Genomic DNA, 40,431 nt, shown 5'->3' on the forward strand with positions numbered 1-40,431 from the left:
GGCCACCGTGACGTTCCAGGTCGAGCTGACCTTTGAAGGTCTGGTTGATCGATTCGATGGTCTGGCGCAGAGGTTTGAACAGCTGCGCTCCGGCCCGCTCGGGTTAGCCCCGGCGGGCCGGTCGCAAGAGGGTCAAGTCGCGCTCGGTCAGAACGTGTTCGAAGATGCGACCGTAGTACTGCCGGTCGGCGATGATCGACTGGCCCGGATGGGCCGCCACCACCTCGGGGGCGGTGTCGAGCATGGCGATCAGGGTGTGGCGTTCGTCGGCCTTGGCGCCGGTCAGCGCGAACAGCACCGGCAGCCCGCCCAGGGTGCACAGCAGGTGCAGCCGCAGCCCCCAGAAGTACCGGGAATGCGAGGCGCAGTACCCGTACTCGGCCCACCCGGCCAGATCGTTGCGCCGGGCGGTCTCCCGGGAGCGGCCGCACTCCACCGGCGTTGAATCCACCACCCACACATCATCACTCCACAGGGAGGTATCGGCGGCCAGCATCCGGATCACGGCCACCACCAGCCCCGACGCCTTTCGTAGCCGCTTGCCGTACCCCGACTGTCCAGGCAGGTAAGGGAACATCCCGCTCAGTTCGGCATGGGCATAGCCCCAGCTCGCCCATGCCCAGCCCCATGACCTCCGCGACCTGGTCCAGCGCTTTGATCATCGTCGGCCGGACCCGCGCGGGACCGGGCCCTTGCGCCAGCGCTCCAAGTCCGAGATGCGCGACCCCGTCGGCACCTCCAACAGCTGGTCCAGCCCGTAGCGCTGGCCCACCGTCAACAATCCCTCCAGCACGCCCCACAACCGCCGGGTCGTCTCATCACGCACGTTGGTGATCAACCGTGCCAGCGTGGTCACCCCCGGCAGCAGCACATCGCGTTCCCGCAGCCATCTCACCGCATCGGTGAAGATGGCCTTGGGGCCGTCCCCTGATGTCCACGACCGGGCCGCCACCCACGTCCGCAGATCCGCCTCCACGGTCCCGAACTTCTTCAGGCCGTACACCCGCTGGATCTCCCACTGATGGTCGAACCGCGTCTTGGTCCGCTCGGTGTACCTCTTCACACACGAGGGGTCGGCCGATGTCCAGCTGCTGCGCCACGAAGTCGATGACCGCGGTCGGCACGTCTAGGGGATCTTCCAGGAACGTCCCCACCCACCGAACGGTGACGAGCTGGAGGCTGAAACCGAGCTTCATGTGCGCGCCGCGGCAGCGCTCGATCAGTTTCCGGTCCTCGTCATCGAGGAAGAACACCCGCTCCAGGTCTGCCCGCGACGGCACCTCCGCATACTGGCCAAACGTGGATGTCTCATCATGGTCAAGAACTCCACCACCGGCATAGGCCGCAAAGTAGGGCCAACCAGCATGTAACAAACTGACAGTAGCCGAACCGATTACCCAATCGCTTCACCGGCCGATGCCACCCGCATCAGAGCGCTGGGTGGCGATAGCGCAGTAGGTGCTGGCTCGCTAACGCCACTGGCCGATTGGTTGCTGCTCAAGCCCCGAGAAAGCCCAGAGTTCCCGCGAACCCAAGAGTCGAGACCGGGCCGTTGGGGTGGTCTGTGAGGTTATGCACCCTTGGGTTCGCCGGAACCCAAGGCCGTCCGCGGTCAGCCGGTTCCGGAGCGACACCGGGCGGCGTCCAGGAACCCGGCGACGGCGGTCGGCCCGGCCCGGCGAGCGGCCGGGGTGCCTGAGCTGATGTACGGAGCCTCGCGGTCACCGCGCCGGTGGCGGTGTCGAGGACCGAGACGGTGTCGGAGTCGGAGTTGGCGACGTAGGCGGTGCGGCCGCTGGGGGTGAAGGCGACTCCGTAGGGGAACAGGCCGACGGGAATGGTCGCGGTCACTGTTCGGCGGCGCACGTCGATGACCGAGACGGTGTTGGAGCAGGAGTTGGCGACGTAGGCGTGATGCCAGCCGGGCGTGAAGGCGACACCGCGGGGGTTGAGACCGACGTCGATGGTGGCCAGCACCACCGGCTGGGCCGAGCCGGTGGTGCTGATGGCGGTCCCGCTGAGGAGCGCGGTGGACGCGGTGGAGGAGGCGGCCTCCGTGGTGATCGGCCGGCTCAGCTTGGCGCCGAGTGCCGCTTCGCGGGTGCCGACGACGTCGAAGAACTCGGTGTCGACCGGTCCGGGGGCGACAGCCAGGACCTTCACGCCGGTGCCGCGTAGCTCGCTCCACAGGGCGAGGCTGAAGTTCAGGACGAAAGTTTTGGATGAAGCATAGATGGCGAAGTAGGGCGCGATGGCGAAGCCGGCCGTGGATCCGATGTTCACCACCGCTCCCGAGCCGCGGGCCAGCATGGCGGGCAGGAGCGCATGGGTGAGGTCAACGAGTGCGACGACGTTGACCATGTGCTGGTCAGGCTCGCGTTCGGGCGAGATTTCGGCGAACCGGCCCGCGGTGCCGAATCCGGCGCTGTTGACCAGTAGATCGATCGCGATCCCCCGTGTGGTCAGCTCGGCCACTATCCGCGGGGTGGCATCGGGTGCGGCCAGATCGGCAGGCAGCACCGTGACGGCTACCGGGTGGGTCTCCCGGATGTCGGCAGCGATCGCGTTGAGTCAATCCACCGAGCGTGCCACCAGGACCAGGTCGTGGCCGCAGGCGGCGAGCTGGCGGGCGAACTCGGCGCCGATCCCCGACGACGCGCCTGTAACGAGGGCAGTCACGTTTCCTCCGATTCGATAAACTGCAACTATTTGTAGCAGTTAACCGCAGAATTGCCAATCGATGTAGCATGTGGTGTGGGGACGACGGGACGACGGCTTCGGGCCGATGCCGAGCGCAGCATCCGAGCGATCGTGGTCGCGGCGGAGGAGGTGTTCAGTCGCAATCCCGCCGCCACCATGGAGCAGATCGCTGAGGAGGCCGGGGTGGCGAGAACCACCATCCACCGGCGGTTCGCCAGCCGGGAGGCCCTTCTGGAGGCCATGGAAGTCACCGCCTGGCAGGAGATTGGCGACGCGATCGACGCTGCCCGGCCGTACACCGCCCCGCCACAGGTGGCCCTGCACGAGGCCACCGCCAACGTGTTGCGCATCAAGTTCGGCTGGCGATTCACCCTCACCCGGCCGGTCCCGCTGAGCGAGCAGGCCCGCACGATCCAGGCCGAGGTCATGGCCAAATGCGCCGCCGCCTTCACCCGTGCTCGCGAGTCGGGCATGCTGCCGTCGACCACCGACCTGTCCTGGACTCAGCGGGCCTACCTGGCCCTGCTCAGCGAGGCCGCCCACGGTTCCACCGGCCAACCGGAATCCAACCCGGGGAAAGACCAAGAGACCAGCGACGACCCTGACCTACTGGCCGCCCGGGTGCTTGGCACCCTGCTTCACGGCGTCACGGGCCTTCGCGACTGAACCGCTCTCCGGCGCCACCGAGTTTCGCATCGGCCGGTGTCTCGCCGATCCGTTCTCTTCGGCCTGGGTGTCGGAGCGGCCACATTGGGTTGGCGACGGGTCCAAGGCTGTTCTCGCGTGTCAGCAGTGCCCGTCGTCAAGGTGTGTTGTGTCTCGCGCTCGTTCCTCGGTGACGGGTTGCGGCCCCCTTGGCCCAGTTGCGGACCACTGCTGGGAGAGTCACGTCATGCCAGGGCGCCGAACAGGGACTGTGCCAACTACGTGCGCAGACGCCGAGGCTCGCAGAACACATCAGGGCATTGGCGCAGGTCAAGAGCGCTTTCCGATCTTGGTGGAGCTTCCCCTGCGGATCAGAAGGTTGGGGGTTCGAGTCCTCCCGGCCGCGCCCAGCTCAAAGGCCACTTCCGATCACCGGAGGTGGCCCTTTTGATCTTCGTACAGTTCAAGACGGATCAGCCGCGCTGTTCGGCGCGGCTGACGGCGGGCTTGGGCCAGTCGGCTATCTCGCGACGTGGAATCGCAGGTGCGTCACGTACGGTGACTCGATCAACCTATTTCGTTCCAGCTCGATGTGATCGGTGCCCAGGCGGTCGAACAGCCGGGTGCCGGAGCCGAGCAGCACGGGCACCAGTTGAATCTGAATCTCGTCCACGAGTCCGGCCCTCACGAACTGTTGTGCGGTGTTTGCCCCACCCATGATGAGGACGTTCTTGCCGCGCGCCGCCGCTTGGGCCTGCCGGAGCGCGCTCTCGATGCCGTCAGTGACGAAGGTGAACGCTGCGCTTTTCATGACCAACTGTTCGCGGGCTTGATGGGTGAGCACGAAGCAGGGCACGGGGAACGGGGTGTCCCCCCACAGTTCCACGCCCACGTCAAACGTGCGTCTGCCTACCACAACGGCTCCGGTCGAGGCGAGAAGCTCCTGCGCGACCTGGGCGTCCACTCCATTCGGTGATGTGCCGCCGGCGGGTACAGCCCGATCCGAACTGCTGTTGAACAGCCACTCGTGGAGCCGCTCGCCGCCTTCGCCCATGGGGTGCTCGACGGTCACATCGGGTCCGGCGCTGAAGCCGTCCACTGACACACTCATGTTCAGCACGACGTTTTCCATAAGGTTCTCCTTTCGCTCGTTCCTTGCGGTATGTCGACCCTCCACGCAGCCCTGTAGTCGCGCCACGCGGGGGCCAGCGCGGTGAACAGCACGACGGCGGTGACTGCGAATCCCACGGGGTAGCCCATCGGCACGGTCAGGAGGCCGAACACGACTGCCCCGGCACCCATCCCGCCGTCGTAGGCGAGGTTCCACAGCGCGCTTACCCGACCGCAGTCGGACTCGGAGGCGCGCTCGAACATCAGTGCCAGCGTCACGTTCTGGGCCAGGCCGAATCCGAGCCCGAACAGCCCCATGCCTGCCATCACCGCGACCGGGCTGCCCACCCAGACGAGCACGGCCGTACCAACGGCGGCCGCGAGAACTGCGGGGACGAGTAAGTGGACAGCGCCATGACGGTCGCCGTACCAGCCCGCGCCCCAGCGTCCGAGCGGAGCAGCGCAGGACTGTACGAGCAGAGCCCCCGCCGCCACCTGATGCGATTCGGCCGGTACGGCCATGGGGAGGAAGGTCAGCAGAGCGCCGGCCGCCAGTGTCACGGTGGCGAAGATGACCGTCGGTCTGGCGAGCCCACGGATGCGAAGGGCACCGAGAACGCTGCCGTGCTCGATCCGAGCCGACCGGGCCGGCAGGCCAGGTACGGCGGCCAGCGTGAGCAACGACAGCGCCGCCCCGGTGATGAACACCGGCCCGTACCCGACGTTCCCGACCAGCCACAGACCCAACGGCAGGCACGCGATGGCCGGGATCCCGACGGCTGCGCCGTACAAACCCAGCCCCTCGCCGCGGCGATCGGTCGGCACGAGCTCGGCGACGAGGGCCGCGCCGGCCACGACGACAATGCCGAGGCCTGCGCCACGTACCAAGCAGACGCCCAGCACCAACGGCAGTGAGGAGGATGCCAAAAGTGCCAACGCAGGCGCCCCGAGCAGAAGCAGGCCCGCGGCCATCACGAGGCGGTAGCCGTACCTGTGCAGCAGGCCCGGCACTGCGAACTCCATCAGCACGGTCCCGAGCATCAGCGCGCCGGTGGACAGGCCCGCGCCCACGCCGCCCACCCCGGCCGTGGCCAGATACAGGGGGACGACCGGCATCAGCAGATAGAAGCTCCCGGGAGAACACACCGACATGATCAGCAACAGAACCATCGGACGGGTCAGAAGCGGTTCCCGATTCACGACATCCCCGCCCGCCGAAGCTTCCCTACCGGCGGCGACCTCCTGGTGATCCATAAGCCGACCGTAGGACGGGATGCGGTTCAGCAGTAAGGTCCAGTTTCATGCCGATTGACTGGACCGGTTCGGGGCCACAACTCCTGTTGCAGGTCGACCGAAACCGACCTGAACCGCTGCGCGACCAACTCGAACGCGCATTGCGGGAGGCCATCCGCGCCGGTCGGCTCGCTGCCGGAGAGCGACTCCCCTCATCCCGCGCCCTGTCGCGCGATCTCGGCATCTCTCGCGGCCTGGTGACCGAGTGCTACGCCCAACTGCAGGCAGAGGGCTATCTGGTCAGCCGTGGCGGCTCGGCCACCCGGGTTGCCGCCACCGCGCGTCCGTACCCGGCCGCGCTGCCGCCACCCACAGCCATCGAGCCCGCCAGAATCGACTTCCGACCCGGCGTACCCGACCTGTCGAGCTTCCCGCGCGAGTACTGGAGCGGCGCTCTTCGCCGTGCCTGCCGCGATGCGCCCAGCGAGCTGCTCGGCTGCCTCGACCCGCACGGCGATCCGACACTGCGCGACGTGCTCGCCGCCTATCTACGGCGAGTCCGCGGCGCCGGCACCGACCCCGGCCACATCGTCATCTGCGCGGGCTACGCACAAGGGCTCCAGCTCGTTCTGCGGTCCCTGGCTGGCCAGGGCGTACGCGTCGTGGCCTTCGAGGACCCCGGCGACCCCGAGCACCGCGCCATCGCCGCGATGCTGGGCCTCGACGTCATCGCCGTCCCGGTCGACGAGCGCGGCATCGACACCGACGCACTCGCTGCCACCGACGCACGCGCCGTCGTGCTCACACCCGCCCACCAATCGCCCACCGGCGTCGTGCTCGCCCCTGACAGGCGACAAGCCCTGATCAACTGGGCCACGACCCGGACCTCGACGATCGTCGAGGACGACTACGACGCCGAGTTCCGCTACGACCGCGAACCCGTCGGCGCGCTACAGGGCCTCGCCCCAGACCGGGTCGCGCTCCTCGGCTCCGTCAGCAAGTCACTCGCGCCGGCCCTGCGACTCGGCTGGATTCTCAGCCCTCCTCACCTGACTCCCGCTGTCGCCCGCTACAAGCAACTCGCCGACCGCGGCTCACCGGTCCTCGACCAACTCGCGCTCGCCGACCTGCTGAAGTCCGGCCGCTACGACCGCCACCTGCGCCACATGCGGCAGCGCTACGCCGCCCGCCGCGCCGCCCTCCTCGAAGCGATCCAACGACACGCACCCAGCATCGAACTGCGCGGGCTGGCCGCCGGGTTCCACACCGTCGCCCAGCTACCACCCGACGCCGACGAACGTGCCATCGTCGCGGCCGCCCGCCGCCGGTCCGTCGGACTGTACGGAATGAGCACCTACCGCATGGACCAGCACCCATGGCCCCCGCAGCTCGTCCTCGGATTCGGCAACCTGACCACAGCCGCCATCTCCGACGGCATCGAGACCGTTGCCGACTTGCTGGAGCCACGCCGAGTGAGCCGGCGACCCGCCTGAGACCTCGATGCGCGGACTGGCGTCGACCTGGCCAGTAGCGGACAGACACCTTGACCGCGGCGGCGGAGCCACGGACATTGACATCTCGCGGGCAGGGGGTTCACGTGGGATGTGACGGGGAAGCGCGGGCGAGAATCCCGTGCCTGAATCCTGAAATCGCCGGCTTATGGCTGGCTGCGGCGTATGGTGCGTGGCGGCTCCGCCCATACCAGGGGGAGCGCTCATGAGCTTGCCCGCCTACCGGCTCGACGGCTTCTTCTTCGAGCTCTGCGACTGCTACACGATCTGTCCGTGCTGGATCGGCGGGGCGCCTGACGACGGCCGATGCACAGGGGCGTTCTGCTGGTCGGTCGAGAACGGCACAATCGGCGACGTCGACGTGTCGGGCCGGTCTGTGGTCAGCGTCTCGTTCCACACCGGGCACCGCGACGACGGCGGGCAGGAGGTCACGCTCTTCGTCGGCGACGGCGCCGACGAGGCGCAGTTCGGCGCGCTCGTGACCACGTTCACCGGTGGCTACGGCGGGCCGCTCGGCGAGCTCGGGCGGCTGATGGGCGTGCTGCGCGAGGCGCGCCTCGCGCCGATCAGTCTGACCACCCAGGACGATCACCTGTCGGTCACCGTCGGGCGGATGGTCAGCGGCGCCGGGTCGGTCCTGCGCGGCGGCGACGGCGCGGTCACCGAGCTCCGCAGCGGGCGGCTGAGCGAGGTGCTCGGCCCGCGCGCGGAAGTGGGCAACACCTCGGCCTTCCGCATCGATCTGGGCGGGCAGTCCGCCTCGGTGCAGGTGAGCGGGCGGGCGGCGATGCGCGGCCCGTTCCGGTACGAGAGCGAGGGCGAACCGTGACCGGCCCGGTGACGAATTCGCGCACCGCGGTCACCATGGTCACCACGGTCGCGATCATCACGCTCGCGGTAGCCGGGACGGCCGGTCTGCTGGCGTGGCAGCTCTCTCCCGCGCGGTCGCTGCTCGCCCACGACCTCGCCGCAGGCTGGACCGGGGTCGGCTGGTTCACCGCCAGCTGGCTGCTGATGACGGTCGCGACGATGTCGCCCACCTCGCTGCCCCTGCTCCGGGCGTTCACCCGGATGCTCGGCGACCGGCGCGACGCCGGCCGGCTGGTCGCCACCGTGGTCGCCGCCTACCTGGCCACCTGGACGGCCGCCGGGCTGGCGCTCGCCGCGCTCGACGCACTCGTGCACGCGCTCGTCCACGGCACCTCCTTCGCGTGGGCCGTGCTGCCCCTCTCCCTGCTGCTCGCCGGCGGCTACCAGCTCTCCGGTACGGCCGCGCGGTGCCTGACCGCGTGCCGTACACCGTTCGGGATTCTCGCCCGGCGCTGGTCAGGGCGGCGTCCGGGTGCGGAGGCGGCCCTGATCGGCCTGGACCATGGGCTGTTCTGCCTGGGCTGCTGTGCGGGGCTGATGGTGGTGATGTTCGCGGTGGGGATGGCGAACCCGGTGTTGATGATCGCGCTTGGCGGCGTGGCGGCGCTGCACAAGCACGCGCCGTGGGGTGCCTTGCTGGCCCGGGTCACGGGCGTCGTGCTGATCGTCGCGGCGGTCGCGGCCGGCGCGGCGCACCTCGTCGGCGGCGTGGGACTGGGAGGTCACTGATGCCGAAGGACACCGACGGCCACTGGCTGCCGCCGCTGCCGGTGCCGCACCAGTCGGGCCAACTGCGCGACAAGCGTGGGCAGAACCCGGTTCTCGACGAGCGCGGCCTCTTCATCATCCACGCGGTGCTCATGCATACCGGAAAGGTGCTCTGGTTCTGCGGGCACGCGGAGACCCTCGACTACCCGCTCGAAGCGTACGTGTTCGATCCCCACCTTCCGGCCGGACCGGCGGTCCGCAAGCCGTTCCCCAACGGCGCGGATCTGTTCTGCTGCTTCTGCGTGCAGCTCCGCGACGGCAAGATCCTGGTCGTCGGCGGCTCGCAACTCGACCACGTCGAACCCGGGACGACGTACGACCCGCGCACCGACTACCGGGGTAGCAGCGGATCTTCCACGATCCTCATCTTCGACCCGAGCAAGGGGAAGATGGGAGGAGAGTGGGAGAAGCCGGGGCGCAAGCTGCTCCAGGGCCGTTGGTATCCGACGGCGGTGGTGCTCGGCGACGGCAGCGTGATCGTCGTCTCGGGCCGGCGCGAGCTGGCGGACTTCAGGAATCCGCCGAACGGGTGGCCGACGTCCAAGCTGGTCGAGTGGGTCACCAACCGCGGCATCGCCCAGGTCGTCGAACATCTCAAGCCGCCGGACTACCTGCCGCAGCCGGTGACCGGCGCCAACCGCATGATTCCCATCTACCCGGGCATTCACCTCGCCCCCGACGACCGGCTCTACACCACCCACACCAACTGGGGCCAGGAGATCGACGAGCCGCCGACTCTCTCGCTGACCATCCGGCCGACGGGCGCCGCCGTCACCGGGACCTGGACCGAGTACGTGCGCCCGACCGCCAGGGCCAGGCAGCCCCAGCGGGAGGAGGGCATGAGCGTGATGTTGCCGGTGGTGCTCGATCCGGCGACCAAGAAGCGCGACCCGAACTCGGTCGGCAAGTTCCTCGTGGTGGGTGGCGGATTCGCGGTCGACTCCACCGGCGTGTCGCTGGTGCGCCGTCCGGTCGCCACCCCGGCGCCGCCGTGGACGATCACTACGCCACAGGGGCTCGGGACGCTGGCCTACCACGAGCAGAAGATCGCCGTCCGGGAACCGGTCGAGATTCTCGACACCAGCCTCGCCGGGGCGCCGCGGTGGACTGCCGTGCCCGGGCTGCGCCGTCCGCCGCGGATCAACGGTCACTGCGTGCTGCTGCCGGACGCCACCGTGCTCATTCTCGGCGGCCACGACGCGTACAAATGGAATGCCAAGGTGAACAGCCCGGACGCCAACCTGAGACACGTGCCTCTCACCACCCCGACGCTGGAGGTGGAGATCTACACGCCCGGCGGAGGGTTCCACCTCGGGGCGCCGATGCGCCACCCGCGGATGTACCACTCCATCGCGATGCTGCTCGCCGACGGCTCCGTGATCGTCGCGGGTGGCGCCGATCCCAACGAGCACGAACCTTCGCTCGTCTATCCGCGCACCTTCAACGGGCGCACCTACTTGGGCACGTCGCGCCTGCTGGCCGCGGCACCCGCCGGTGCCACCGTTCTCGGCCTCGACATCAGCCCGTCGGTCTATGCTCGGGCTTTCCCCACGATGCCGCCCCAGACGGCAGTGGTCATCGATCCCGGCCCCAGCGAGATCAGGGCCGCCCTGGTCTCGCAGCACATGGCACCGCCACCGGCGCCGGTCAGTTCGGAGTTCTTCTTCCTCCGAATCGCCACCCCGCTTCCCCGCGCCATTCCCAACGGGACCCGCGTCGACTTCGAGCCGGCGCCCATCGGCCTCCCGGTCCCCCGGGTCAACGAGTGGGTGTCGGCCACGGGGGTGAGCGAGCCCTTCGCCTTCTCGACGCCGCTCAACCGCAAGGACTACGAGATCTACCTGCCGCCGTACTTCTACAAGTCCGGCACCCGGCCGGTGCTCCCGCCGCTGAAACCCGGCGCTGTCCAGGTCAAGTACGGGGAGACGTTCACGGTCCTGACGCCCGACGCGGCCCGGATCACCCGGGTGGCGATCATGCGTCCGGCCGCGGTGACCCATCACACCGACACCGAGCAGCGTTTCATCGAGCTGCCGTTCACCGCCAACGGCGCCACCTCCCTGTCGGTCACGATGGTGCCCACCACCGACAGCTCACTGGTGACACCCGGCTACTACATGTTGTGGATCCTCGCCGGGGCGCTGCCCTGCTTGGAGGCCCGCTTCATCCAGATCATCGGCTGGCCCGCATTGCGCTCACCGTCGGTGCCGGTCGAAGTGACACCGCCGGCCCCGCTGGCCCCGGGAGGCATCCATGGCTGAGCCCGGCACGCTGGAACGCCTGGCGCTGATGCTCGGCTCGGCCCTCGGCGGCCTCGGCGACGAGTTCGCCGAGGACCCGCTTGCTGTGCTCACCGATCTCGGCCTGTGGATCCCGCCCGGCCTGGTGTCGCCGGCGTTGCGCAGCGCCATCGGATCCTGCGCGGCGTCCGCGCAGGAGCTTCCCGGCCTGGTCGTCGAACTGGCCGAGGCCATCGAGGCCGACGCGGGCGCTGTGGAGCTGGCCGCGAAGGCGGGACCGCTGGTCGTCGAACTGGCCGGGGTGATCGGCGCCTTCGACCCGATCGCCCACGAGGTCGGCGCCCTCGACCTCGACGTGCCCGCCGGCGCCCTGCAGCAGTTCGTCGGCGAGCTGCCCAGACGGCTGCTGGATCGGGTCGTCTCCCGCCACCTGATCGACAACCAGCGGATCCTCTCCGGTGTGCTGACCGGGCTCGGCGTGCTGGGCACGACGGTGGTCAACGCCGGGTCCACCGATCCGGCGCTGCCGGAGACGACAGTGCGATTCGTCGATTTCGCCAGGATCGGCGAGTTCTTCTCCTCACCCGAGACGGCCTTCGGCTCGCTGTTCGGCTGGGGCACGCCGCAGTTCGACGGCCCTGCGCTCATCGATCTGCTCTACGAGCTGCTCACCTTCCTCGGCCTGCCGGTGGCCTGGGGCGTCGACCCCGGCCCGCCCGAGCGTCCTTTCATTGAGTTCTTCCTGGCGGCCCTGATCCCCACCGGCCCCTCGGTCACGCCCCCCGGCCTCGACATGATCGCCAAAACGGGCCTGGCCGACGGGATCGATCTGGTGGTGCCCGTCGGCGGCGGCTTCGCGATCGGCCTCAGCGCCGCCGGGGGAGTCGAAGCCTCGACCGGCATCCGGATCCAGCCGCCGGCCGACGTCTCGGTGATCCCGCCGCAGGGCACGGTACAGGGGACGCTCGCGGCCGGACTCGACAAGGTGCCGGGGCCCGACCGGGACAAGGTGGTCCTGCTGGGCGTGGCCGGTGGTACGGAGCTCAGCGCGAAGCGGATCAGGATCCGCCTGACCACCTCCTTCGCGTGGGACGTCGCCGCCGGACGGGCCGCGGGCGATTTCGGCCTTGAGGGGGCCGTGGAGGGTGGCCGGCTGGTCATCTCGCTCGCGGGCGCCGACGGGTTCGTCTCCGGCGTCATGTCGGGCTTCGCCCTGGCGGCCGACTTCGACCTCGGCTTCGGCTGGCGGGCCGGCTCGGGGGTGTTCTTCACCGGCAGCGGCGGGCTCGACGTACAGATCCCGACGCACGTCCAGCTCGGTCCGATCGAGATCGACAGCCTCACGGTCCGGGCCGGCATCGAACCCGCCGGGTTCCCGATCGGGCTGATGGCCACGATCAAGGCCGCCCTCGGACCGCTCCGGGCCGTCGTGGAGAACATCGGGGCCGAGGCCCTCCTCGGCCTGCCAGCAGACGGCGACGGCAACCTGGGCCCGTTCGACCTCGAATTCCGGTTCAAGCCGCCCACCGGCGTCGGCCTCTCGCTCGACGTCGGCGTCGTCAAGGGCGGCGGCTACCTGTCCGTCGACGCCGCGCGGGGCGAGTACGCGGGCGCCCTGGAGTTCGTCATCGCCGACTTCCTGGCGGTGTCGGCGGTCGGCCTGATCACCACCCGCAACCCGGACGGTTCCCCCGGGTTCTCCCTGCTGATCGTCATCACCGCCGAGTTCCCCGGCGGTGTCCAGCTCGGCTTCGGCTTCGTCCTGCTCGGCGTCGGCGGTCTCCTCGGCATCGACAGGACGATGAACCTGCGGGCGCTGATGGAGGGCGTCCGTACGGGCGCGGTGGAGCGGGTGATGTTCCCCCGCGACGTCGTGGCCAACGCGCCGCGCATCCTCAGCGACCTGCGCGCCTTCTTCCCGGCCAAGCGCGACACGTTCCTGGTCGGACCGATGGTCAAGATCGGCTGGGGCACTCCGGCGTTGATCACGGCCTCCGTCGGGGTGATCATCGAGATCCCGGGCAACATCGCCATTGTCGGCGTGCTGAAGGTCACCCTGCCCACTCCCGACGAGCCGCTGATCCGGCTTCAGGTCAACTTCGCCGGCGCGATCGAGTTCGACCGCAAGCGGCTGTACTTCTTCGCCTCGCTGTTCGACTCCCGGATCCTGTTCCTGACCATCACGGGGGAGATGGGCCTGCTGGTGGCCTGGGGCGATGAGCCCGACTTCGTGGTCAGCGTCGGCGGCTTCCACCCCTCCTTCGAGCCGCCCCCGTTGCCGTTCCCGGTCCCGCGGCGGATCATGGTCAGCATCCTGGACGAGGACTGGGGCCGGATCCGGATCACCAACTACTTCGCCGTCACCAGCAACACGGCGCAGTTCGGCGCGGCAGCGGAGCTGTACTTCAAGTTCAGCGCGATCAGCATCCAGGGGCACATCGGCTTCGACGCGCTGTTCCGGTTCTCGCCGTTCTACTTCATCGTCGAGATCTCCGCGTCGGTGTCGCTGAAGGTCTTCGGCGTCGGCGTGTTCGGCATCCACCTGCAGTTCGAGCTGGAAGGGACCTCGCCGTGGCGGGCCCGCGGCCAGGGCTCCATCTCGTTCTTCTTCTTCGACGTGTCCGCCGACTTCGACGAGACCTGGGGCGAGGCGAAGCACACCGAGCTGGATCCGGTGAACGTGCTGCCGCTGCTCAAGGCCGAGCTGGAGAAACCCGAGTCGTGGCGGGCGCTCTCACCGGGCACCCACCTGTTCGTGTCACTGCGCGACCTGCCCGACTCGGGGCCGGGGGCCCTGGTGCTGCACCCGGCAGGCGCCCTTGAGGTACGGCAACGCGCCGTGCCACTGGACATCGGCATCGCCAAGGTCGGCGGCAACCGGGCGGGCGACGCGACCCGCTTCACTCTCTCGGTCCAGGGCACCGCGTTGCGCAGGAGCGCCGACGTCACCGAACCGTTCGCCATGGCCCAGTTCCTGGAGCTGGACGACGCGGAGAGACTCTCCCGTCCGTCGTTCGAGCGCCAGCACGCGGGGATCGAGCTGGTACCGACCGGTGCGGGCGCCCAGTCCGCGCGGATGGTCCAGCGGGCCGTGCGTTTCGAGGAGGTCGTCATCGACGACCAGTTCCGCCGCAGGCAGCGCCGCTTCCGGCCCATCGCCGGCGGGCTGTTCGGCCATCTCGTCGCGGGCGCGAGCATCACCGCCGCACCGGTCTCCGCCGCCGCCGCCCGGCAGCTCGACCCGCACCAGGACGGCGTCGCGATCGCCGGCGCCGGATTCGTGGTCGCCTCCACGGTCGACAACCGCCCCACGACACTGGTTTTCGGCAGCGAGTCGGCCGCGCGGGAGTGGCTGAACGGCCGGATCGCCGACAACCCCAACCAGGCCGGCATGATCCACGTCATTCCCGCGTACGAGGCGGCCATCATATGACCGATATCGGCACCTACTCGTTCCTGCCGTGGCTGCGGCGGGGAGTCGCCAATCTGATGTCCGCCGCGCCCGGCGGCACGACCCGGGCGCGCATCGGCGTCGACCTGAAGCTCACCGGCCAGGCGGTGGGCGGCGGCACGAGGTCCGCGCCGATCCACCGCGACGTCGAGCTGTACGGCCCCGGCGACGTGGCCGGCCTGGACGCCCGCTCGATCGTCCGCACCGAGCCGCGCGCCGGAATCACCAACTTTGAGCCGAACTACCTGCCGTTCGTCGAGTTCTACGACGAGGACCTGCCGTGGCGCTACACCCCGGCGCCGCCGGACGGGTCCAAGCGCCTGGCGCCCTGGCTGGCCCTGGTCGTGCTGGCCGGCGGCGAGTTCGTCGACGGCGCCGCGGGCGGGAAGCCCACGCCGTTCGTGCTCGTCGAGGATCCCGGCGTGTTCCCCGCCGCCGGCGAGCTGTGGGCATGGGCGCACGTGCACGTCAACGGGGGCCTGGGCACGGCCGGCACCGTGGTGTCCGACAACATGGCCCAGGTGCTGCCGCGGTTCGACGCGGTCGTCGGGGCCAATCCGGACCACGGGCTGTCCCGGCTGCTCTGCCCGCGGCGTCTCAGCCCCGACACCGCCTACCATGCCTTCGTCATGCCCGTCTTCGAGAGCGGCCGGCTGGCCGGGCTCGGTCTCGACCCGGGTGCGACGCCGTCGGCCACGCATTCGGCCTGGGGCGGCTACCCCGGCCGGGACGAGCCGGCGCACTACTGCTACTACCATCGCTGGAGTTTCCGTACCGGCGTGGTCGGCGACTTCGAGTATCTGGTCCGCCTGCTCAAGCCCCGCCGGATGGACCCGCGCGTCGGCCGGCGCGACATGGACGCCCGCGCGCCGCTGCCGGGTCTGCCCGGCATCGATGTTCCCGGGCTCGGCGGCGTGCTGCGCCTCGGCGGGGCGTTGCGGATCCCCGAGATCAACCTCGACCAGGCGGCGCGGGAGGAGGCCGAGCGGTACGAGCACTGGGACGTCCCGTTCCCGCACCCCTTCCAGACGGCCCTGGCCGACTTCATCGAACTGAGCGACGACTACGCGAGCGGCGACGCGGCGGACCCCGACCCGGTGGTCACCCCACCCCTGTACGGCCGCTGGCACGCCCGGACCAGCCGCCTGCTGGAGGCGACGGAGCCGCAGCTGCACGCCAACTGGGTGCACGAGCTCAACCTCGACCCCCGCTTCCGGGCCGCCGCCGGGTTCGGCACGACGATCGTGCAGGAGAACCAGGAGACGTACCTGGCCGCCGCCTGGCAGCAGGTCGGCGCGGTGCTGGAGGCCAACAGGCGGATCCGCCTCGGGCAGCTCACCCGGGAGGTGGCGGGCAGCCTGCACCGCCGCCATCTCGTCGCGCAGGCGGCCGCCGACTCCGGCCGGGTGCTGGCGATCACCGCTCCGGTGCATCCCCGCATCGTCCACAGCGGGGTCACGGTGGCCCGCGGCCTCCTGGTGAGCCGGGTCGCCAGGGGCCCGCTGACCTCGGCGATGCGCCGGATCAGCCGCCCGGGTTCGACCGTGGTGCGGGCGCTGACCCGCCAGGGCGACCCGCCCCGCCGCCTGCTGGCCGCCATCGCCGACGAGCGGGCCACCGCGGCCCGGCCGAAGGCGGCGCCGCCGGGCGTGCCCACCTCCGAGACGCTCGTGCAGCGCCTCGACCAGCACCGCGACCAGGTCTCCGTCCAGCTCGCCCGCGATGACCGCAAGCCCGAACTGGTCGCCCTGCTGCCGCGCTCCGACCAGTTCACGCTCTGGGAACCCGGCAAGGAGTCCCCCCGTCTGGAGCAGACGCCGCACGACAGCCCGACCGGCGTCCGAATCAAGGACGGCGTCGAGGGCAACGCCGAAGTGATCCGCGCCTCGACGGAGGCCGGTGCAGAGCCGGTACGGCCCGGCGTCGACGTGGACGGCCTAGCCGAGGCCGCGCTGGACCTTCTCGACCCCGAGGTGACCGTGCCCCGCCGGGTGCTGTCCGGGGTGGACATCCCGCCCAGGCTCCAACCCGCCGCGTTCCGCGAGGTCATGGCTTACCCGGAGATCGACCTGCCGATGTACAGGCCGCTCGCGGAGAAGTCGTCGGAGCTGTTTCTGCCCAACCTCACCCTCATCCCGCCCGACAGCATCACCATGCTGGAGACCGACCAGCGCTTCATCGAGGCGTACCTGGTCGGTCTCAACCATGAGATGGCCCGCGAGCTGCTCTGGCGCGAGTACCCCACCGACCAGCGGGGCAGCTACTTCCGGCAGTTCTGGGACCCCGCGCACCAGCTCCCGGTCCCCGGCGAGACCGACGCCCAGCGCCGGGAGCGGGTGCGTGACATCCCGCCGCTCCACCAGTGGACGCTCGCCTCGCCGCTGGGCGCCCACGACCAGCACGACCAGGGCGAGGACCCCGGGGAGGACGAGGTGGTCCTGGTGATCAGGGGTGAGCTGCTCAAGCGCTACCCCACGGCGGTGATCTACGCCCAGCGGGCGAAGTGGCGGCGCACCGAGGAGGGCACCATCGATCCCAGCGCCGAACGGGAGCTCGACGACCTCACCCCGGCCGAGCAGCAGAATCCGCCGCCGGGCAAGCTGCGCATGCCGCTGTTCGGCGCCAAGGTCGACCCGGACATCGCCTTTCTCGGCTTCGACCTCACCGTCGAAGAGGCCCTCGGCCAGGACCCCTCGGTGCCCGACGCCGACCCCGGCTGGTTCTTCGTGCTGCGCGAGCGGCCGGGGGAACCCCGCTTCGGCCTCGACATCGCCCGTACGGGCAACCTCAACGTCTGGAACGACCTCGCTTGGGACGACATCGCGCCGGGGTCGCCGTTCATCCCGGTCGGCCCGGCCGCGCCGGTCCATCACCTGACCGAGCCGACCGGTGCTGACACGGAGAAACACGACCAGTGGGCCGAGGACCGCTTCCTGCACTGGGGCGCGGACCTCAACTCCTCCGAGGTGGCCTACATCCTCTACCAGGCGCCGGTCCTGGTGGCCGTACACGCGGGGGAGTTGCTCGGCGATGTCTGACGTCCGCTCGGCGCACCGGCGCGTGCGCGAACACGCCGCGGAGGCCGCCGGCCTGCGCGCCGACATCGCCGCGGCCGACGCCCGGCTGACCCGCCTGCGGCGCGCCCGCGACGCCGCCGCCCGGCGGGCAGACCCGAGGCTGATCCGGCCGCCGCGCCCGCTGGCCGATCTCGGCGACGATCTCGCCGCCGCCGAGCTCGCGCTGGCCCAGCTGCGGGAGAAGCTCCGGCAGGCGGAGCGCCGGCTGGCCGAGGAGCTCCGTGGCCTGGCCGGACTGTCCGATCCCCGCGACGACATCGCCCACCTTGACGGCGGGACGCCGCTGCTGCTGATGCCGCTGCGGATCGAGACCCGCTTCATCGGCGCCGAACTGTGGGTGCGGATCTATCCGGACCAGTGGGCGGTCGACGGGTTCGAAGAGCGGCTCAGCGACACCGAAGTGGTCAACGCCACCCGGTTCTGGGCCTCGTACTTCCGGGCCGGGGGCGACGAGGGCATGCGTCGCGCCGCGTGGCGGACCCTGGTGACCTCGGGCGGCAGCGGCCGCGCGGGCTGGATCGTGGGCCGGTTCGCCCCGCTGAACCTGTCAGAAGAGCCGGTACGGACCTCGCCCGACGAGGTGATCCTGGTCGTCGCCGGCGACCTGACCCTGACCTCGCAGGAGCGCGGCGCCGCCAGGGCGTACTGGGAGAAGGTGTGGCGCGCGAACGGCGACCCCGACGGCGTCTTCGCGGCCGAACTGCGCGGGGAGGTGGGCGACGCCCGGGCCAAGGTCCTGCTCGGCGCGCCGCCGCACGCGTTCGACGAGCGGCCCGGGGACGTGGACCCGGAGCAGGTGAACGTCACGATCGGCTTCTGCGAGCTGCCGTCGCTCACCGACGACGACACCAAGCCGTCCGCCTGGACGCAGGCGGCGCGGGCCGGCCTGCTGCCGGACCAGATCATGCTGATCGGCCGCGAGTCCGGGCGCACGGTTCTGGAGTTCGCCGGCAAGCCGATCCCGCCGACGCTGGCGGTCGGCCCCGATCCGGCGGCCGGGCCAGGCGACCAGTTCCGGATCGAGAACGGCGAGCTGGTGGTGCCCGACGACCTGCGCTGGATGGTCGACTTCGACGCGGCGGTCGAGGTGGGCATGGCGATGCGGGTGCCGTTGGGGCCGGGCCTGGACAGAGGGTTCGACCGGCTCTTCGCGGTCGGTATCCGGGCGGGCGCGACCCCCGGCGAAGACCAGGCGGACCTGGAGGAACTGCTCACGCATCATCATCGCGCCCGATCCGGGATGTCGATCCTGGCGCAGGGCACGCCGACCAACAACACCGAGGGAGTGCCGTCCGGGTTCAGCCGGCTCGACGACCCCGAGCTCAGCTTTCACCGCTACCTCGGGACCGGGTCGCCGCTGGTGGATGAGCCCCGCTGGGCGGTCAAACAGGACGGCCAGTGGCTGGCCGAGTGCCTCGGCGTCGCCCCGGAGGTGTTCGGCGCGGTCGCCGGGGCCACCGACGCCGACCAGGCCGAGGCGTTCGCGATGAACACCGCGCTGTGGCCGGCCACCTGGGGCTACTTCCTTGAGTCGATGATGCATCCCCTGCTCGGCGACGACGAAGTGCAGCGCACCAGGAACTTCTTCCTCGGCTACGTCAGCGGCCGGGGGCGGGTGCCGGCGCTGCGCCTGGGACGCCAGCCGTACGGCATCGTGCCCGCCACCGCGTACGCGCGGCTGAAGTTCGGCACCGGCGGCCCCGGTGACCCGGCGGACCCGGGTGACCTGCCGATGCTGAACGTGCTCGGGGAGCTGCTCGCCGTGGTCACCGCCGACCTGGCCAAGCTCACCGACGCGGTGCCGCACGCGTACGCCGCCTCCGGCGATCCGCACCAGACGCTACTGGACATCGTGGCGCTGCACCCGGCCTCGGTCGAGTTCCATCAGCGTTACGCCGAGTCGATCAATGACCTGTTCAACCGGTTCCGCTTCGACAACCTCGGCCAGGACTTTTTCAACACCTGGACCGCGCTCGGCCACCTCGTCACCGGCCGCCGGTTGCTGGCCAGTCTGGGGTACCGCGGCAACGCCACCCCGGACGTTCTCGGCAAGCTCCTCCACACCGCGCAACACCGGCTGAAGGGGCCGATCGTCGACGACCGCCCGTTGTCGGAGGAGGCGGCGGTCCGCCCCTACTGCGACGACGGGCGTAACTACCTGCAGTGGCTGGCCGACGCGGCCCGGTCGTCGCTGGAGGAGGTGCGTCAGGAGATCGGCTTCACCGGCGACCGCGAACCGAACGCCCTGCTCTACATTCTGCTCCGGCACGCCGTACTGCTGTCCTGGTGGGACGCGGCGGTCCGGCTCCGGCTGGAATTCGGGCTGATCACCCCAGCCGAGCTGCTGGCGGCCCGGCGGGAACCGCCGTTCGTGCACGTGGCCGCCGGCCAGACCACGGAGAGCCGCTGGAACGCCCTGTACGGCGCCGCGCCGGCCATCACCGGCGACCCCTTCCGCGCCCTGCACGAGATCATCCCCGAGCTGCTCGACAAACCGGCCGCCGACCACCTCCGCGAGCTCGTCGCCGCGATCAAGGCGCTGGCGGGCCTGCCGACCGCACGGCTGGAACGGCTCCTGGCCGAGCACCTCGACTGCGCCAGCCACCGGGTGGACGCCTGGCGGCTCGGCCTGGTGACCCGCCGCCTGCTCGACATGCGCGGCCTGGCCCCCGGTGACGGCCTCGGCGGCGCGAGCCCGCAGCCGCGGCGCGGCATCCACGTCGGCGCCTACGGGTGGCTGCACGACGTACGCCCGGAATCCCGGGAGCTCGAACCGGTGGAGCTGCCCGACGAGCTCAAGCCCGCGTTCGAGAACGGGCCCGCGCCGGTGCGGGACAGCGCCAACGGCGGCTTCGTCCACGCGCCGTCGCTGAACCACGCCGCGACGGCGGCGATCCTGCGCAGCGGCTTCCTGGGCAACGCCACCCCCGACCACCCTGACACGATGGCGCTCAATCTCAGCTCAGGGCGCATGCGGCTGGCCACGTCGGTGCTCCAGGGCCTGCGCGAGGGGCAGCCGCTGGGCGCCCTGCTCGGCTACCGGTTCGAACGCGGACTGCACGACCGGCACGGGCTGGCGGAGGTGGACGCGTTCATTCACCCGCTGCGGCTGGCGTTCCCGCTGGCCGGAGACAGGGACGGCCGGATGTGCGTCGACGGCCTGGAGCTGATCCGGCACGTACGCGAGGCGGGCGCGCCGTCCTACCCGTTCGGGCGCACCGACCTTCCGGCCGCCTCGGCGGCGCAGCGGCAGGCCATCGACCTGGAGGTGGAACGCCTGCTGGACGTGCACGACGCGATCGGCGACCTGATACTGGCCGAGAGCGTGCACCAGGCGGTGCTCGGCAACGCCGACCGGACGGCGTCCTCGCTCGACTCCGTCGGGCGTGGCGGGTTCCCGCCCGAGCCCGCGATTCTGGAGACCCCCGGGCGGACTCACACGCTGACCCACCGGGTGGCGGTCCATCTGCGGGCCGGGCTGGACCATCGCGCCTCCCCGGTGAGCGGGATCGCGATGACGCCAAGGGCGATGGCGGAGCCGGGGGTCAACGAGCTGGCAGCGGCGATGCTGCCGCCGCCCGCCGACGTGGTGGTCCGGGTCCGCTGGAACGACCAGAATATGCTCGTCAGCCAGGCGGACCTGGGTCTCCAGCCGATTGACCTGCTCTACCTGGTCCGGCTGGAGTCACAGGCCGCGCTCGGCGAGCTGGACGAGCGGATCCTCCGGCACGTGGCCGTCACGGCGGGGCTTCGGCCCGACGCGGCGCCGGTCGTGCACCTCACCGAGCGGGTGCCGGGGAAGACGACGTTCTTCGAGATCGCGCCGCTGGTCGGTCAGCTGCGCGCGATGGCGACCACCAGCCGACCCCTGCGGGCCACCGACATGCTCCGCGCCGGTGAGGCGCGGGCCACCGCGGACGCGCTCGTGCACGCCGACCGGGACCGCGTCGCGGCCGTGGCCACCGAGCTGGACGGTCATCTCAGCGAGCTGGCGACCCTCCGTACCAGGCTCGACGCGGTGGAGGGCCCGGAGGCTCTCGACCTCCTGGTCGGCCAGGCCGGTGCGGTACTGGTCGAATCCGGCAGATTCGGCCTGCCGAGCGGAGGGGCGGGCCGGCTGGCCGCGACCAGAGCCGTCCTCTTCGGCGATCTCCTGCAAGCCGTGGCGGCCCTGACCGGACGCTGGCGGGCCCGGCTGGACCGCGCCGACGCCGCGCTCGCCTATGACAGCGCGCTGCCGTCCACGGCCACCGACCCCGAGCGCGTCGCCGTGCTGCTCCGGGCCGACCGCGAGCTCCACGCCACGCCGACCAGGCCGGTGCCGACCGACGCCGAGGCGTTCCGCGCGGCGATCGAGACGGCGCGGTCGTCCTTCGCCGCCAGGCTCGCCGGATTCGAGGCGGTGGCAGAAGCGGCGACCGGTGTCGCCGACGCGCTGAGCCGGGTTGCCGTGCTGCTGCCGGTGGACGCCTTCGACGCCGAGCCGTTTCCTGTCGGCGGATTCACGGAACGGGCGATCGCGCTCTGCGGGGACGCGTCGCAGGCGCTCGGCTTCATGATCGCGGAGGTGCAGGCCAGGAGTGACGCCGCGGCCGGCCACCTCGCCGCGCATGACTCCGCCACGGCCGGCCGGCCGAAGGCCGAGGCGCTGACGGCGGCGGTGACCGCGCTGCTCGGCCCGGACGCGGTGTTCGTGCCGGAGTTCGACCTCCCCGAGGAACTGGCCGGTGAATGGGAGGCGGCGCTGCAGTGGAGCCGCTCGGGCGGGCTGCTGGCCGGGCTGGCGTCCCGGCCCTTCCCGGTCGACGACTGGCTGCACGGCGCCGCCCGCGTGCGCGGCCCCATGCGTGCCTGGGAGGAGACGACCCTGCTGGCGGGCGCGTTCGGCCGGCCCGAGCCGGAGCTGACGCCGGTTCAGTTCCCGCACGCCGCCGAACCCTGGCTGGCGCTCGAATGGCCCCCCGGCACCGACGTGGCCGGCGATCGCCTGCTCTACACCGCCCACTACCCGGCCGCGTTCGACCGGAAGGCGCCGCAAGCCGGGCTGCTGCTGGACGAATGGGTCGAGGTCGTGCCCGACGACATGGCGACCACCGGCATCGTGTTCCATCACGACAGCCCGGACTCCGAGCCGCCGCAGGCGATGCTGCTCGTCGTGCCGCCCGACGCGAGCTCGGGCTGGCGCTGGGACGACCTCGTCGACGCCCTGGACGACACCTTCGACCTGGCGCGCCAGCGGGCCCTGGAACCGGAGGCCATCGCCCAGACCGCGTACGCCTCCTTCCTGCCGGCCACCCTCACCGAGGCGACGGTACGCGGCCTGGGCATCTCCGCCAACCTCGCCGTCAACAACGGCCTGTACGGGATCATGCGAGCCGACCATGCCTAATCCGCTGTTGATCCATAACCTCCGTGCCGAGCTCTCCGAGCGTGGCCGGCCCTCGGTGACGATGTGGAACCGGGTCGAGGGCCGGCCACGGTCGCCCGACTTCGACCGGGCGCTCCGCGCCGAGATCCGCGACGGGCTGTGGATGCTGACCCGCCAGTGGCAGATGGGCGAGTTCCACGGCGACGACGCCGGATCGCCCGTCCTGGCCAAGGTGCAGGTGGCGCAGGCCCCGCTGGCCACGTTTCAGGCCCGCGACGCGATCCCGGCCGCCTACGACGGAAGCCGGCCGCTGGAGGCGGTGGCCGAGCGCCGGGCGCTGGACCACCTCACCGCCGGCGCCCTCGACCTGCGGATGATGCTCGGGCGCCGTTTCCTCAAGCTGATCCCGCCGGTCTACCGGCACTTCTTCATCGAGCGCTACTCCTTCGACGCGCCCGACCCCGGCGACGAGAACGACACCGAACGCGTCGCCCACCTGGAGGTGTACGCGCTGCTCCAGTCGCTGGCCGGCCGGGCGATGGACGGCTACCGCCTCTACCGGCACCTGACCGCCAGCCCCTCGAACACCCCGATCACGGGCATCCCGGTGGCGGACATCGACAAGCCGGCCATCATCGAGGCCGGTTCTGCGCTGGTCGCCTGGTTCGAGGCGATGATCGAGCGCCCGGACTGGCAGGCGGCCTGGGACCCGGCTCATCTGGAGCACCGGTTCGCCGTCACCGCGAACGTCGCGGACGGCGCTAAACGCCTGGTCGCCGAGGAGTACCCGGGCGGGCGGCTGGACTGGACCGCGTTCTCCGTCGACCCGGCGGGCGGGCGCGGATCCGGTCCTCTCGCCGAAGCGTCGACCACGATTCCGACGGCGACCCGCTTCAACGGGATGCCCGACAGGCGCTGGTGGGCGTTCGAGGACGGGCGCACCAACCTCGGTGACGTCGGCGTGGACACCACCGACCTGGCCCGGCTGCTGTTCCTGGAGTTCGCGCTCGCCTACGGCAACGACTGGTTCACCATCCCGTACGAGCTGCCGGTCGGCACCCTGGCCACGGTGGCCGGGCTCGCCGTGACCAACGTCTTCGGCGAGCGGCTGTGGATCGAGCCGGCCGGGCGGGGCGTCGACGACGACTGGCGGCGCTGGTCGATGTTCACCCTGGACGTCGCGGGAACCGGCGCCGAGCCCGCCGACACGTCGTTGTTCCTGCCGCCGGCGCTGCCGCAGTCGAACGGCGGGCCGCCGCTGGAGGACGTCGTCTTCATGCGCGACGAGGTGGCCAACCTCGTCTGGGCGGTCGAGCGGGTGGTGCCGCTCGCCTCAGGGACGGGCAAGCGGGGGTCGGAGGCCGCCGAGGAGACCCTGGCCCACCGGCGGAGGCTCGCGGGCCTGCCGCCGGACGGCCCGGTCACCGGCGACGCCGCGGCGCCGATCTCCTACCGGGCCATGACCACGGTGCCGGAGAACTGGATCCCGTTCGTCGTCATGCACGTGCCGGGCGACGTACGGGAGACGCAGCTCCAGCGGGGGGCGATGGTGCGGGTGATGGAGGGCGTGCCGCCCGGCGACCGGATCCGGCCGCGTACCACACTGCTGCGGGTCGGGCTCGACCAGACGCCGGCGGCGCCGTACCACGTCTTCGAGGAGGAGGTGCCGCGGGCCGGTACTCAGGTTTCGCTGGCCTACCAGCGCGCCCGGTGGCGGGACGGCCGGGTGCTGCTCTGGCTCGCCGCGACCCGCGTGAGCGGTTCCGGCGAGGCGTCCAGCGGGCTGGCCTTCGACCACCTCCTGCCCACCCCTCCCGCCTCCTAGGGTCCTGCTTGAGGCTTGGACCGATGGCAAGGGGGAATCTGTGGTTCGCCGTCATGTCACCACGCTGTTGGCAGTGCTCGTCGCGCTGTCCGCATGCTCGGGCCGGGATTGGTCGCCCGCCGACTCCGACGCGCCGGCCGGCCGGGTGATCGAGGTACCGGATGTGCTCAAGTTGGGCGAGTCGGCGGATATCACCGGGGAGAAGGGGCAGCCGCTCACGGGGGGTGCCGGGGGTCCTGGCCGAAAATCCAACAGATATAGGTCTGACCTGCCGTTACGTGGGGCGTTGAGTGCTGTCTCAACGGCCCTCGGCTCGGGCCGTGTTCACCAGCCCTAAAGTAGCTCTGCAGGCCCGCTCAGATGCGCCGGTCCGCTCGTGACTGCCGGATCTCCATTTCCGGGACCGGTCATAGTTCTTCCACGTAGCTGGCGGCGATGTCGTCGGGCGGGTTGGTGTACAGCCGTAGGTAGCGGTCGTTGGCGTGGCCGAGGCGGCGTTCCAGTTCGGCCCGGTTGTGGCCGGAGGCCTGCGACAGCTGGTAGGCGAAAGTGTGGCGCAGGTCGTGCGGGCGCAGGCCGCCGAGCTGCCGATCGGCGTCGCTGGTCTGCAGGTCGTGGATACGGCCGACCTCGCCGACGATGGTGTTGATCGAGCGGGCCGACAGCCGCCCGCCAGGCCGCCGGGCGGCGATCGAGGACGCCGACAGGAACAACGCCTGCGAGATGCCGTCGGCAGGCACTCACCGACCCGCACAACCACGACGGCGCCAACACCGGACTGGCCCACGGGATCGCCGGACCGCTGGCCGCCCTCGCGGCTTGCCAGCATGCCGGATGGGAAGCCGCCGCACAGGCCACCGCGATCGGCGCCGCCGCGCGATGGCTCCTGGACTGGCGAACCGCAGACGGGTGGGCACCCCAGATCACCGCCGCCGACCTGGACAGCACCAGCACCGCGCCCAGCACCCGGGGCCGCCGCGACGCGTGGTGCTACAAGTTAACTGAACTAAATCATGAGTTTTCGCAGTTCAGGGCATGTTGGCGGTGTCTCTGTTAGCGTCCCGCCTCATGGTCGGTGGGAATGATCAGCGGGATCTGGCGAGGGTGGTCGTACTCGATTTGGGACGGCTGGCCGAGACCGGGAATGCATGGGGCCGTTCCAGCTGCTGGATGCTGACGGTGTACTGGTGGAGCCGGTGGCTGTTTTCTTCGCCGGGCTCCAGGCGGAGGAAAAGTCGGTTTCGACGCTGAGAGCCTACGGCAACGACTTGTTGCTGTGGTGGCGGTGGCTGGCTGCTGTCGGGGTTGCGTGGAACCACGTGACCACGATAGAGGGCCGGGATTTCCTGCGGTGGATGCGGATCGCGGACAAGCCGACTCGAGTTCATTGGCGTTATCGGGATGGGGCTTCGCCACCAGCCTCAGATGAGAAGCCCGGAACGGTGAAGCGTGCGTCGGCGGGGGCGAACCCGGTGACGGGAAGGCAGGGCCTGGCCTCAAGTACGCGCCCGCGACCAGGGCGCGCGCCGAGTCGACCTTGCGCACCTTCTATGACGTCCACCTGGAGACTGGCCAGGGTCCCATCATCAACCCGTTCCCGCTGGACCGGTCGCGGCGTGCGGGCCGGGCCAACGCCCACCACAATCCGATGGACCAGTTCAAGCGTGGGCGGAAGGGTCGTTACCGGCCCAAAGTTTCGAAGCGGATCTGCGACGAGCAGTTCAACGAGATCTTCGCCGGGTTGAAATACCACCGGGACCGGGCTCTGCTGGCGTTCTGGGTGTCGACCGGTGCCCGTGCCGAGGAGTTGCTGGACTCCTTCCAGGGTGACGTGTATCCGGGTGACCAGTTGATCTCGGTGACCCGTAAGGGCAGCCGGGATATCCAGCAGATCCCGGCCTCGCCGGACGCGTTCGTCTGGCTGCGGCTCTACCAGGAAGAGATCTGGAAGCGGGGAGCTCCCCGGGGCCGCGACCAGCCGTTGTGGTTCACGCTCCGGCGGCCGTTTCGGCCGCTCACCTACGCGGCGGCCCGCGCCATGTTCCAGCGCGCCAACGAGTTGCTCGGCTCAAACTGGGGCATCCACGACCTGCGGCACACGGCCGCTTGGCGGATGGCCCAGGACCCAGAAATGTCCATCACCGATGTCCAGTGGATCCTCGCGCACGCCTCGCTGGAGACCACCCAGCTCTACACCGCTCCCGACCAGCACGAAGTCATCGTCAACACCCGGGCCTACCACCAGCGGCGGGCCAGCAAGCCCGCCCAGACGCCTGCGCCGCCGGCTCCGGGCTACAACCCCGAGTCTCTGCGCACCCTGTTCGGGGACCCCTCACGACCATCCGGACTCAACCTCCTGAGCAGGAGACCCGATCTCAGGCCGGCGGTCATTGGCAAGGTGCCGCCTCCGCCGCCGGCGAGGCGCTCAGGCAACTCTGGGCCAAGTTCCCGCCCCGTTCGATACCTGAGGCATGGCCGGCCACCTGCGCCAGTACGGAGCAGATCGTGGAGCGCCTGGACCGCCCTCCGTTGCGAAGCGCCAACAAGCACACACACTATTCGCGGCGGACTGGGGCGCTCAGGTTGTTGGCGTGGTTGGAGACGATGCCCGGGACTACCTGGCGGCGACGGTGGCTGGCTTCCGGTGCCCAGGAGTCGGGCCCGGTGAAGCCTTCAGCAGATCATCGACCTTCACGTACAGTGCGGTTGCGAGGGTGTCTAACTTGGTCGTCACAAACTGAGCGTGGGCATCCTCGCCCTATCTCCGCAGCTACGCCTTGGACTCATTCATCTAGCCGCTCGTTTTAGAACGCCCGTCCCGGTTGGGGCGGGCGTTCCGCTTTTCTCCCCCGGAGAAGTTGGAACCCTGAGCAGGGGATCCCGCCGTGGCGCGCGAACCGATGCCGCCCCCGTGTGCGACAGAGGAGACATCAGCGCATACGGAGGAGAACACAGCAATGACCCAGCGCGTCATGAACACCGCCCTGGCGGCGACCATCGGCATCGGCCTGGCCGTCGCCGGAGTGGCCACCATCGCGGAGGCGTCCCAGCATGACAAGCCGGTGCGGGCCGCCATCCGGGACGCGAAAGGCGCCCGCCTCGGCACACTCACCGTGAAGAGCAGGGATCACGGCAGATCCCTGGTCACGGTCCACGTCCGGAACCTCGCGCCCGGATACCACGGTTTCCACGTCCACACCGTCGGCAAGTGCGAGCCGAAGGCGATCGACCCGGCGACCAAGCTCGCATCGCCATTCTTCACCGCGGGCGCGCATCTCGACCTCGCCCCCGGCGGGCACAACCACGCCGACCACTCCGGCGACCTGCCGCCCCTGCTGGTCGGCAAGGACGGCAAGGGCACGGCCTCGTTCAGCACCGACCGCTTCCGAGTGGCCCAGCTCACCGACGCCGACGGCAGCGCGATCATCGTGCACGGCCTGCGGGACAACCTGGCCTACATCCCCGAGCGGTACGCGCCGAACGGCCCGGACGAGGTCACCCTCAAGACCGGCGACGCGGGACCGCGAATCGGCTGCGGGGTCATTCAGAAGATCAATGCCGCTAAAGGTGCGAAGGGCCCCAAGTAGGACTCAAGCCAATTGCAATCCCCATACCGCACGCTCAATGGCAGAGGAAGGGGGCTTCCGATGAGAATCGTGAGTGGAAGTTTCTATGCGGCGCTGTTCGGCGCCTGGGCGATCATCGCTCTCGTCGCTGTCGTGTTTCAGTATGTGCTGAACTGATCGTCAGTGTGGGTACGGCTTGCGCGGTGGGGACGCGGGCCGTACCGGGTCAGCTCAGTCTGACCCGCAACCAGTCGACCAGCGGGGTCAGGGTCCGCCAGGTGTCGCGGACCCGGTCCAGCGCCTCGGGGGTGTGCACCCAGAGTTCCGGCTCGTACTGGCGAGCCGCGTAAAGGGACTTGTGGCGGAGCAGATCCAGCCGGGGATGGTCTTCCGGTGCGCCACGGGGGCGGGTTTTCAGCCGCTCTCCGGAGATCCGGAACTCGGAACGCAAGCCGTCGACGATCTTTTCCAGTTCCGACCCGATGGCGTCATCGTCCAGGGCGGTCCGGAAACGGTTCGTCATTTCGCCGGGCGACCACCAGCCGGCGGCGACGTAGAGGCCATCCGCGCCGATATGCAGGTAATACCCCACACCATCGAGAATCTGGATATATCCGCCCTGATGGTCCTTATACGGCGTTTTATCCTTGGAAAAACGGACGTCGCGATAAGGGCGGAACAGGTGCGGCGTGCCGAACTCGTCCGCCAGGTCGTCCAGCAGGGCCGCCACCGGGGCTTTGACCATGCTGTCGTACACGTGCTTGTTGGCGTTCCAGTAGGACTTGGAGTTGTCCGCCTCCAAGCCCTCGTAGAACATGAACGCCTCGTCCGGAATCCCGCTGAACGCCATAGGCCACACCGTATCCGCTACGCGGTCCGCTCCTTACGCGCGTGGAAGTACTCCTGGCCCGGGGTCAGCCGGCCGAACAGCTCGGTGACGGTGACGTAGGTGAAGCCCTTCGCGTCCAGCATGTCGAGCAGCATCGGCACCGCCCGCACGGTGGACGCGTGGATGTCGTGCATCAGGATGACATCGCCCTCCTTGGCCTTCTGGCAGCGTTTGGCCACCAGATCGGAGTTCCGGTCCCGCCAATCCAGAGTGTCCAGCCCCCACATGATCTGCGCCATGCCGTACCGGCGGGTCATCGCCGCCACCGACCGGTTGGTCGCCCCGTACGGCGGGCGCATCGTCCGCATCCGCACCCCGGTGACCTGCCCCACCGCGTGCTGGGTCCGGACCAGCTGGCTCTTGAGCCCATCGGAGGACAGCGAGGGCAACGACGGGTGGTCCCAGGAGTGGTTGCCCAGTTCGTGACCCTCGGTCACCATCCGGCGCAGCAGCCCGGCGGTCTTCTCGGTCACCATCTTGCCGACGATGTAGAAGGTCGCCTTGGCGCCGTGCTGGGCCAGCGCGTCCAGCACCTGGCCGGTCTCGTCGCCGGGGCCGTCGTCGAAGGTGAGGGCGACGCACTTGAGCCGGCGGCAGTCGATCTCCCTGGCGTGCGGCGCCACGGGATAGCGCGGCCGGGGCCAGCCCGGCTGGATCGCGGACAGCCGCTGCGCCAGCGTCGCCGGATCGACGGCCGGGGGCGGTAGGGCCGGGATCGACCGCGGCGCGGGCGCGCCCGGGGCGGCCGTGCCGGTAATCGCCGTGCTACAGCCCGTGACCGCCATGAGCAACACGAGTCCCAGACGCATTCATCCCCCCGAGGCAGGCGGGGACTAGGGATAGTCCTCGGCCGCGTCCCCCCGTAAGACCTTGGCCAAGTCCTCCCACCAGGGCGGCACGTCGGCCTGCAACTCGGCATACCGTCGGGCCACTCGGATGGCGCATCCAACCGGATCCGTACCCAGGTGGCGGCGTTTCACCGCGCCTTCCTGCCAGCGGAAGAAGCCGTCACGGTAGCTCACGACAAGGCCGATCCAAACGGAGAGCGTAGCGTCATCGCCGATCTCGTACGCGTCGTCCACTCCGACGTTGGCCAGTTCGGCACGGAGTTTCTCCACGGTGGCACGAGACTCACTCACCGGCCACCCCCAGCTGACGTATCGATGCGCACAGTGGATGCGCGCAGTGAGGGATGTACCCAGCATCGGGCAACCCCTCGCATGTTCATGGGGTAATCATGGGACTCCATCCCGTGACTCCGCAGGGTTATCACGCTTCTGGAGGCGCGCCCGCGAGGTCCGCGAACTTTCGATCTCTTTGTAAGGTATTGGGGTTCGCTTCACAATTACGGGGGGTTAGCGTGACAGCAGTGGCGCTCGCGACGGCGTGTGCGGTCATCTTCGGCACCGCCGACTTCTTCGGCGGGCTGGCCACGCGCAGGTCCCGGGTGCTCGCCGTCGTGGTCTGCTCCCAGCTGGGCGGGATGGTGCTGGTGCTGGCGCTGCTGCCGTTCCTGCCGGGGGTCGCCAGCACCGGCGCGCTGCTGTGGGGCATGGCCGCCGGGGTGGCCGGCGGGCTGGGCATCGTGCTGTTCTACCGCGGCCTGGCGGCGGGCAAGATGTCGGTGGTGGCGCCGATCACGGCCACCACGGCGATGGCCGTACCGGTGCTGTTCGGGCTGATCGTGGGCGAACGTCCGTCGGCGCCGGCGATGAGCGGCGTGGCGCTCGGGCTGCTCGCGGTGCTGCTGGTGAGCCGGGAGCCCGGCGGCACCGGGCGGATCACCCTGGGCCCGGTGCTGAACGCGCTCGCCTCCGGGGCCGGCTTCGGCGGGTTCTTCATCCTGCTCAAGCTGGCGCCCGCGGACGCGGGGCTGTGGCCGCTGGTGGGGGCGCGGATCGCGTCGATCGGGCTGGTCGCGCTGCTGGCGCTGGCGACGCGGCGGAGCATGCGCCCGGCCCCCGGGACGTGGCGGGTGACCATCGCGGCCGGGGTGCTGGACATGGCGGCCAACGTGCTGTTCCTGCTGGCCGCCCAGCGCGGAATGCTGATCCTGGTGACCGTGCTGGTGTCGCTTTACCCGGCCAGCACGCTACTGCTGGCCCGATATGTGCTGGGGGAACGGCTGAGCTCCCTGCAGATCGCCGGGGTGGTCAGCGCATTAGGGGCGATCGCGTTGATCGCGGCCTCCTAGGGGTTCAGGCCGCGACGCGTTCCCCCTCCCGGACGACGCCCTCCTCGCGGGCGTAGCCCTCCAGCATGCCGCGCAGCTGCCGCCGGCCCCGGTGCAGACGGGACATCACCGTCCCGATCGGCGTGCCCATCCGGTCCGCGATCTCCTTGTAGGCGAAGCCCTCCACGTCGGCCAGGTAGACCGCGACCCGGAAGTCCTCCGGCAGCGAGCGGAGCGCGTTCATCACCACGTTGTCCGGCAGCGACTCCAGCGCCTCGGTCTCGGCCGACTTCAGCCCGGTCGACATGTGCGACTCGGCCGCGGCCAGCTGCCAGTCCTCGATCTCCTCGGCGGCCGACAGCTTCGGCGAGCGCTGCTTCTTCCGGTAGTCGTTGATGAAGTTGTTGGTGAGAATGCGGTGCAGCCACGCCTTCAGGTTGGTGCCCTCCCGAAACTGGTGGTAGGAGGTGAACGCCTTCGTCACCGTCTCCTGGACCAGATCCTCCGCGTCGGCGGGGTTGCGGGTGAGACGCATGGCCGAGGCGTACAACTGGCTGGTCACGGGCACCACGTCGCGCTCGAACCAGGCCTGACGCTGCTCGTCACTCATCGAGATCATGTCATCCCCCCTGGAACTTTCTCCCCCGTTACCCCTCCGGAACGGACCCATGCGGATACGGCGAACCGTCGTGGACATCGTTATAGTGCCAGGTGACCCGTAAGCGGGGTGTTAGCCGGCGAAAGGGGTTCGGACGGGAGCACCAGGAGCCCGGGAGTTTGATCACTCACCCGCCGGACAAGTCTCATTATCATAACACTATCGCCTCGATTTGGAAGGAAGTGTGGCGTACGGCACTCGTTACAGTTAGCGGCATGAAGCACTTGGACCGGCACGATCCGGCGACGCGCGCGTGGGCCGCCGAGGCCATCCGGGCCGTGGAGGCCGACTCCAACCGCAGCTGCGACACCCACCTGCACGTCTTCCCCCTCCCCCCGCACTGGGGCGTGGACCTCTACCTGAAAGACGAATCGGTGCACCCAACCGGTTCACTCAAACATCGCCTCGCCCGCTCCCTCTTCCTGTACGGCCTGGCCAACGGCTGGATCGGCCCCGCCACCACGGTCATCGAAGCCTCCAGCGGCTCCACCGCCGTCAGCGAGGCCTACTTCGCCCGCCTGCTCGGACTCCCGTTCATCGCGGTCATCCCGGCCACCACCTCACCGGAGAAACGCGACATCATCGAGTTCTACGGCGGCAAGTGCCACCTGGTGGACGACCCCGGGAAGATCTACGAGGAGTCGGCCCGGCTGGCGGCCGAGACCGGCGGCCACTACATGGACCAGTTCACCTACGCCGAGCGGGCCACCGACTGGCGCGGCAACAACAACATCGCCGAATCGATCTTCGACCAGCTGGCGCTGGAACGGCACCCCACCCCCGCCTGGATCGTGGTCGGCGCCGGCACCGGCGGCACCTCGGCCACCATCGGCCGCTACATCCGCTACCGCCGCCACCAGACCCGCCTGTGCGTGGCCGACCCCGAGGGCTCGGCCTTCTACCCGTCCTGGGTCTCCGGCCAGGACGGCACCGCCGCCGGCTCCCGGATCGAGGGCATCGGCCGCCCCCGGGTGGAGCCGTCGTTCCTGCCGACGGTGATCGACCGGATGACCCAGGTGCCGGACGCGGTGTCCATCGCGGCCATGCGCTGGACCCGCGAGGTCACCCATCGGGACGTGGGCGGCTCCACCGGGACCAACATGGCGGCCGTGGTGCAGATCATCAGGGAGATGCGGGCGGCCGGGGAGCACGGCAGCGTGGTGACGTTGATCTGCGACGGCGGCGAACGTTACCGGGGGACCTACGGCAGCGACGACTGGCTGGCCGGCAGGCGGATCGACATAGCACCGCACCTGGCCGAGTTCAGGGCGTTTCTGGCGTCCTGAGGGCCGCCCGCACGTCCTCGTCGGCGGGGTCCAGCTCGGCCGCCCTGACCAGGTCGGCCTGGGCCAGGTCGTGTTTGCCCACCGATCGCAGCGCGAGCGCCCGGTTGAACCGCAGCGCCGCGTCGTCGGCGAGTTCGATCGCCCGGCTGAGATCGGCGATCGCCCCCTCCGGATCGCCCAGCTCGAAGGCCAGCTCACCCCGGCTGGCCCAGACCGCCGCCAGCTCAGGATCGTGGAACACCGCGGCGTCGTAGGCCTTGCGCGCCTCCGCGTACCGCGCCACCGCCGCCTCCGCCTGGCCGAGCGCGCACAGCAGGTACGCGTTGCGCGGATTCAGCGCGAGCCCCAGCCGCGCGTCCGACCTGGCCCGGTCGTACTCGCCGATCGCGACCAGCAGCCCGGCCCGGTTGGCGTACGCGTCCACGAAGTCGGGATCCAGCTCGATCGCGTAGTCCAGATCGGCCAGCGCGCCCGCGTGGTCGCCTTCGGCGAACCGGATCTCGGCCCGGTTGTAGTACGCCTCGGGGAACGGCGGCCCGACCCGCATCGCGGTCTCGTAGTCGGCGACCGCGTCCGCGGCCCGGCCCAGCCGGTAACGCAGGTTGCCCCGATCGATGTAGTAGTCGGGGTAGCCCGGGTCGGCGTCGATCACCGCGTCCAGGTCGGCCAGGGCGGCGGCCGGGTCGCCGAGCCGCATGGTCAGCTGGGCCCGGTTGGCACGCAGGACCAGCCGGTGGATCGGGTGCTCGCCCGGCTCCAGGTCCCCCTCGGCCAGCGCGATCGCCTCCTCGACCAGCCGCAGCGCCACCCGGGGGCGGCCCAGCCTGGTCTCGATCAGCGCCTTGCCGTTCAGGTCGAAGCCCAGGTGGAAGGCGCGGACCCGGGGGTCAGGCAGCAGCCCGGTGATCGTGATGGCCTCGTTGATCCAGGCCCTGGCCTCCTCGATGTCCCGTTTCTCCGGGTCGTGGTGGCGGGTCAGCAGCATCGCGGTGGCGTACGCGGCCGTGGCCCGGTTGACCGGGTCGGTGCTCTCCCTGCGGGCCAGGTCGAACAGCGCCCGCGCCGCGTCCTCGCGGTCGGTGGCCGCCAGCGCGCCCGCGGTGCGGTGGATCAGGGCCCACCAGTCCTCGGTGTCCGCCTGGGCGCGTTCCAGTGCCCGGGCGCCGGCTTCGGCGGCGGCGTGGTGGAAGCCTTCCGCGACGTAGCGCCGTACCAGGTCGGGGGTGGCGACCGGCCAGGCGTGCGTGGACGCCCCGGGTGCGCCGGGGACCGTCTCCACGTTCCGGGGCAGGGCGGCGGCCAGCGGTGGCTCGGCCACCGGCGTGCACAGCACCACGGTCAGCACGGCCGGGTCGATCCGGCGGAGCAGCACGCCGAGCAGTTCCGCGTCGGTGTGGTCGGCCTCGTGCGCGTTCTCCACGACCAGCGCGACCCGGCCGGCCTCGGCCAGGTGGTCGCGGACGAACTCGGCGATCCCGTTCGCCAGCCGGAGCGTGCGCCGGGGCGCGGGCACCAGGACGCGCTCCGCCTCCGGCACCTGGTCGGCCAGGGCGCGCCGCCGGGCCGGGACGGAGTCCCTGAGTCCGGGCGCGGCGGCCCTGATCTCGATGTCGTGCATCGCCACCAGTTCCGGCCGCGCCGCGGGGACCAGGGCCGCCAGCAGCGCCGCCGCCACCGTGTAGGGGCCGCCGGAACGATGCGCGTCGATGGGCGCGACGAGGAGACGCGGCAGGTCTCTTTCCCCGTTCCAGCGAGCCCCGCGCACCCACAGATGGCGCATCGGCCGGCTCCCCTCACCGGTGAGGACCGGAACCCCTCGGCTCCGGTCCCACTGATCGATCAAGGAAGGTGCTTGGCGCTGGCATTGCCGGACAGCTTGACCGGACCGGGTTTGTGAACGATGACCTTCTTCATCAGCGAGGCCTTCCAGATGGCTTTCGGGACCCGCCAATGTCAACACAACAGCCAACGAATTAACAATACTTTGGCCGGTAATAGACATTTCCCGATAATTGCACTTAATTAGCTATTCAGTCACCCAGAAGCTTCAGTCAGCCAGATGTACGGCAGCAAGTCACTCGCCCAGAAGCGCGTCCACGAAGACCTCGGGATCGAATGGGGCCAGGTCGTCCGGCCCTTCCCCGAGACCCACCAGCTTGACCGGAACACCCAGTTCGCGCTGAACCGAGATGACGATTCCGCCCTTCGCGGTGCCGTCCAATTTGGTGAGCGCGATACCGGTGATGTTCACCACCTCCGCGAACACCTGCGCCTGGCGCATGCCGTTCTGTCCCGTGGTCGCGTCCAGCACCAGCAGCACCTCGTCGACCTGGGCGCGTTTCTCGATGACCCGCTTTACCTTGCCGAGCTCGTCCATCAGGCCGGTCTTGGTGTGCAGCCGCCCGGCGGTGTCCACGATCACCACGTCCACCTTGTCGGCGATGCCGCGGGCCACCGCGTCGAATGCCACCGAGGCCGGATCGCCAGCCTCCGGGCCGCGGACCACGGTCGCGCCCACCCGGTCGCCCCAGGTCTGCAACTGGTCGGCGGCGGCGGCCCGGAACGTGTCTGCCGCGCCGAGCACCACGGTCTTGCCGTCGCCGATCAGGGAACGGGCCAGCTTGCCGGTGGTGGTGGTCTTGCCGGTGCCGTTCACGCCGACCACCAGCAGCACGGCCGGGCGATCCCCCGGCGCGGAGGTGTGCAGGGTGCGGTCCAGCTCCGGGTTGATCTGGGCGAGCAGCTGCTCGCGGAGCAGCCCGCGCGCCTCGGCCGGGGTACGGCTGCCCAGCACCTTCACCCTGGTCCGCAGCTCCTCGACCATGGCCCGGGTGGGCCCGACGCCCACGTCCGCGGTGATCAGGGTCTCCTCGATCTCGTCCCAGGCCTCGTCGTCCAGCCGGTCCCGGGACAGCAGCTCCAGCAGGCCCCTGCCGAGCGTGCTCTGCGAGCGGGCCAGCCGGGCGCGCAGCCGGACCATCCGGCCCGCCGACGGCGGCGGGACCTCCAGCTCCGGCGGCCTGACCAGTTCCTCGGCCGGCGGCGGCAGCGTCGCGGTGGTGGTTCCGCCGCCCTCTTCCTCCTCGGCGCCCCCACCGACCAGCGGCGTGTCCACCGGCGGAAGGTTCCGGGCCTTCGGCCGATACATGAAGAACAGACCACCGGCCGCCAGCAGGGCGGCCAGAATCACGACAATGGTGATGACGAGGTAACCATCCACACCGGTCAGTTTTCCAGATAACGACCGGGGACGTGGTCAGGCGTGCTCGCGCAACCGCTGGCTGACCACCTGGGTCACGCCGTCGCCGCGCATCGACACCCCGTACAGCGCGTCGGCGATCTCCATGGTGCGCTTCTGGTGGGTGATCACGATCAGCTGGGAGCTCTGCCTGAGCTCCTCGAACAGGGTCAGCAGCCGCTGCGTGTTGGTGTCGTCCAGGGCGGCCTCCACCTCGTCCATCACGTAGAACGGGGACGGGCGGGCCTTGAAGATGGAGATCAGGAAGGCCACCGCGGTCAGCGAGCGCTCGCCGCCGGACAGCAGCGACAGCCGCTTCACCTTCTTGCCTGGCGGGCGCGCCTCCACCTCGACGCCGGTGGTCAGCATGTCGTTCGGGTCGGTCAGCAGCAGCCGGCCCTCGCCGCCGGGGAAGACCCGCTCGAAGATCTGCGAGAACTCGCGCTGCACGTCGTCGTAGGCGGCCGTGAACACCTGCTCGACCCGGTCGTCCACCTCCTTGACCACCAGCAGCAGGTCACGGCGGGTCTTCTTGAGGTCCTCCAGCTGCGAGGTCAGGAAGGTGTGCCGCTCCTCCAGGGCCGCGAACTCCTCCAGCGCGAGCGGGTTGACCTTGCCCAGCTGGGTCATCTGCTTGTCGGCGAAGCGGGCGCGCTTCTCCTGTTCGGCCCGGACGTAGGGGATCGGCGGTTCGCCCGGGACCATCGCGGTCGGGCCGTACTCGGCGATCAGGGTGTCGGTCTCCACGCCGTACTCGTCCATGGCCCGCTCCAGCAGCTGCTCCAGCCGCAGGCGCTGCTCGGTTCTGGCCATCTCGCTGCCGTGCACCCGGTTGACCAGCTTGTCCAGCTCGACCCCGAGCTCCCTGACCCGGACCCGGACCGTCTTCAGCTCGGCATCCACCGCCTCGCGGACCGTCTCGGCCGCGTCCCGCTCGGTGGCCGCCCTGGTCAGCGAGGTCTCCAGGGCCCGCAGCGCCGTCTGGGCGCCCTTGACCACGGCCGAGGCCACCTTCGCCTGCACCCGGCGGCGCTCCCGCTGGGCCGCCGCCCTGGCCCGGTCCTCCCGCTCCCGCTGGGCCGCGCGCAGCAGGCTTTCCGCCCGGCCCGCGATCCCCCGGGCCCGCTCCTCGGCGGTCCGCACCGTCAGCCTGGCCTCCATCTCGGCCTGCCGGGTGACCCCGCAGGCCAGGGCCAGCTCGTCGCGCGCCTCGGTGGTCGGCTCGGCCTCCAACTCGCCCGCGTACTCCTCCTCGGCCAGCCGCTCCTCCAGCTCCACGATCCCGGCCCGCGCCACCTCCCGGGCCTCCTCCGCCCCCTGTACGGCAAGCGCCAGCCGCGCGCCCTCGTCCCGGGCGGCCTTCACCGCGGCCTCCAGCCGGGCCAGCTGCTTGGCCGCGTCCGCCAGCCGCTGGTCGGCGGCCCGCTGCCGCCCCCGGACCCGGTCAAGCCCCGCCTGCGCCACGTCCAGCCCGCTCCGCGCCGAGTTGACGCCGTTCTGGGCGACCGAAACCCCGGTCTGGGCCTCGTTGACCCGGCTCTGCGCGACCTCCACGGCCTCCCGGGCGCCGGCCTCGGCGTCGACGGCCTCTTCCAGGACGGACGCCTGCTCGGCCGCGGTGTCACCGGCCGCCCGCAGGTCGGCGATGGCCTGCTCCAGGGCGGCCCTGACCTGCCAGGTCGAGTTGTCGGCCGAGCCGGTGCCGGTGAGCGCGCCGAACGCCGCGCCAGGGCCGATCACGGCGGCCAGGTCCGGGCGGTCGGCCAGCAGGCGCTCGGCGGTGGGGACGTCCTTGGCCAGCAGGACCGCGCGGGGCGGTCCGGTCAGTTCGCCGGTCACCCATTCCAGTTCGCCGTCGCCGGAGAGGCTGAGCTCCAGGGCGTCCCTGCGGGCGGTCAGGGCGCTGACGGCGCGTTGCGCGTCCTGGTCGGCGGCCCGTGCCGTACCGACCTGGGCGGAGGCCGCCACCAGTGCGGCGCGCGGCGCCGCGACGGCGGCTTTGGCCTCCTCGACCAGGCCCTTCGCCTGTTCCACGATCTCGCGGGCGGCCTCGACCTGGGCCCTGGCCAGCTCCACGCCCTCCTGGGCGGCGGCCAGTTCGGCCATCAGCTCAGGGTCGGTGGCGGGCTCGCTCTGCTCCTGGTCGTCGTGCTCGGCCTGGGCCCGCTCGGCCCTGGTGTTGGCGTCGTCGAGGGCCTTGGCGAGCCGGCCGATCTCCTCCTCGGCGGCCCGCGCCCGGCTCCTGGCCGAATCCACCTGCCCGCGCAGCCGGGCCAGCGCCTCCCGGCGGTCGGCGGCGGCCCTGGCCATGGCGGCCAGCTTGCGCTCCTCGGCCGCCAGCGCCTCCTCGGCCTCGCTCCGGGTCTCCACCGCCACCGCGAGCCGCTCCTGCGCCTCCGCCAGCGCCTCCTGCAGCTCCCGCTCCTGCTCCCTGACCTCGGCGGCCTCCCGCTCCAGTTCCTCCGGCTCCCGGCCCCGCCGCTCGATCGCCGCCGCGTCCGCCGCGTTGCGCTCCCGCTCGGCCGCCAGGCTCTCCACTCCGCGCAGCCGCTCCCGCAGCGCCGACAGCCGGTAGAAGGTCTCCTGCGCGGCCGTCAGCCTCGGCTGCGCCTCGTTGGCCGCGCCCTCCAGCGCGGCCTCCCGCTCCTGGCCCTCCGCGTGCTCCCGCTCGACCTGCGCCCGCCTGCTCTGTACGGCGGCCTCGTCCTGGGCCTCCCGCTGGAGCGTGTCCCGCAACGTCACCACATCGTCGGCGAGCAGCCGCATCCGGGCGTCCCGCAGGTCGGCCTGGATCACCGCCGCCTTACGGGCGATCTCCGCCTGCCGCCCCAGCGGCTTCAACTGCCGGCGCAGCTCGGTGGCGAGGTCCTGGACCCGGGTCAGGTTGGCCTGCATGGCGTCCAGCTTGCGGAGCGCCTTCTCCTTGCGTTTGCGGTGTTTGAGCACGCCGGCGGCCTCTTCGATGAACGCTCTGCGCTCCTCGGGGCCCGCGTGCAGGACCTGGTCCAGCTGGCCCTGGCCGACGATGACGTGCATCTCCCGGCCGATGCCGGAGTCGGAGAGCAGCTCCTGAATGTCCAGCAGGCGGCAGGTGTCGCCGTTGATCGCATACTCGCTCTGGCCCGACCGGAACATCAGCCGGCTGATCGTCACCTCGGTGTAGTCGATCGGCAGCGCGCCGTCGGTGTTGTCGATGGTCAGCGTGACCTCGGCCCGCCCGAGCGGAGGACGGGAGGACGTCCCCGCGAAGATCACGTCCTCCATCTTGCCGCCACGCAGCGACTTCGCGCTGTGCTCACCCATGACCCAGGCCAGCGCGTCCACGACATTGGACTTGCCGGAGCCGTTGGGCCCGACCACACAGGTGATCCCGGGCTCGAACCGAAGCGCGGTGGCGGAGGCGAACGACTTGAACCCACGCAGGGTGAGGGTCTTCAGATACACTTCGCGACCCCCTCCCGGCCACCCCGTTCCCGGAGGGAAGACTACCGTTCTCCCTGCGCCCATGGCCGCGCCTTCAACAGGGCCGTCCCACTTCCCCCACCGGACCACGCCAAACGCTGTTTCTGCGCGGGGACGTGGTTCTCCCTTTGGATCGCTGCGGGCCTCCGCCCGCCCCCGTCGGCCGCCCTGGTGGCCACGTCGGCTTCGCCGGGCAGGCGTAGTTCTCCCACCCATCTGCCCTTTGTTTGGTTGCGTGCTTCCACCCGCCCCGTCGGTAGCCCTGGCGACGATGTCAGCTCCGCCGGGTAGACGTGGATCTCCCACCCGCCCACCCCTTGTTTGATTGCGGGCCTCCGCCCGCCCCCGACCCTCGCCACAG

26 protein-coding genes and 5 pseudogenes are annotated in these 40,431 nt (G+C 70.5%); 15 read left to right on the forward strand and 16 right to left on the reverse strand.

The window, feature by feature from the left end; all coding sequences use genetic code 11:
- The 5 genes and pseudogenes from Acor_RS09735 to Acor_RS44180 form a co-directional block, all read right to left on the reverse strand.
- Positions 1–601: pseudogene (locus Acor_RS09735) on the reverse strand (transposase); the annotation flags it as partial.
- Positions 602–658: 57 nt separating this feature from the next.
- On the reverse strand, positions 659–1,063 hold the full coding sequence (locus tag Acor_RS09740; RefSeq protein ID WP_155336253.1) for a DUF4158 domain-containing protein: 405 nt from the start codon (positions 1,061–1,063) through the stop codon (positions 659–661).
- Between the two features lie 46 nt (positions 1,064–1,109).
- Positions 1,110–1,280, reverse strand: a pseudogene (locus Acor_RS46640) (DUF4158 domain-containing protein); the annotation flags it as partial.
- A gap of 217 nt (positions 1,281–1,497) precedes the next feature.
- Positions 1,498–1,980, reverse strand: a complete 483-nt coding sequence (locus tag Acor_RS44175) for a YncE family protein (protein ID WP_246238555.1) — start codon at positions 1,978–1,980, stop codon at positions 1,498–1,500.
- Between the two features lie 69 nt (positions 1,981–2,049).
- A pseudogene (locus Acor_RS44180) lies at positions 2,050–2,679 on the reverse strand (SDR family NAD(P)-dependent oxidoreductase); the annotation flags it as partial.
- A gap of 75 nt (positions 2,680–2,754) precedes the next feature.
- Here Acor_RS44180 and Acor_RS09760 point away from each other — a divergent pair.
- The gene (locus Acor_RS09760) at positions 2,755–3,366 is read left to right on the forward strand and encodes a TetR/AcrR family transcriptional regulator (RefSeq protein ID WP_155336254.1); all 612 of its coding nucleotides are present in this window, start codon (positions 2,755–2,757) and stop codon (positions 3,364–3,366) included.
- A 499-nt stretch (positions 3,367–3,865) separates the two neighbouring features.
- Here the strand turns inward: Acor_RS09760 and Acor_RS09765 are convergent, their stop codons facing one another.
- Together Acor_RS09765 and Acor_RS09770 are read right to left on the reverse strand one after the other, a co-directional pair.
- Complete coding sequence (locus Acor_RS09765; protein WP_155336255.1) at positions 3,866–4,477, reverse strand: dihydrofolate reductase family protein; 612 nt, start codon at positions 4,475–4,477, stop codon at positions 3,866–3,868.
- Entirely contained in the window at positions 4,459–5,709 is a 1,251-nt protein-coding gene (locus Acor_RS09770) for an MFS transporter (RefSeq protein ID WP_155336256.1), read from the reverse strand. The genes Acor_RS09765 and Acor_RS09770 overlap by 19 nt, the downstream gene beginning before the upstream one ends.
- A 47-nt stretch (positions 5,710–5,756) precedes the next feature.
- Here Acor_RS09770 and pdxR point away from each other — a divergent pair, with 47 nt between their 5' ends.
- The 8 genes from pdxR to Acor_RS09810 all read left to right on the forward strand — a co-directional run bounded on the left by pdxR (position 5,757) and on the right by Acor_RS09810 (position 24,798).
- Positions 5,757–7,181, forward strand: a complete 1,425-nt coding sequence (gene pdxR, locus Acor_RS09775; RefSeq protein WP_155336257.1) for a MocR-like pyridoxine biosynthesis transcription factor PdxR — start codon at positions 5,757–5,759, stop codon at positions 7,179–7,181.
- A gap of 223 nt (positions 7,182–7,404) precedes the next feature.
- Positions 7,405–8,028: a DUF1326 domain-containing protein gene (locus Acor_RS09780; protein ID WP_170316862.1), complete on the forward strand. Its 624-nt coding sequence runs from the start codon at positions 7,405–7,407 to the stop codon at positions 8,026–8,028.
- Complete coding sequence (locus Acor_RS09785; RefSeq protein WP_155336259.1) at positions 8,025–8,798, forward strand: DUF2182 domain-containing protein; 774 nt, start codon at positions 8,025–8,027, stop codon at positions 8,796–8,798. The genes Acor_RS09780 and Acor_RS09785 overlap by 4 nt, the downstream gene beginning before the upstream one ends.
- Positions 8,798–11,098, forward strand: coding sequence for a galactose oxidase early set domain-containing protein (locus Acor_RS09790; protein WP_155336260.1), 2,301 nt, complete (start codon positions 8,798–8,800; stop codon positions 11,096–11,098). Before Acor_RS09785 ends, Acor_RS09790 begins: the two co-directional genes overlap by 1 nt.
- Positions 11,091–14,510 (forward strand): DUF6603 domain-containing protein, encoded by a 3,420-nt coding sequence (locus Acor_RS09795; RefSeq protein WP_155336261.1) that lies wholly within the window; start codon positions 11,091–11,093, stop codon positions 14,508–14,510. Before Acor_RS09790 ends, Acor_RS09795 begins: the two co-directional genes overlap by 8 nt.
- A complete protein-coding gene (locus Acor_RS09800) occupies positions 14,507–17,566 on the forward strand; it encodes a hypothetical protein (RefSeq protein WP_155336262.1) in 3,060 nt (1,019 codons plus the stop codon). Before Acor_RS09795 ends, Acor_RS09800 begins: the two co-directional genes overlap by 4 nt.
- On the forward strand, positions 17,559–22,994 hold the full coding sequence (locus Acor_RS09805) for a hypothetical protein (RefSeq protein WP_155336263.1): 5,436 nt from the start codon (positions 17,559–17,561) through the stop codon (positions 22,992–22,994). The genes Acor_RS09800 and Acor_RS09805 overlap by 8 nt, the downstream gene beginning before the upstream one ends.
- Positions 22,995–23,001: 7 nt before the next feature.
- Positions 23,002–24,798 carry a hypothetical protein gene (locus Acor_RS09810; RefSeq protein ID WP_218034207.1) on the forward strand — a complete coding sequence of 599 codons (1,797 nt, stop codon included), beginning with the start codon at positions 23,002–23,004 and terminating at the stop codon, positions 24,796–24,798.
- A gap of 407 nt (positions 24,799–25,205) precedes the next feature.
- On the opposite strand, the gene Acor_RS09815 is transcribed toward Acor_RS09810, so the two are convergent.
- A complete protein-coding gene (locus Acor_RS09815) occupies positions 25,206–25,538 on the reverse strand; it encodes a tyrosine-type recombinase/integrase (protein WP_155336265.1) in 333 nt (110 codons plus the stop codon).
- Positions 25,539–25,564: 26 nt separating this feature from the next.
- Here Acor_RS09815 and Acor_RS46195 point away from each other — a divergent pair.
- The 3 genes and pseudogenes from Acor_RS46195 to Acor_RS09825 form a co-directional block, all read left to right on the forward strand.
- Positions 25,565–25,855: pseudogene (locus tag Acor_RS46195) on the forward strand (lanthionine synthetase LanC family protein); the annotation flags it as partial.
- 91 nt (positions 25,856–25,946) lie between these two features.
- Positions 25,947–26,543, forward strand: a complete 597-nt coding sequence (locus Acor_RS46200; protein WP_218034208.1) for a site-specific integrase — start codon at positions 25,947–25,949, stop codon at positions 26,541–26,543.
- Positions 26,447–27,466, forward strand: a complete 1,020-nt coding sequence (locus tag Acor_RS09825; RefSeq protein WP_218034209.1) for a tyrosine-type recombinase/integrase — start codon at positions 26,447–26,449, stop codon at positions 27,464–27,466. The genes Acor_RS46200 and Acor_RS09825 overlap by 97 nt, the downstream gene beginning before the upstream one ends.
- On the opposite strand, the pseudogene Acor_RS46205 reads toward Acor_RS09825, so the two are convergent.
- Positions 27,437–27,532, reverse strand: a pseudogene (locus Acor_RS46205) (IS982 family transposase); the annotation flags it as partial. The gene Acor_RS09825 and the pseudogene Acor_RS46205 overlap by 30 nt on opposite strands.
- Before the next feature lie 223 nt (positions 27,533–27,755).
- Between Acor_RS46205 and Acor_RS09830 the strand changes: the two are divergent.
- Complete coding sequence (locus Acor_RS09830) at positions 27,756–28,385, forward strand: superoxide dismutase family protein (RefSeq protein ID WP_170316863.1); 630 nt, start codon at positions 27,756–27,758, stop codon at positions 28,383–28,385.
- A gap of 205 nt (positions 28,386–28,590) precedes the next feature.
- Here Acor_RS09830 and Acor_RS09835 read toward each other — a convergent pair whose 3' ends face one another.
- From Acor_RS09835 to Acor_RS09845, 3 genes are read right to left on the reverse strand one after another with little or no spacing between them, the layout of a single operon-like run.
- Complete coding sequence (locus Acor_RS09835) at positions 28,591–29,214, reverse strand: DUF2461 domain-containing protein (RefSeq protein ID WP_155336267.1); 624 nt, start codon at positions 29,212–29,214, stop codon at positions 28,591–28,593.
- Between the two features lie 17 nt (positions 29,215–29,231).
- On the reverse strand, positions 29,232–30,062 hold the full coding sequence (locus Acor_RS09840) for a polysaccharide deacetylase family protein (RefSeq protein ID WP_155336268.1): 831 nt from the start codon (positions 30,060–30,062) through the stop codon (positions 29,232–29,234).
- Between the two features lie 24 nt (positions 30,063–30,086).
- Positions 30,087–30,392 (reverse strand): hypothetical protein, encoded by a 306-nt coding sequence (locus tag Acor_RS09845; protein ID WP_155336269.1) that lies wholly within the window; start codon positions 30,390–30,392, stop codon positions 30,087–30,089.
- A 230-nt stretch (positions 30,393–30,622) separates the two neighbouring features.
- Between Acor_RS09845 and Acor_RS09850 the strand changes: the two genes are divergently transcribed.
- A complete protein-coding gene (locus Acor_RS09850; RefSeq protein WP_246238538.1) occupies positions 30,623–31,447 on the forward strand; it encodes a DMT family transporter in 825 nt (274 codons plus the stop codon).
- Between the two features lie 4 nt (positions 31,448–31,451).
- Here the strand turns inward: Acor_RS09850 and Acor_RS09855 are convergent, their stop codons facing one another.
- Positions 31,452–32,045 carry a sigma-70 family RNA polymerase sigma factor gene (locus Acor_RS09855; protein ID WP_155336271.1) on the reverse strand — a complete coding sequence of 198 codons (594 nt, stop codon included), beginning with the start codon at positions 32,043–32,045 and terminating at the stop codon, positions 31,452–31,454.
- A 254-nt stretch (positions 32,046–32,299) separates the two neighbouring features.
- Between Acor_RS09855 and Acor_RS09860 the strand changes: the two genes are divergently transcribed.
- Positions 32,300–33,370 carry a PLP-dependent cysteine synthase family protein gene (locus Acor_RS09860; protein WP_155336272.1) on the forward strand — a complete coding sequence of 357 codons (1,071 nt, stop codon included), beginning with the start codon at positions 32,300–32,302 and terminating at the stop codon, positions 33,368–33,370.
- On the opposite strand, the gene Acor_RS09865 is transcribed toward Acor_RS09860, so the two are convergent.
- From Acor_RS09865 to Acor_RS09875, 3 genes are all read right to left on the reverse strand, one after another.
- A complete protein-coding gene (locus Acor_RS09865) occupies positions 33,348–35,150 on the reverse strand; it encodes a tetratricopeptide repeat protein (RefSeq protein ID WP_155336273.1) in 1,803 nt (600 codons plus the stop codon). The two genes, Acor_RS09860 and Acor_RS09865, sit on opposite strands and share 23 nt — an antisense overlap.
- A gap of 294 nt (positions 35,151–35,444) precedes the next feature.
- Positions 35,445–36,590 (reverse strand): signal recognition particle-docking protein FtsY, encoded by a 1,146-nt coding sequence (gene ftsY, locus Acor_RS09870; protein WP_155336274.1) that lies wholly within the window; start codon positions 36,588–36,590, stop codon positions 35,445–35,447.
- 36 nt (positions 36,591–36,626) lie between these two features.
- A complete protein-coding gene (locus Acor_RS09875) occupies positions 36,627–40,052 on the reverse strand; it encodes a chromosome segregation SMC family protein (protein WP_155336275.1) in 3,426 nt (1,141 codons plus the stop codon).
- Positions 40,053–40,431 lie beyond the last annotated feature (379 nt).

Origin of the sequence: Acrocarpospora corrugata (assembly GCF_009687845.1) — a bacterium.
In the GTDB taxonomy this organism is placed as follows: Bacteria; Actinomycetota; Actinomycetes; order Streptosporangiales; family Streptosporangiaceae; genus Acrocarpospora; species Acrocarpospora corrugata.

What these genes read in the sequence shown, in the direction of transcription:
- Acor_RS09765 (WP_155336255.1), bottom strand. Translation starts at nt 4,477, where the DNA reads ATGGAAAACGTCGTGCTGAACATGAGTGTGTCAGTGGACGGCTTCAGC.
- Acor_RS09770 (WP_155336256.1), bottom strand. Translation starts at nt 5,709, where the DNA reads ATGGATCACCAGGAGGTCGCCGCCGGTAGGGAAGCTTCGGCGGGCGGG.
- pdxR (WP_155336257.1), top strand. Translation starts at nt 5,757, where the DNA reads ATGCCGATTGACTGGACCGGTTCGGGGCCACAACTCCTGTTGCAGGTC.
- Acor_RS09780 (WP_170316862.1), top strand. Translation starts at nt 7,405, where the DNA reads ATGAGCTTGCCCGCCTACCGGCTCGACGGCTTCTTCTTCGAGCTCTGC.
- Acor_RS09790 (WP_155336260.1), top strand. Translation starts at nt 8,798, where the DNA reads ATGCCGAAGGACACCGACGGCCACTGGCTGCCGCCGCTGCCGGTGCCG.
- Acor_RS09795 (WP_155336261.1), top strand. Translation starts at nt 11,091, where the DNA reads ATGGCTGAGCCCGGCACGCTGGAACGCCTGGCGCTGATGCTCGGCTCG.
- Acor_RS09800 (WP_155336262.1), top strand. Translation starts at nt 14,507, where the DNA reads ATGACCGATATCGGCACCTACTCGTTCCTGCCGTGGCTGCGGCGGGGA.
- Acor_RS09805 (WP_155336263.1), top strand. Translation starts at nt 17,559, where the DNA reads ATGTCTGACGTCCGCTCGGCGCACCGGCGCGTGCGCGAACACGCCGCG.
- Acor_RS46200 (WP_218034208.1), top strand. Translation starts at nt 25,947, where the DNA reads ATGGGGCCGTTCCAGCTGCTGGATGCTGACGGTGTACTGGTGGAGCCG.
- Acor_RS09825 (WP_218034209.1), top strand. Translation starts at nt 26,447, where the DNA reads ATGGACCAGTTCAAGCGTGGGCGGAAGGGTCGTTACCGGCCCAAAGTT.
- Acor_RS09830 (WP_170316863.1), top strand. Translation starts at nt 27,756, where the DNA reads ATGACCCAGCGCGTCATGAACACCGCCCTGGCGGCGACCATCGGCATC.
- Acor_RS09835 (WP_155336267.1), bottom strand. Translation starts at nt 29,214, where the DNA reads ATGGCGTTCAGCGGGATTCCGGACGAGGCGTTCATGTTCTACGAGGGC.
- Acor_RS09840 (WP_155336268.1), bottom strand. Translation starts at nt 30,062, where the DNA reads ATGCGTCTGGGACTCGTGTTGCTCATGGCGGTCACGGGCTGTAGCACG.
- Acor_RS09855 (WP_155336271.1), bottom strand. Translation starts at nt 32,045, where the DNA reads ATGATCTCGATGAGTGACGAGCAGCGTCAGGCCTGGTTCGAGCGCGAC.
- Acor_RS09860 (WP_155336272.1), top strand. Translation starts at nt 32,300, where the DNA reads ATGAAGCACTTGGACCGGCACGATCCGGCGACGCGCGCGTGGGCCGCC.
- Acor_RS09865 (WP_155336273.1), bottom strand. Translation starts at nt 35,150, where the DNA reads ATGCGCCATCTGTGGGTGCGCGGGGCTCGCTGGAACGGGGAAAGAGAC.